The sequence below is a fragment of the Streptomyces sp. NBC_01463 genome (genome assembly GCA_036227345.1).
Taxonomy (GTDB): domain Bacteria; phylum Actinomycetota; class Actinomycetes; order Streptomycetales; family Streptomycetaceae; genus Streptomyces.
Genome location: CP109468.1, coordinates 4433298 through 4490968, shown reverse-complemented (window position 1 = coordinate 4490968; position 57671 = coordinate 4433298). Strand labels below are relative to the sequence as shown.

The following is a 57671-nucleotide window of genomic DNA, read 5'->3' as shown; positions in this document are numbered from 1 at the left end:
GGGTCGAGCATCTTCAGGATGTAGCCGATGAGCAGGAATATCACCGCGGCGGTGCCCGCCAGTACCGGTGCCAGGACGGTGACGACGGCTCCTATGCCGGCGCCCGACTGGTAGGAGCCGGTCGGCGCCGTCTCCGCTTCCCCGGCGCCGGCCCCGTTGTCGTACGGGTCCTCGGCCGCGGCGCGGATCTCCTCGCGGGCCTTCACGTAGTACTCGTACTCGGTGGCCGCCGCGGCCGTGATCAGTGCGGTGGCGGCCATCGCCATGGTGCGCAGCTGCACCGGATTGAGCCGTTCTCCGACAGCGGCCAGATCCGGTCGTTCATGGGCGTGACGCAGCGCGTCGTCGAGGATCCGCTCGTACTCGGGCCGGTCCTCGGTCAGCAGGTGCGGAGCGCTGTTCATGTGCATCCCCCGATGCTCCGTAGGGCCTGTGTGCCCGTTCGAACCGGGCAGTCGGGCGGAAACGGAGGAGAGCCTGCTACTGGTACGCCGATGGTAGAGCGCTCACGGCACGGGGTGACAGGGGGTTTCCGGAAATAGGCCCAGTGGTCGCGTGTTCAGATCGGGATGCGTCTTCCCGGAAGAACGTCAGTCATGCAGGGGGAGTTGGACGACCAGTAGCTTTCCGGCCATGGTCACTCCGCCGTCCATGGCGATGGCGAGCCCGTCCGCGTACACGTGCGGACCGTCCACGACCGGCCCGGAGCCGTCCTCGCCGTCTTCCGATCCGACGTCGCCCAGCAGGTACGGAATGGGGCTGTGACCATGGACGACGCGTCGTCCGCCGTAGGCCGCCATCAGCTCCTGCACGGCCTGCGGACCCGACTCGTCACGGAAGGCGAACCGCTTGGTCAGCTTGCGGAAGAGGTCCCAGCACTCATCGGCGTCGTTCCGCGTGAGAATGGCGTGCACCGTGTCGTTGACGTCCTCGATGGTGGAGCCGTAGTCGAGGTAGGCCGTCGTGTCCGAGTGCATCAGGAGGTGCTCGTCCTCCTCGGCGACCGCGTCGAGGCGGGACATCCACTGGAGGTGGACGTCCTGGAGCCGCTCCATGTCGTTCTTCTGGCCGCCGTTGAGCAGCCAGGCGGCCTGGAAGGTGGCGGTGCCGGCGCCGGAGTTGACCGGGGTGTCCCCGAAGCGCTTGGCGCCGATCAGCAGCAGCTCGTGGTTGCCCATCAGGGCCTTGCAGTAGCCGCCGGAGGCCGCGGCCTCGGCGGACAGCCGCATCACGAGGTCGATGACGCCGATCCCGTCGGGTCCCCGGTCGGTGAAGTCGCCGAGGAACCAGAGCCGCGCGTTGCCCGCGGACCAGCTGCCCTCGGAGTCGATCAGGCCCTGCTCGGAGAGGGCGGCGATGAGCTCGTCCAGATAGCCGTGGACGTCACCGACGACGTACAGCGGTCCGAGCCCGGGGTCCTGGGCGGGCCGGGGGTCGGGCACGTTCCGCACCTGGACGGTGTCCTCGCGGCTGATCACGGGGAGGTCGCGCGCGGTCGGGGTGTACCCCTCCGGCGGCTCGCCCCCCGGGAACGCGTTGCCCGGGTGCGGTGAAGCGGGCGGCGCAGCGGACTGCGCATAGGGCGGTACGCGGAAGTCGCGCAACGTCGCCGTCCGCACCACGGGTTCCTGACCGGCCCCCTGTGTCATCGACCCCTCCACCACCGTCGCGCCGCCGTACACCTGACGGGCCCTGCTGGTCGGGGTGGTCCGCGGTGTCGTGCGCCCATCATAGGAATGAGGATCGTGCTCTGTGACGCACCAGGGGTGGTGAATCCGTCCGCACACCAGGTTCGTCGGTCGATTGGTCCCAATTGGGCTGATCAATCCCCTGCCGGCGAACGCGGCGGGCTCACCGTGGTGCGGGGTGGGCGGCGTTGCGAGGAGGTCCGGACGATGAGTTCCGTCGGTATCACCTGCTCCACCGGACCGTCCTGGTCGACGCCTTCGATGGCGTCGATGAGGAGCTGGACGACCGCCGTGCCGATGCGGCGGGGCTTCAGCGAGAGCGTCGTGATGGGCGGCTCGGTCGTCGCGTACACGGTCGACTCGCTGCAGCAGACCAGCAGCAGGTCCTCCGGGACGCGCAGACCGTACCGGCGGGCGGCCGCCAGCAGATCGGTGCCGTTGGGGTCGAAGAGCCCGTAGACGGCGTCCGGGCGGTCCGGACGGGCCAGCAGGCGGTCGGCGGCCACCGCGCCCGCACACGGGTCGTGGGCGGGGTAGGACTCGTAGACCGGGTCCTGGCCCACGCGCTCGCACCAGTGGAGGTACGCGGTCGTGGAGAGCCGGGTGTACGTGTCGGTGGTGGTGCCGGTGAGCAGCCCGATGCGGCGGGCCCCGGCGGCGGCCAGATGGTCGAGGAGGTCCAGGACGGCGGCCCGGTGGTCGTTGTCCACCCATGCGGTGACCGGGAGGGTTCCGGCCGGCCGGCCGTCGGACACGACGGGCAGGCCCTGGCGTACGAGTTCGGTGACGACCGGGTCCTGGTCGGAGGGGTCGATCACGACGGTGCCGTCGAGTGCGACGTTCGACCAGACGTCGTGGCGTGAGGTGGCGGGGAGGATGACGAGGGCGTAGCCGCGGGCCAGCGCGGCGGAGGTGGCGGCTCTGGCCATCTCGGCGAAGTACGCGAATTCGGTGAAGGTGAAAGGTTCATCCCCGTAGGTCGTCACGGTCAGGCCGATCAGGCCGGACTTGCCGGTACGGAGCGTTCGGGCCGCGGCGGAAGGGCGATAGCCCAGGCGCTCGGCGACCTCGCGGACATGGCGGCGGGTGGCGTCCGGGAGCCTGCCCTTGCCGTTGAGCGCGTCGGAGACGGTCGTGATGGAGACCCCGGCGGCGGCGGCCACATCCCGGATTCCTGCTCGTCCCTGTCGGCCCCCGCGCCGGGGGGTCTCCGTCCGGCTCACCTGGTGCTTCCCTGCTGCTGTCATGGCGAGCCGATAGTAGGGCTCGGGCGGGTACCTGGTCCGGTCGCATATTCACTCGTTGACAGGCACGTTTCTGCATGATCATCGAGCCTCAATCGCCTTGCTAACAAAGGGTGTTAAGGGTCATAGCCGTTGTGTCTCACCTGTCGGGCCGGAGCGGCCTGCCGATAGGTCGATGTCTCGAAGAGGTCTCAACTCACCTCTTCGAGGGACGCGCGCCACGGAGTGAGCCACCGGCGCGCGCCATGGCGGGGAGCGCTCCCCCTCATTCCGGGGTCCACCGGACGAATCCACGGTCCACCCATTCGCACCGGCGCCCAATCCTCATAAGGTGAGCAGTATTGATGTGTACGGACGGTCGAGGAGGACCTGCGGTGAGCGAGACGAGCCCGAAGCTGCGCGCCGAACTGGATGGCGTTCCCGCCTATGTGCCGGGCAAGCCGGCTGCGGCGGACGGACCGCTCGCGTTCAAGCTGTCCTCCAACGAGAATCCGTATCCGCCGCTGCCGGGGGTGATGGAGTCCGCGCTGGCCGCGGCCGCGCACTTCAACCGGTACCCGGACATGGCGTGCACCGGTCTGATGAACGAACTGGCGGACCGTTTCGGCGTGCCGCTGTCGCACCTGGCCACCGGCACCGGTTCGGTGGGCGTGGCCCAGCAGCTGCTGCAGGCCACATCGGGCCCGGGCGACGAGGTCATCTACGCCTGGCGCTCCTTCGAGGCGTACCCGATCATCACGCAGGTCAGTGGCGCGACCTCGGTGAAGGTGCCGCTCACCGACGGTGAGGTGCACGACCTGGACGCGATGGCGGACGCGATCACCGACCGGACCCGGATGATCTTCGTCTGCAATCCCAACAACCCCACCGGCACCGTGGTGCGCCGGGCCGAGCTGGAACGATTCCTCGACCGGGTGCCGGGCGATGTGCTCGTGGTGCTCGACGAGGCGTACAAGGAGTTCATCCGGGACGTCGAGGTCCCCGACGGCCTTGAGATCTACCGGGACCGGCCCAATGTCGCGGTGCTGCGGACGTTCTCCAAGGCCTACGGCCTGGCGGGGCTGCGGGTCGGCTTCGCCGTGGCGCACGAGCCGGTGGCGGCCGCGCTGCGCAAGACGGCGGTGCCCTTCGGGGTCAGCCAGCTCGCCCAGGACGCGGCGGTGGCCTCCCTGCGTGCCGAGGACGAACTCCTGGGCCGGGTGGGCTCCTTGGTGTGTGAGCGGCAGCGGGTGCACGAGACGCTGGTGCGGCAGGGCTGGACGGTGCCGGAGTCCCAGGCGAACTTCGTCTGGCTGCGGCTGGGGGACCGGACCGTCGACTTCGCCTCGGTCTGCGAGAAGGCCGGCGTGGTGGTGAGGCCGTTCGCGGGCGAGGGGGTCCGGGTCACGATCGGTGAGGACGAGGCGAACGACCTGTTCCTGAAGGTGGCGGAGTCGTACCGCCGGGAGCTGTAGCCCCGGAAATCCGTCTGCCGGGCCCCGTATCTCGTTCGCGAGGTGCGGGGCCCGTTCGCGTGCCCGGCCGGGGAGGGGCCTGCCCGGTGCGGGAGGGGTACCCCGCCGTAGATCCCGAAAATGTGTGCGCCATAATTGCTTGTGAATGTGAACGCGTTCACAAGCGTGTCCTGCTTCATCCCGTGATCCGTCGGATTTAAAGGACAAACTGCCGGTGAAACTACGGCGACGTAAGGAGAAGACGACGTGGAGCTAGCTCTGGCGCCGGAGACCCTGGCGCGATGGCAGTTCGGAACGACCACCGTCTACCACTTCCTCTTCGTTCCCCTGACGATCTCTCTCGCCGCGCTCACCGCCGGCCTGCAGACCGCCTGGGTGCGGACCAACAAGGAGAAGTACCTCAGGGCCACCAAGTTCTGGGGAAAGCTCTTCCTGATCAACATCGCCATGGGCGTCGTCACCGGCATCGTCCAGGAGTTCCAGTTCGGGATGAACTGGTCCGACTACTCGCGGTTCGTCGGTGACATCTTCGGTGCCCCGCTCGCGTTCGAGGCGCTGATCGCGTTCTTCTTCGAGTCGACGTTCATCGGGCTGTGGATCTTCGGCTGGGACAAGCTGCCGAAGAAGATCCACCTCGCCTGCATCTGGATGGTCTCGATCGGCACCATCCTCTCCGCGTACTTCATCCTGGCGGCCAACTCCTGGATGCAGCACCCGGTCGGCTACCGCATCAACAAGGAACGCGGACGCGCCGAGCTCACCGACTTCTGGCACGTGCTCACGCAGAACACCGCGCTCACCCAGTTCTTCCACACCATCACGGCGGCCTTCCTGGTCGGCGGCGCGTTCATGGTGGGCATCGCCGCGTTCCACCTGGCACGCAAGAAGCACATCCCGGTGATGCGGACCTCGCTGCGGCTGGGGCTGATCACCGTGGTGATCGCCGGTCTGCTCACCGCCGTCAGCGGTGACCAGCTCGGCAAGGTGATGTTCAAGCAGCAGCCGATGAAGATGGCCGCGGCCGAGGCCCTGTGGGACGGACAGAACTCCGCACCCTTCTCGATCTTCGCCTACGGCGATGTGAGCAAGGGCCACAACTCCGTCGAGATCTCGATCCCCGGGATACTGTCCTTCCTCGCCGACGACGACTTCAACTCGTACGTCCCCGGCATCAACGACATCAACAAGGCCGAGCAGGAGCGCTTCGGTCCCGGCGACTACCGGCCCAACATCCCCGTCGCTTTCTGGAGCTTCCGGTGGATGATCGGCTTCGGCATGGCGTCGTTCGGTCTCGGCATCCTCGGGCTGTGGCTGACCCGGAAGAAGTTCATGCTGCCGCCGGGGATGCGCACCGGTGAGGACGAGGTGCCCCACCTGGTCCTGTTCAAGAACAAGGCGCTCAGCCCGAAGCTGACCAAGTGCTACTGGATCGTCGCGCTGTGGACCCTGCTCTTCCCGCTGATCGCCAACTCCTGGGGCTGGATCTTCACCGAGATGGGCCGACAGCCGTGGGTCGTCTACGGGGTCCTGCAGACCCGTAACGCGGTCTCCCCCGGCGTCTCGCAGGGCGAGGTGCTCACCTCGATGATCCTGTTCACGCTGCTGTACGCGGCGCTCGCCGTGATCGAGGTCAAGCTGCTCGTGAAGTACATCAAGGCCGGACCGCCGGAGCTGACCGACGCCGACCTCAACCCGCCCACCAGGATCGGCGGCGACCACGACGACGCCGACCGGCCCATGGCCTTCTCCTACTGAGAACACAGGGAGCCGAGAGATGGAACTCCACGACGTCTGGTTCGTGCTCATCGCCGTTCTCTGGACCGGCTACTTCTTCCTGGAGGGATTCGACTTCGGGATCGGTGTCCTCACCAAGCTGCTGGCGCGGGACCGCAAGGAACGGCGGGTCCTGATCAACACGATCGGGCCCGTCTGGGACGGAAACGAGGTCTGGCTGCTCAGCGCCGGCGGAGCGACGTTCGCCGCGTTCCCCGAGTGGTACGCCACGCTGTTCTCCGGGTTCTACCTGCCGCTGCTGATCATCCTGCTCTGCCTGATCGTGAGGGGTGTCGCCTTCGAGTACCGGGCGAAGCGGCCCGAGGCGAAGTGGCAGACCAACTGGGAGAACGCGATCTTCTGGACCTCGCTGATCCCGGCCCTGCTCTGGGGCGTGGCCTTCGGCAACATCGTCCGCGGTGTGAAGATCGACGCGGACATGGAGTACGTGGGCAACTTCTGGGACCTGCTCAACCCGTACGCGATCCTCGGCGGACTGGTCACGCTCACCCTCTTCACCTTCCACGGTGCGGTGTTCGCCGGCCTCAAGACGGTCGGGGACATCCGGGCCCGGGCGCGCAGGCTGGCGCTGAAGCTGGGCGCGGTCACCGCGGTCCTCGCGCTGGGGTTCCTGATCTGGACCCAGATCGACAACGGGGACGGCTGGAGCCTGATCGCGATGATCATCGCCGTGGTGGCCCTGGTCGCCGCGATCGGCACCATCGCGGCGGGGCGCGAGGGCTGGTCCTTCGCCTTCTCCGGGGTGACCATCGCGGCCGCGGTCGCCATGTTGTTCCTGACGCTCTTCCCGAACGTCATGCCGTCCTCGCTGAACGACGACTGGAGCCTCACGGTCACCAACGCCTCGTCCAGCCCGTACACGCTGAAGATCATGACCTGGTGTGCGGGGATCGCCACTCCCGTCGTGCTGCTCTACCAGGGCTGGACGTACTGGGTGTTCCGGAAGCGCATCGGTACGCAGCACATCGCCGACGCGCACTGAACGCAGTGAGTGCCTTGACCGAGCCGAGCCCCGTGGGGTGTTTCACGTGAAACCGATCGATCCGCGTCTGCTCCGCCACGCCCGTGCCACCCGCCTGTTCCTGGTGGCCTTGGTGGTACTGGGCCTGGCCGGGGCGGCGCTGGTCATCGCCCAGGCCATGCTCGTCGCCGAAGTGGTGGTGGGCGGCTTCGAGGACGGACTCACGGGCGCGGGACTGCGCACCCCGCTCCTGCTGCTCGCCGCGGTCGCACTCGGCCGGGCCCTGGTCTCCTGGCTCACCGAGCTAGCTGCCTACCGGGCCGGTGCGGCCGTCAAGTCCGAGCTGCGCGGCCGCCTGCTCGCCCGGGCGGCCGAGCTCGGCCCGGACTGGCTGAGCGGGCAGCGCACGGGGTCTCTGGTGGCGCTCGCCACACGGGGGATCGACGCGCTCGACGACTACTTCGCGCGCTATCTGCCGCAGCTCGGACTCGCGGTGGTGGTGCCGGTGGCGGTGCTGGCCAGGGTCGTCACCGAGGACTGGATCTCGGCGGCGATCATCGTGGTCACGCTGCCGCTCATTCCGCTCTTCATGATTCTGATCGGCTGGGCCACCCAGTCGCGGATGGACCGGCAGTGGCGGCTGCTCTCCCGGCTCTCCGGGCACTTCCTCGACGTCGTCGCGGGACTGCCGACACTGAAGGTCTTCGGCCGGGCCAAGGCCCAGGCCGAGTCCATCCGCACCATCACCTCGCAGTACCGGCAGGCGACCCTGCGCACCCTGCGGATCGCCTTCCTGTCGTCCTTCGCTCTGGAGCTGCTGGCGACGCTCTCGGTGGCCCTGGTCGCCGTCACCATCGGCATGCGGCTCGTCCACGGAGAACTCGATCTCTACACCGGCCTGGTGGTGCTGATCCTGGCGCCCGAGGCCTACCTCCCGATCCGGCAGGTGGGGGCGCAGTACCACGCCGCCGCCGAGGGACTCTCGGCTGCGGAGGAGATCTTCGCCGTCCTGGAGACCGAACCGCGTACGGGCGGTACGCAGGAGGTCCCCGGCTCCCTGCGACTGGAGCTGGAGGGCGTGACCGTCCGGCACCCGGGGCGCACCGAGCCCTCGCTCGCCGCGGCCTCCCTGGTCGTGGAGGAGGGGGAGACGGTCGCGCTGGTCGGCCCGAGCGGGGTGGGCAAGTCCACGCTGCTGAACGTGGTGCTGGGGTTCGTGGCACCCGACGAGGGACGGGTGCGGGTGGGCGGGGCCGAACTCGCCGCCCTCTCCCCCGGACTCTGGCGCGAGCGGATCGCCTGGGTGCCGCAGCGTCCGCACCTCTTCGCGGGCACGATCGCGGAGAACGTCCGGCTGGCCCGGCCGGAGGCGGACGACAGCGCGGTGACGGCCGCGCTGCGCGACGCCGGGGCGTACGACTTCGTGGCGGAGCTGCCGGACGGCGCCCGCACGCTCCTCGGCGAGGACGGCGCCGGGCTCTCCGCCGGACAGCGCCAGCGGCTCGCCCTCGCCCGGGCGTTCCTCGCCGACCGGCCGGTCCTGCTCCTGGACGAGCCGACCGCGAGCCTGGACGGCGAGACGGAGGCGGGCATCGTCGAGGCGGTACGGAGGCTGGCCGTGGGCCGGACCGTGCTGCTGGTCGTGCACCGGCCCGCGCTTCTGTCGGTGGCCGACCGCGTGGTGACGCTGGAACCGGCCGGAGATGCCGTGGACGCCATGGATGCCGATGGGGGACGGCACCTGGAGGCCGTCGCGGGCCCGGGGGCGACGGTGACGGTGACGGCTGAGGGGTCTGTCGTGGTGCCTCGTCCTGCGACCGGCGCCGAGGGAGGCGCCGGTGCCGGGACGAGGCTGCGTGAACCCGAGGAGGTGCTGCGGGAGACCGTGGCAGGGGCCCGGCGGCACGTGCTTGCGCGGGTGCGGGAGGCCGCCGGAGCGCAGCGCGGCAGGCTGCTGCTCGCCCTGCTGCTGGGAAGCCTCGCGCTGGGCTCGGCCGTCGGTCTCATGGCCGTCTCCGGCTGGCTGATCTCCCGCGCCTCGGAACAGCCCCCGGTGCTCTATCTGATGGTGGCGGTGACGGCGACCCGCGCCTTCGGTATCGGACGGGCGGTCTTCCGCTACGCCGAGCGCCTCGTCTCGCACGACGCGGTGCTCCGGATGCTCGCCGAACTCCGCGTCGCCGTGTACCGGAGCCTGGAGCGGATCGCGCCCGCGGGGCTGCGCCGGACCAGGCGGGGGGACCTCCTCTCGCGACTCGTCGCCGATGTGGACGCCCTCCAGGACTACTGGCTGCGCTGGCTTCTGCCGGCCGGGACCGCGGTCGTCGTGGGGGCCGGTGCCGCCGGCTTCACCGGCTGGCTGCTGCCGGAGGCGGGCCTCGTACTGGCCGCCGGACTGCTGCTGGCCGGCGTCGGGGTGCCGCTCGTCAGCGGGGCCTGCGCACGGCACGCCGAGCGCAGGCTGGCACCCGCACGGGCAGCGCTGGCCACCCGGATCACCGACCTGCTCGGCGGGACCGCCGAACTGACCGTCGCGGGCGCCCTGCCGGGACGGCTGAACCGGACCAGGGAGGCCGACGGTGTGCTGACCCGGATCGCCTCCCGGGCGGCGACCGCCACCGCGCTCGGCAGCGGTCTCAGCGCCCTGATCGCGGGGCTCACCGTGGTCGCCGCCGCGCTCGTCGCCCTCCCGGCCGTGGCCGACGGGCGGCTGGCCGGGGTGGAACTCGCCGTCGTCGTGCTCACACCGCTGGCCGCCTTCGAGGCCGTCACCGGCCTGCCGCTCGCCGTGCAGTACAGGCAGCGGGTCAAGCGCAGCGCTGAGCGGGTGTTCGAGGTGCTGGACGCCCCGGTGCCGGTGCGGGAGCCCGCCGAGCCGGCCGAGGCGCCCGCGTCACCCTTCCCGCTGGAGGTACGGGGGCTGTCGGCCCGCTACGCGGAGGACGGACCGGACGCGCTGGACTCGGTCGACCTCACGCTGGAGGCGGGCCGGCGCATCGCGGTGGTGGGCCCGTCCGGCTCCGGAAAGACCACACTGGCCCAGGTCCTGCTCCGCTTCCTGGACGCGCGGACGGGAACGTACCGGATCGGCGGAGTGGACGCGTCCGCGCTGGACGGGGACACGGTCCGGCGGTTCGTCGGCCTATGTGCCCAGGACGCCCACATCTTCGACAGCTCGATCCGGGAGAACCTGCGGCTGGCCCGTACCGGCGCGACGGACGCCGAACTGCGCGAGGCGCTCCGCCGGGCCCGGCTGCTCGACTGGGCGGAGGCGCTGCCGGACGGCCTGGACACGCTCGTCGGCGAACACGGCGCCCGTCTCTCCGGCGGTCAGCGCCAGCGGCTCGCGCTGGCCCGCGCGCTGCTCGCGGACTTCCCCGTGCTGGTCCTGGACGAGCCGGCCGAGCACCTCGATCTGCCGACGGCGGACGCCCTGACCGCGGATCTGCTCGCGGCCACCCGGGGACGTACGACGGTACTGATCACGCACCGGCTCGAAGGGCTGGACGCCGTCGACGAGGTGGTGGTGCTGGAGGCGGGCGCCGCCGTGCAGCGCGGTCCGTACGCCGCGCTCGCCGCGGTGGAGGGGCCGCTGAGCCGGATGCTGGAGCGCGAGCGGGAGACCGTGGGCGCGCCGGTCGGGCAGGCGGCCGCGAAGGTCTGACAGGCCGGTCGGGCCGGACGCGCAGGCCTGACCGGCCGATCCGGCTCCCGCCTTCGGCCTCCTCGTCCCCTTCCGGTTCGGCCCGGCCCGGTCCCTGTCTCGACTTTCCCCGACAAAAGGCACTAACTACGCTCTGGGTATGTCAGAGCAGGACCCGAACCAGCCGCAGCAACCGAATGACTCACTCGACGCCGCGACGGAGGCGACGCGCAGCCTGCAGGGCCTGTCCACCGAGCTCACCGCCCGCGTACCGCGGCTGCTCGAAGCCATGCGATCGGTGGGCACGGGACTCGAACTCCACTCCACGCTCGACCGGATCTGTGAGACGGCCGCCGAGCTGGCCCACGCCCGTTACGCGGCCATCGGCGTCGTGGACGAGGAGGGCGGAGGGCTCTCCGACTTCGTCACGTACGGGGTCCCGGAAGCGGTGGCGCGTGAGATCGGCCGCCGCCCCGACGGGCACCACGGGCTGCTCGGCGCCCTGATCCATGACCCCAGCCCCCTGCGGCTCGCGAATCTGACGGGCGATCCGAGGTTCGCGGGCTTTCCGCCGGGCCATCCCCCGATGCGTACGTTCCTCGGCGTTCCGATCCGGGTCCAGGGCGAGATCTTCGGCAATCTCTATCTCGCCGAGAAGGACGGCGGCGCCGAGTTCAACGACTACGACCTGCACATGGTCCGCGTGCTGGCCACCGAGGCCGGCATCGCCATCGGCAACGCGCGGCTGTACGAGGCGGCCAGGCAGCGCGAGCGGTGGATCGACGGTTCGGTGGCCGTGACCACCGCCCTGCTGTCCGGCGGGGACGCCGACGACGCGCTGTCGGTCGTCGCCGAACAGGCCCGTCATCTCGCCGGATCCGCCGCCGGCATCGTGCTGCTGCCGGCCGAGGACGGGGGACTGGAGATCGTCGCCGTCTCCGCGGACGACCCGTCCGCCTCGCTCGGGGTGATCATCCCGGCGCACAGCCCGGTGGTGGCGAGGCTGCTGAGCGGGGAGGCGGTCTTCATAGACGACTCGGCGACCGACTCCCGCATGGTCACCAGGCTGGCCGACCGGTTCGGGCCGAGCATGATGCTGCCGCTGCACAGCGGTGGCCGTGTGCTCGGTGCGCTCGCCACACCGCGGGCCAAGGGCGGCCGGCCGTTCACGGAGACGGAACGGACCCTCGCCACCCAGTTCGCCTCGCAGGCGGCCCTGGCGCTGATGATGGCCGAGGCGCAGCGCGACCGGGAGCGGCTGGCGGTGTACGAGGACCGCGACCGGATCGCCCGTGACCTGCACGATCTGGTCATCCAGCGGCTGTTCGCCACCGGGATGATGCTGGAGAGCGCCCAGCGCCGTTCGGACGTGCCGGAGGTGCAGACGGGGGTGGGCAGGGCGGTCGACGAGCTGGACGTCACCATCCAGGAGATCCGCACCGCGATCTTCGCCCTGCAGCAGGAGCCCGCCGAGGCCCCGTCCGGACTGCGCACCCGGGTGCTGCGGGAGATCAACATGGCGGCCGTCCCGCTCGGCTTCAAGCCGTCCCACCGCTTCCTCGGTCCGGTCGACACGCTGGTGGGCGAGCTGACCGGCAAGAACCTGATCGCGGCGCTCCGAGAGGCGCTGTCCAACGCCTTCCGGCACGCCGAAGCGGCACGGATCGACGTGGTGGTCGACGCGACGGCCACGTTGCCCGACGGCCGGGACGCGGTGCGGCTCTCGGTCGCCGACGACGGGGTGGGCATTCCGCCCGGGGGCCGTCGCAGCGGGCTGCGGAACCTGGCCCGCCGGGCGGAATCGCTCGGTGGGGCCAGCTGGTTCGGACCCGGCATCGGGGACGACGGCGGTGGTACGACGGTGGTGTGGCAGGCGCCGCTCTGACCGGTTCGGGAAGGCGGCAGGCCCGGCCGTCTACGCGTCGGCGGGCGTCTGCCCGTGTGCCCGCCAGTCCGCCAGTCCCTCAGTCCGTCAGTCCTTCAGCGTTCCGTCCGGAGCCGGGTGCGGTCGGCGATGATCCGCTCGATGACGACCGCGACGCCGTCCTCGTTGTTGGTGGCCGTCCGGCCGGAGGCCGCCGCCAGAGCGGCCGGGTGGGCGTTGCCCATCGCGTACGAGGTGCCCGCCCAGCTCAGCATCTCGACGTCGTTCGGCATGTCCCCGAAGGCCACGACCTCGGCGGGGGAGATCCCGCGCTCGGCGCAGCACAGCTCCAGGGTGCTGGCCTTGGAGACGCCGGGCCCGCTGACCTCCAGCAGTGCCGTGGGGCTGGACCGGGTGAAGGAGGCCCGGTCGCCGGCGACCCGGCGGGCCAGGGCGAGGAAGTCGTCAGGGGCCAGCTCGCGGTGGTGGGCCAGGACCTTCAGTACGGGAGCGCCGGCGCCCGGCGTCTCCTCGTGGAGCAGCTTCTCGGCCACCGCCACCGTGGCACCGGGGTCGAGGTGGAACGGCGGGTAGTCCGGCTCGTAGTGGATGCCGGTGGCCAGCTCGACGGCGAAGGACGTGCCGGGGGCGGCCGCGCGCAGCGTGTGCACGACGTCGAGGGCCGCCGCCCGCTCCAGGGCCCTCACCTTCAGCAGCCTGCCGCCGTCGTGCAGGTCGGCGACGGCGGCGCCGTTGGCGCAGATCGCCAGGCCGTGGCCGTGCACGTGGGCACTGACGACATCCATCCAGCGGGCGGGACGGCCGGTGACGAAGAAGACCTCGATCCCGGCCTCCTCGGCGGCGGCGAGCGCCGCGACGGTGCGGTCCGAGACGGTCTTGTCGTCGCGCAGGAGAGTGCCGTCCAGATCGGTGGCGATCAGCCGGGGAGTGGCAGGAGCGGGCTGTTCGGTAGCTGAGGTCACCGGTCCATTCTCGCGTACGAGGGTGCACGGGCGTGCGCAGGGGCGCACATCTGAGTGCGTACGCCCGTGAGCAGCAGAACATTCCTCTGGCATATGTCTGCGGAGTTGGATGCTCGCCGGCCCGTCCTCGGGCCGTCCTCGGGCCGTCCTCGGTCCCGCCGTCCGCACCCGGCTCCAAGTGCTCGTCCGGGCGGCCGAGCGCAAAAGATGTGGCGTACCGGGGCCGCCGTAAACTCGAGCCATGAGCTCCACTCCGCGCCTCAGCACCGTCATCCTGCCCGTCCACCGCTGGAACGAGGGCGGGCGCTCCGCCTGGCAGCGCGCCGAGGAGCTCGGTCTGCACACCGCGTACACCTACGACCATCTGGCGTGGCGCGCCTTTCGCGAGCGGCCGTGGTTCGGCGCCCTGCCCACCCTGACGGCGGCCGCCTGCGCCACATCACGTCTGCGGCTGGGCACGCTCGTGACCTCGCCGAACTTCCGGCACCCGGTCACGCTGGCCAAGGAACTGATCTCGCTCGACGACATCTCGGCCGGCCGCATCACGCTGGGCATCGGGGCCGGTGGCAACGGTTTCGACGCGACGACGCTCCTGCGGGGCGACGAGCAGCCCTGGACGCCGCGCGAACGGGCCGACCGCTTCGGTGAGTTCGTTCCGCTGCTGGACGGTCTGCTCCGCGAGCCGGCCGGGCTGACACACGAGGGCTCGTTCTACTCGGCCACCGAGGCGCGGAACGTGCCCGGCTGCGTACAGCGGCCGCGACTCCCGTTCGCCGTCGCCGCCACGGGGCCGCGCGGCCTCAGGGTCGCCGCGCAGTACGGGCAGGCGTGGGTGACCACGGGCGATCCGAAGCAGTACGAGGCGGGCAGCGCGGCGGAGTCGCTCGACGCCGTACGCGGTCAGGTCGACAAGCTGGGGAAGGCCTGCGCGGAGAGCGGCAGGGACGTGGACGAGCTCGACAAGATCCTGCTCACCGGGTTCACGCCGGAGTTCAACCCGGATCTCGCCGGGGGCGGGCCGTTCGACTCCGTGGACGCGTTCGTGGACTTCGCGGGCCGGTATGCGGAGCTCGGGTTCACCGAGATCGTGGTCCACGCACCGGTGCCCGACGGCAGCCCGGACTTCCCGGCGGCGGTGCCGGACGAGAAGCTGTTCGAGGAGATCGCGACGCAGGGCCTGGCCCAGCTCGCCGGCTAGCCGCGGAGTGTGCCGCCGATGGTCCCGGCTCAGCCGGGCAGGCGCAGGAACTCCGGGGGTACGGCGGCGGTGAGCCAGACCCCGTTGGCGCTCACGTAGAAGGTGTGGCCCGCCCGGTGCATCGCCCCCGCGTCCACCGACAGGACGACGGGGCGGCCGCGTCGGGCCCCGACGCGGGTCGCCGTCTCGCGGTCGGGCGAGAGGTGGACATGGGTGCGATTCATCGGGCGCAGCCCCTCGTCGCGGATCGCGTCCAGGGCCCGGCCGACGGTGCCGTGGTAGAGGTACGCGGGCGGCTCGGCCGGCGGCAGGTCCAGGTCCACGTCGACGGTGTGCCCCTGGCTGGCCCGGATGCGGTCGCCCTCGACGGCGAAGCGCTGCTTGTCGTTGGAGGAGACGACATGGTCGAGCTCGGCGCGGGTGACAGGGAAGTGGTGGCGGGCGAGGGCCCCCAGCAGCTCGTCGATCGGCACCCAGCCGTTGGCGTCGAGGGTGAGCCCGATCCGTTCGGGCTGATGCCGCAGGTGTTTCGAGAGGTACTTGGACACCTTGACGGTGCGTCTTTCATCCATACCGACAGCGTGCCCGTGCCGCCGTCCCCTTCGCATCCAGATTTCGCCGCCGGTTCACTTGAGCAATTTTCACTCCGACAGTTTTCGTCCACAGGTTTGATCCACAACCAACTCGGGTTATCCACAGGCTATTTGGCGAATCTGTGGACAAGTGGCTTGTGAATGGCACTATTTGGTCAACTTGTCATGTATTGAAGCGAGATGCCGTAAGGGTGTCCAATGTCCTTGTCTGTACCTCTCGTTCGGCAGCAGCCGCGATGAACGCCGCGGTGTTCTCGCGCCCAACAAGTCGTTCCACCGCGCCTATTGTCCCGGCCGGCAGCGTCACCGAGGCCGGTGGCGGGCCGGCGGTGTGCGAGGTGAACGGCCCGTCCGCGGCGAGATGGTGATCCAGGTGCCGGGTGGCGAACGTCCGCATCGCTCTGGCGAGTTCGGCGTCCACGGTCTGCTGCGCCAGCGGCCGCAGCCGGCGGACCATCGAAGCCGCCTCGGCCGCGTCCGTGTCGGTCGGCGGACGGTGGCCGAGGTAGCGGGCGAAAACGTGCTCGGTCGTGAACTCCAGGAAGCGGGAGGCTATCTGTTCGACCTGGCCGCGAAGTTCCCTCAGATGACCCGAGATTGCGCTCAGCGGCACACCGGCAGCGAACAACTCGACCGCGACCGCCAGCTCTTGCGGGCTCGGCACCAGGAACTCGTCGTCGCGCCCCGGGATCGGTTCCAGGATGCCCAGGTCCACCGCCTCGGCGACCGCCTCGTTGTCGGTGTGCCCGCCGAACTTCGCTTCCAGTTCCGCCCGGGTGATGCGGTCGGCCCGTTCGTCCGTCCACGGACCGTGCACCTCGGCGACGAGTCCGAGCACCCCGCCGAGCCCCCTGCCGGTGTCCCAGGCGTCCAGCAACTCCTTGATGCTGGCCAGGGTGTAGCCGCGGTCGAGCAGGTCAGCGATCTGCCGGAGCCGGGCGAGATGGGTGTCCCGGTACACGTTGGCCCGGCCCCGCCGCTCCGGGGTCGGCAGCAGCCCGCGGTCCTGGTAGGCGCGGATGGTGCGGACCGTGGCGCCACTGGCGTGCGCGAGGTCCTCGATCCGGTACTCGGCGGCCGACCGCCCGGCCGCCGCCGCTCCGGGCCCGCTCACAGCGGCGGCTTCAGCCGGGCGATCCCGCGCAGCACGCCCGGACTGAGCCGGGACAGGAACCGCACCGCATGGGACTCCGGGGTGACCGGGACGACGGCCTGGTTGCGCACCACCGCCCTGAGGATCGCCTCGGCGACCTTCTCCGGCGGGTAGTTGCGCTTCCCGTACAGCGTGCTCGTCCGCTTCCGCAGCCGCTGTTCCTCCGCCGCGTCCGTCCCGGCGAACCGCGTCGTCGACGTGATGTTCGTGTTGACGATGCCGGGGCAGATCGCACTGACCCCGATCGACTTCTCCGCCAGCTCGGCGCGCAGGCACTCGCTGAGCATCAGCACCGCGGCCTTCGACGTGCTGTACGCGGGCAGTGCGCGCGACGGCTGATACGCCGCAGCGGAAGCCGTGTTGACGATGTGGCCGCCCTGTCCGCGGTCGGCCATCTGCTTGCCGAAGAGCCGGCAGCCGTGGATGACGCCCCACAGATTCACGTCGAGGACGCTTCGCCACTCCTCGGCGGTGGTCTCCAGGAACGAACCGGAGAGCCCGATACCGGCGTTGTTGACCAGCACGTCGACGATGCCGTACTCCGCGGCGACCTTCTCGGCCAGCTTCTCCATGGCCTGCTCGTCGCTGACGTCGACCGTCTCGGCCCAGGCGGCCGGGGCTCCGATCAGCCGGGCCAGCTCCGCCGTCCGGCTCGCCCCCTCCGCGTCCCGGTCCACCGCCACCACCCGGGCCCCGGCCTCGGCGAACGCGAACGCGGTGGCCCGTCCGATCCCGCCGGCCGCCCCCGTCACCAGGACGAGCTGCCCGCCGAACCGGTCCGCGTACGCCCCGCGCGGGACGGTGTCCTGCACCGGGAGACCGCCCTCCAGGGCGGACTCGTTGGCCGCGGCGAACTCGTCGATCCAGGACGCCAGCTGGTCCGGCCGGGTGCGCGGCACCCAGTGCTTGGCGGGCAGCGAGCGCCTGGTCAACTGCGGTACCCAGGAGTCGAGTCCGTCGTAGAGCTGTTCCGAGAGGAATATGTCGCCGGTCGGCGTGATCAGCTGGACGGGGACGTGGGCGAACGCGTCGGCGCGCGGACGGCGCAGTCTGGAGCGGACGTTGTCGCGGTAGAGCCAGGCCCCGTGCGCCGCGTCGTCCGGCAGGGACGGCGTCGGGTAGTCGCCCCGCGGTACCTTCTCCAGCCGCTCCAGGATGCGCGGCCACCGCTTGCCGAGCGGCCCGCGCCAGGCGAGCTCCGGCAGCACCGGCGTGTGCAGCATGTACACGTACCAGGACTTGGCGCCCTGTCCCAGCAACTGGCCGACCCGGCGCGGGGTGGGCCGGGACATCCGCTGCTTGATCCAGTGCCCGAAGTGGTCCAGGGACGGACCGGACATCGAGGTGAACGAGGCGATCCGGCCCTCGGTGCGGCTGACCGTGGCGAACTCCCAGGACTGCACCGAGCCCCAGTCGTGCCCGACCAGGTGCACCGGGCGGTCCGGGCTCACCGCGTCGGCGACGGCCAGGAAGTCGTCGGTCAGCTTCTCCAGGGTGAAGCCGCCGCGCAGCGGGACGGGGGCCGTCGACCGGCCGTGGCCGCGTACGTCGTACAGCACCACGTGCCACTGCTCGGCGAGCTGCCGGGCGACCTGCGTCCAGACCTCCTTGCTGTCCGGATAGCCGTGCACCAGCACGATCGTGGGCCGCGTCGCGTCACCCAGCTCGACGACGCACAGGTCGATACCGCCCGTGGCCACCCGGCGCTCGCGCGCCCCCGGCAGATTCAGCAGACTCACGCCGCCACCTTCTCCTCGGCCCAGCGCCGCACATGCGGCAGATCGTCGTCCAGCCAGAAGGCGCTCTGCTCGGGGTCCCGGGAGTCGGTGACGACCAGGATCTCCTCGAACTTCGCGCCCGTACCCCGGAATCCGAGGTGCGGTTCGACCGCCCACAGGCCCGGCTGCGGAGGATGGTCGGAGAAGCGGTACGGACTCCAGAGCGGCGACCAGCCGTCCCGGTGCCCGTGCACCGCGTCACTCAGCAGCCCCTTCAGCGACTGGGTGCCGAACCCGAACACATGCGGCGACCAACGGCGTTCGGCCACCCGGTCGACCTTGTGGGCGATGACGCCGAAGGGGTAGGCGCGGTGCCGGTTGGCGTACCCCTGCCTGGTCATCAGGCGGTCCACGTCCTCGTAGATCTCGCGCAGCGGGCGCCGCTCACGCACCTCGCGCAGGATCAGGCCGCGGTGGGCCTCCAGGTCCGCGAGCAGTCGGTCGTGCAGCGGATTCAGCCCGAGGCAGCCGGAGTATCCGATGTCGGCGGTGAATCCCTTGTACACAGGGGCCATGTCGAGGATGAAGGGCATCCCCGGCTCCAGCCGCCGGTCGGTCGGGAAGAACTGGAGCGGCACCCTGAACCCGGCGAACGCCGTACGGTCCCCGAACCAGGCGAACGGGAGGTGGAACCAGTCCCGCACCCCGCGCTCGCGCAGCCAGGTGCGCTGCATCCTGGCCGCCTCGCGCTCCGTCACCCCCGGCCTCAGACGGGCGGCGACCGCCTCCGCGCACTCGTACGCGAGACGCTGCACTTCTCTGAACCCCTGAAGCTCAGGGGCCCGTTCGTCCTTGGCTCGCGCGGTCATGCCACCGTCCGTTCCCTGCCGTGTGCGGTACGTGCCCGTAACGTGACACTGATGAATGTGACAATGTCCGGCGGCTGCGTCAAGAGGTGTGCCGGACCTGTGGACAACTCCACGGCCGGCCGGTCCGGACCTGCGCGGCCGTCCCACCGTCCTCCTCCATGGGGTCCCCCTTACGGGTCCGTACGCCTGGAGTCGGACGGGAATCCAGCCGCCAGGTCTGACGACCGGTGTGGCCCGCACCACTACCGTCGATGACGTGACTGTCATTGCGACCGAAAGCCTGAGCAAGCGGTTCCCCCGGGTGACCGCGCTTGACCGGCTCTCCTTGGACATCGGCCCGGGTGTGACCGGGCTGGTGGGATCCAACGGAGCCGGCAAGTCCACGTTGATCAAGATCCTGCTGGGTCTGTCCCCCGCGACCGAGGGCCGGGCCGCGGTGCTCGGGCTCGACGTCGCGACGAGCGGCGCCGCCATCCGGGAACGGGTCGGCTACATGCCGGAACACGACTGCCTGCCGCCCGACGTCTCGGCCACCGAGTTCGTCGTCCACATGGCACGGATGTCCGGACTGCCGCCGACCGCGGCCCGCGAACGCACCGCGGACACCCTGCGCCACGTCGGCCTGTACGAGGAGCGCTACCGGCCCATCGGCGGCTACTCGACCGGCATGAAGCAGCGGGTGAAGCTCGCCCAGGCGCTGGTCCACGACCCGCAGCTGGTCCTCCTCGACGAGCCGACCAACGGGCTGGACCCGGTCGGACGCGACGAGATGCTCGGCCTGATCCGGCGGATCCACACGGACTTCGGGATCTCGGTCCTCGTCACCTCGCACCTGCTGGGCGAACTGGAACGCACCTGCGACCACGTCGTCGTCATCGACGGCGGATCGCTGCTGCGCTCCAGCTCCACCAGCGACTTCACCCAGACCACCACGACCCTCGCGGTCGAGGTCACCGACAGCGACACCCACCCGGACGGGACCGACGCCGTGCGCAAGGTCCTCACCGGTGCGGGGATCAAGCTGGTGGGTCTCGACGGACTGGACACCGAGGGGCTGCCCGGGGCGGGCCACATCCTGCTGATCGAGGCGACCGGCGAGGAGACGTACGACCTCGTCCGCGACAGCGTCGCCGGCCTCGGCCTCGGCCTCGTCCGGATGGAACAGCGCCGCCACCACATCGCCGAGGTCTTCCGCACCGAAGAGGCACCGGAAGCGCACACCGAGGCACGGACCGCGTCCGTGGCCGCCGGTGCCGTACAGCAGAAGGGGAGCGGTCGCGATGAGCACTGAGACCGGCGCCGCGACCGGGAGCGAGACCTCCCGGATCCACAACATCGGCTACCGCGCCTACGACGGGCCGCGCCTCGGCCGCGCCTACGCACGGCGCTCGCTCTACTCGCAGTCCCTGCGCGGTTCGTTCGGACTCGGCCGCTCCGCCAAGTCCAAGGTGCTGCCGATGCTGCTGTTCGGCGTGATGTGCCTCGTCGCGGCGATCCTCGTGGCGGTCGCCATCGCCACCCCCAACTCGACGAAGCTGCCGATCAAGTACACCTCGTTCGCGATCTACCTCCAGGCCGTCATCGGGCTGTTCCTCGCCGCACAGGCACCGCAGTCGGTCTCCAGGGACCTGCGGTTCAAGAGCGTGCCGCTGTACTTCTCGCGGCCGATCGAGCGGGCGGACTACGTACTGGCCAAGTTCGCGGCCATGGTCTCCGCACTCCTGGTGATCACCGGCGCGCCGCTGGTCATCCTGTACGTGGGCGCGCTGCTGGGGAAGTTCGACTTCGCGGACCAGACCAAGTGGTTCGCCCAGGGGATGGTGTCGGTGGCCCTGCTGTCCGTGCTCTTCGCCGGTCTCGGCCTGGTGATGGCCGCGCTCACCCCGCGCCGCGGCTTCGGCGTCGCGGCGGTGATCGCCGTGCTGACCATCACGTACGGAGCGGTCAGCACCATCCAGGGCATCGCCTGGTCCACCGGGTCCACCGGCGCCGTGCCGTGGCTGGGCCTCTTCTCCCCGATCACGCTCGTCGACGGTGTGCAGACCGCGTTCCTCGGGGCGACCTCCGCCTTCCCCGGAGGGGAAGGCCCGGGGGCCGGTGCCGGTGTGGTCTATCTGATCGTTGTTCTCGCGCTCGTCGCCGGCTCGTACGCCGTCCTGATGCGCCGCTACCGGAGGGTCGGGCTGTGACCACCATCGAGATCGACCACACGTCCCGCTGGTTCGGCAACGTGGTCGCCGTCAACGACGTGAGCATGAACGTGGGACCGGGCGTCACCGGTCTGCTCGGCCCCAACGGCGCCGGCAAGTCGACGCTGATCAACATGATGGCCGGATTCCTCGCCCCGTCGACGGGCACGGTCACGCTCGACGGCAAGGCGATCTGGCGCAACGAGGCCGTGTACCGGCAGATCGGCATCGTGCCGGAGCGGGAGGGCATGTACGACTTCCTGACCGGCCGCGAATTCGTGGTGGCCAACGCCGAACTGCACGGTCTGGGCGACGCCGAGGCGGCCGCCGCGCTGGTCACGGTCCAGATGGAGTACGCGCAGGACCGCAAGATCTCCACGTACAGCAAGGGCATGCGCCAGCGCGTGAAGATGGCGTCCGCGCTGGTCCACAACCCGTCCGTGCTTCTGCTCGACGAGCCGTTCAACGGAATGGACCCGCGTCAGCGGATGCAGCTGATGGAACTGCTGCGACGGATGGGGGCGGAGGGCCGCACGGTTCTCTTCTCCTCCCACATCCTCGAAGAGGTCGAGCAACTGGCCTCGCACATCGAGGTGATCGTGGCCGGCCGGCACGCCGCCTCCGGTGACTTCCGCAAGATCCGCCGGCTGATGACGGACCGCCCGCACCGCTATCTCGTACGGTCCAGCGACGACCGCGCCCTCGCCGCCGCGCTCATCGCCGACCCGTCGACGGCCGGGATCGAGGTCGACCTCGGCGAGAACGCCCTGCGCATCCAGGCCGTCGACTTCGGACGCTTCACCACGCTGCTGCCGAAGGTCGCACGTGATCAGGGCATTCGTCTTCTGACCGTTTCGCCGTCCGACGAGTCCCTCGAATCGGTCTTTTCCTATCTCGTAGCGGCCTGAGTAGTGGCCTGAAAGGAGCTGTGACGTCATGTACGACCCCACAGTCGCCCGGCTCACCTACCGGGCCCTGCTCGGCCGGCGCCGGGCCGCCATCCTGTTCGTCCTGCCCGCGCTCCTGATCGTCATCGCGGTGGCGGTACGGATGTTCGCGGGGGCCGACGACCAGGTGGCCTCGGACGTGCTGGGCGGTTTCGCCATCGCCACCATGGTGCCGCTGATCGGTGTGATCGCCGGGACCGGCGCCATCGGCCCCGAGATCGACGACGGTTCGATCGTCTACCTGCTGTCCAAGCCGGTGACCCGGCCGACGATCATCTTCACCAAGCTGATCGTGGCGATCGCGGTGACGATGGTCTTCTCGGCGGTCCCGACCCTGATCGCCGGTCTGATCCTCAACGGCAACGGCCAGCAGATCGCGGTGGCGTACACGATCGCCGCGCTGGTCGCCTCGATCGCCTACAGCGCGCTGTTCCTGCTGCTGGGCACGATCAGCCGGCACGCGGTGGTCCTCGGACTCGTCTACGCGCTGGTGTGGGAGGCCCTGTTCGGCAGTCTGGTCCCCGGTGCGCGCACGCTCAGCGTGCAGCAGTGGTCCCTCGCGGTGGCGGAGAAGGTGGGCGGGGGCGGCGCGATCACCTCCGACGTCGGACTGCCGGCCGCGACGGTCCTGCTGGTCGCGGTCACCGTGGTGGCGACCTGGTACGCGGGCCAGAAGCTGCGGACGCTGAAGCTCGCCGGCGAGGAGTGAGCGCAGGCGGCTCGTGACGTACGACAACCCCCGTCCCCTGGGCGGGGGTTGCCGTATGTCGGACAGTCTTACGCGTAACTGTACGGTTATCGGTTCGTTGTTCCTCATGCGTGGAGGCAACTGGAATCTGTGGCGTCGTAGCTTTCGTGAAATCGGGATAGCCGATCCGGCGGGAATCACCCGTCGGCCGGTCATTGAGTGAGTGGCAACCGTGAGCGTCCTCCGCCCCTGAAGCCCGGGGAGAGGGCTGTCCTGCCCAGCGCGGACCGTCCGGTACCGGGGCGGTCCGGCATCGGATTCCCTCAGCGGAAGGCATGCTCATGCCCACGGAAGTCGCCCTGCTCGAATCACGCGCGCTGCGCGTCGAACAGATGGGGCGCGTCGACGCCCTGGACAAGGTGAAGAGCCTTGTCATGCTCCCGGACGGAGTTCACGTTCGCACCGAGGACGTGGCCCGGTACTTCGAAGTATCCACAGGCGCGGTCAGGAGGCTGACGGACCGCCATCAGGACGAGCTCGCGCAGAACGGGATGCGTGTACTCCGGGGCTCCGACCTGCGAACCTTCCATAGCGACATGCTGTCGCTATGGGGTGGTGAGGGGGCGGAGAGTTATCCACAGGCGGCGACCCAGCTGCGCCTCTACACCCGCAGGACCGTCCTCAACGTCGCCATGCTTCTTCGCGACAGCGACATCGCGCGATGCGTCCGTACGTATCTCCTCGACGCGGAGCAGGACCTGCGCGCCGGGTACACCTCGCTCGAATACCGCGTCACCCGGGTCGAAAGCTGCCTGGCCGGCGTAGGCACCGCGCTGCAGGAGCTCGGGCCCGTGCTCGGCCGGATGTCGCACCGGCTGGACAGCCTCGACCGGAGGCTGGAGGTCACGCATCAGGTGGTCGGCGCCATGAGTGTGCGGCTGGGCGGGGTGGCCGAGGACATCGGCCGGCTCGACGGGCGCATGGACGAGCTCGCGCGCAGCCTCAAGGACCTGAGCCGCCGCAACAGGAGCCGCTGAGAAGGCCCGTGGGCCGGTGCCACCCGTAATTGGGTGGCACCGGCCCACAGGGACGCGGCACAGTGGTCAGTGCGGCAGATGCCGCGGCCGGCACCACGAAGTCAGTGCGGCACCTGCCGCGAACGCGGCACCACGGACCGGGAGAGGAGCGCGGCGATGACCGAGAGTCCGAGTCCGTCGAGCTCCCAGCAGGGCGTGCCCGAGCCGGCACCGGAGTAGTCGAGCGACTGCCCCGCCGCGCCGCTCCGAGCAGCACGCCCGGGCGGCCGTTCCTGCGCATCGCGCGCGGCCGCCCTCCCGGAGGATTGGCCGAGTGGTAAGGCAGCGGCTTGCTAAGCCGTCGTCGGGGACCGAACCCCGCGCGCGTTCGATCCGCGCATCCTCCGCCCAGGGAAAACCAGCCGTCGGCGTCCGTCGGACCTGTCGCTCATCAGAGCCGACAGCCACCGGCCCCGACGCTAGAGCAGCTGCTCCAGTACCACCGCGATGCCGTCGTTCTCGTTCGACGCGGTGATCTCGTGGGCCACGGCCTTCAGGTCCTCGTGCGCGTTGGCCATCGCCACACCGTGCCGGGCCCACGCGAACATCGGGATGTCGTTCGGCATGTCACCGAAGGCGATCGTGTCCGCCGCCTTCACACCCAGCCGGCGCGCGGCCAGCGAGAGGCCGGTGGCCTTGCTGAGCCCCAGCGGGAGGATCTCCACGACCCCCGGGCCCGCCATGACCACGTCCACCAGATTCCCGACCGCCGCCCGTGCGGCCTTCGCCAGCGCGTCGTCGTCCAGCTCCGGGTGCTGTATGTAGACCTTGTTCAGCGGGGCGGACCACATCTCGGCCGGGTCCTCGATGCGGACGGCCGGCAGCGGGCCCTCCTGCACGCGGTAGCCGGGACCGACCAGCACCTCGCCGTCGAGCCCGTCGCGGCTCGCGGCCAGCGCCAGCGGACCGACCTCGGCCTCGACCTTGGACAGCGCGAGACCGGCCAGCTGCCGGTCCAGCGTCAGTGACGTCAGCAGCTTGTGCTCGCCCGCGTGGTAGACCTGCGCGCCCTGGCCGCAGACCGCGAGGCCCTCGTAGCCCAGGTCGTCCAGGATGTGCCGGGTCCACGGGACGGCGCGGCCGGTGACGATGATGTGCGCCGCACCGGCCGCGGTGACCGCGGCCAGTGCCTCGCGCGTGCGCCCGGAGACCGTGTCGTCGTCACGCAGCAGCGTGCCGTCGAGGTCGGTCGCGACGAGCTTGTAGGGAAAGGTCACTTGGCGACCGGCTCCAGAACCTCACGCCCGCCCAGGTACGGACGGAGCACCTCGGGCACCCGTACCGAACCGTCGGCCAGCTGGTGGTTCTCCAGGATCGCCACGATCGTCCGCGGTACGGCGCACAGCGTGCCGTTCAGCGTGGCGAGAGGCTTCAGGACCTTCTTGCCGTCGCGGGTGTCCCGCATCCGGACGGACAGGCGGCGTGCCTGGAAGCCGTCGCAGTTGGACGCGGACGTCAGCTCGCGGTACTTGCCCTGGGTCGGGATCCACGCCTCGCAGTCGAACTTCCTGGAGGCCGAGGCGCCCAGGTCACCGGTGGCGACGTCGATCACCTGGAAGGGCAGTCCGAGGGCGGTGAGCCACTGCTTCTCCCAGTCCAGGAGCCGCTGGTGCTCGGCCTCGGCGTCCGCCGGGTCGACGTACGAGAACATCTCGACCTTGTCGAACTGGTGGACGCGGAAGATGCCGCGGGTGTCCTTGCCGTACGTACCGGCCTCGCGGCGGAAGCACGGCGAGAAGCCCGCGTAGCGCAGCGGCAGCTTCTCCGCGTCGATGATCTCGTCCATGTGGTACGCGGCGAGGGGGACCTCGGAGGTGCCGACCAGGTAGTAGTCGTCCTTCTCCAGGTGGTACACGTTCTCCGCGGCCTGGCCGAGGAAGCCGGTGCCCTCCATGGCGCGCGGGCGGACCAGCGCGGGGGTGAGCATCGGGATGAAGCCCGCCTCGGTGGCCTGGGCGATCGCCGCGTTGACGAGGGCGAGCTCCAGCAGGGCGCCGACGCCCGTCAGGTAGTAGAAGCGCGAGCCGGACACCTTGGCGCCGCGCTCCATGTCGATCGCGCCGAGCGCCTCGCCGAGCTCCAGGTGGTCCTTGGGCTCGAAGCCCTCGGCACCGAAGTCGCGGATGGTGCCGTGCGTCTCCAGGACGACGAAGTCCTCCTCGCCGCCGACCGGCACGTCCGTGTGGACGATGTTGCCGAGCCGCAGCAGCAGGCCCTTGGCCTCCTCGTCGGCCTCGTCCTGCGCCGCGTCGGCCGTCTTGACGTCGGCCTTCAGCTGCTCGGCCTTCTTCAGGAGTTCGGCGCGCTCCTCGGGGGAGGCCTTGGAGATGAGCTTGCCGAGCGTTTTCTGCTCGGAACGGAGTTCGTCGAACCGGACCCCGGACGACCTGCGCCGTTCGTCGGCGGAGAGCAGGGCGTCGACGAGTGCGACGTCCTCTCCACGGGCGCGCTGGGAGGCGCGAACACGGTCGGGGTCCTCACGAAGCAGGCGAAGGTCAATCACCCCTCCAGGCTACCGGTGTCGGCTTCCCCCGCTCGAACCGATATCGCCAAGCGTGTCAGTTTGCCCGAATTGCCGGTATTGGTAATGCTGGGAACGGAATCTGCGGATGGTGCGGCGTGGCACGGGGCGGCATCGTCAAGAAAAGAGATCCTTTTCCCCTAAATGGGGCAGAAGGGCTATGGATCTTGACGCATCAGCCTTGATCGCAAGGGGAGTTGGCTGCCGCTTGTCCACAGGAGTGACCGGTCCGGGTGGGTTATCCACAGGCTGTGAGGAAGACCTGTGGACATGGAGGAGATCATTCCGAAAGCCGCATCAAGGCTTGTGGATTCACGGTTCAAACCCCCATCACACGCTCGTTCGGGTGGGAATTCCTCGCCCTAAAGAGTTGATCAATGGAATTGAGCTGACAAGGGGCGACCCGCCGACCTGTGGACTGATCTGAGCGGAGTGGGCAGATTTGTCGACCATGTCGCGTTGCGGTGTCGACTTGTCCCCAGGTCGAGGCGTGCGCCTGTGGATAACTTGCCCGGCACGGACAATCGGCTGATCGCACCGGCTGTACGGGGCTGTGGAGGCCCGGGACCGCAGTGCAGGGGGCCCGGGGCGCGAAGGACCCGGAGTACGCGGAACCCGAGCCGTCAGGCCCGGCCGTCCCGGCTCCGGGTGAGCCAGTCGGAGGCCTCGGCGAACTCCACGTCCGACGTCCCCGCGCGCAGGGGCCGTACCTCCGCCGGCGTCACACCGGCCCGCGGATAGGAGCCGAGGAACCGCACGTTCGGACAGATGCGCTTCAGCCCCATCAGCGCCTCTCCGACCCGCCGGTCGGAGATATGGCCTTCGGCGTCCACCGCGAAGCAGTAGTTGCCGATCCCCGCGCCCGTCGGCCGGGACTGGATCAGCATCAGGTTCACCCCGCGCACCGCGAACTCCTGGAGCAGTTCGAGCAGCGCACCGGGGTGGTCGTCGCCGAGCCAGATGACCACCGAGGTCTTGTCGGCGCCGGTCGGTGCCGCCGGCCGGGCCGGCCGCCCCACCAGCACGAAGCGGGTCTGCGCGTTCTCCGCGTCGTGGATCTCCGTCACCAGCGGCTCCAGGCCGTAGGTGGCCGCCGCGAACTCCCCGGCGAAGGCGGCGTCGAACCGCCCCTCCTGAACCAGCCGGGCCCCGTCCGCATTCGACGCCGCCGACTCCCATACGGCCTGCGGGAGATGGGCCGCCATCCAGTTGCGCACCTGCGGCTGAGCGGCCGGGTGAGCGGTGACCGTCTTGACGTCGGACAGCTTGGTGCCGGGACGCACGAGCAGCGCGAAGGTGATGGAGAGCAGCACCTCGCGGTAGATCATGAGCGGTTCGCCGGTGGTCAGCTGGTCGAGGGTGGTGGTGATGCCGCCCTCGACCGAGTTCTCGATCGGTACGAGCGCCGCGGCAGCCGTGCCGTTGCGCACCGCGTCCAGTGCCGCCGGTACGGAGACCATCGGCACGAGTTCACGGGTGGCGGCTTCCGGGAGCGTACGGAGGGCGACCTCGGTGAAGGTGCCCTCGGGGCCGAGATAGGCGTAGCGCGTGGCGGACATACCGTCACCCTAATGTGCCCGTCGCGGCTCAGGCCTCCAGCAGCCGCTGTCCCACGTACTCCCCGTCCGCCGCACCGCCCGGCACCGCGAACAGTCCGCTCGCCTCGTGGCGGAGGAACGGCGACAGGGCGTCGCCGCGGTCGAGTTTCCGCTGCACCGGCACGAAGCCGCGCAGCGGATCCGCCTGCCAGCAGATGAACAGCAGCCCGGCGTCCGGAGTGCCGTCCGCGGCGATGCCGTCGTGGTACGAGAACGGGCGCCGCAGCATCGCCGCACCGCTGTTGCGGTCGGGCGAGGAGATCCGGGCGTGCGCGTTGTCGGGGATCAGGAGCTTGCCGTCGGCGCCCGTCCTGTCGAGGTCCATCTCGGTGGTCTCGGTGCCGCCGCTGAGCGGGGCGCCGTCCGCCTTGCGCCGGCCGATGACCCGTTCCTGACGTTCCACCGGGAGCTTCTCCCAGTCGTCGAGCAGCATCCTGATGCGCCGGACCACCGCGTACGAGCCGCCCGCCAGCCACTCGTACGCGGCGTCGCCGGACGGGACGAAGATGCGCCGGTCGAAGTCGCCGTCGGCCGGCTTCGGGTTTCCGGTGCCGTCGACCTGGCCCATCAGATTGCGGGCGGTCATCGGCTTCGCGGTGGCTCCGGGGGTGCGGTTGAAGCCGTTCATCTGCCAGCGCACGGTGGCCGTCGAGCCGGCCTCCTTCTGCACGGCCCGCAGGGCGTGGAAGGCGACGAGCGCGTCGTCGGCGCCGATCTGCACCCAGAGATCGCCGTTGGAGCGGCGGGCGTCGAGATGGTCGGCCGAGAACGGCGGCAGCGGGTCGAGTGCCGGCGGGCGGTGGTCCGTCAGTCCCGTGCGCGTGAAGAAGGTGGCGCCGAAGCCGAAGGTGACGGTCAGCGAGGACGGCCCGGCGTCCAGCGCGATGCCGGTGTCGTGCCCCGTACCGTCCGCCGCGCCGCCGGTGGATTCACCGGCCATCAGCCGCTGTGCCGCGGCCGACCAGCGGCGCATCAGGGCCGCCGCCTCCTTCCGGCCGGCCCCGGGGGCCAGGTCGAAGGCGATGAGGTGGCCACGGGCCTGAAGCGGAGTGGTGATCCCCGGTTGATGTTTCCCGTGAAACATCACCTCGGTGGAGCCGACGGAGGTCAGCGCGGCCGGCGCCTCGTCCTGGGCCGCGGCATAGCCGGTGGCGCCACCGGCCGCACCGAGCACGAGACCGGTCGCCCCGGCCGCGCCGGCGGTGCCCAGGAGGCGCCGCCGGGAGATCGTGCCCGCCGCCGGGGCGTCGGCAGCGGGCTTGCTGCCCGTGCCGACCGACGGCTTTCCGCCGGTCCTTGTGGTGCTTCTGCTTTTTCCGCTCACGGTCCTGCTCAGCCGATCTTCACGTTCTTGTCGACGGTGGTCTGGTCGATGTCCGAGGTCCGCACGGTCACCGCGACGTTCCAGTCGCCGGCGATCGGGATCTGGACGCCGGTGGACGTCCAGTGGCCCTCGGTCAGCCGGACGGGTACGGCGGGCAGGGGCCCGATGTCCTTGGACTTCAGGGTGAAGGCGAGCTTCACCTCGGGGACGTCCATGGCCTTTCCGTCGATGCCGTCGATCCAGAGGTGCACCACGTTGGTTCCGGTGCGTCCGGGGTCCAGGTCCATGCGGACCGTGCCCTTGCCGTTCTTGCCGCCCGTGTCGAAGGGCAGCGTGAGGTTGACGGGGCCGCTCGCCGCGGGTGCGGCGGCCGGCGTGGACGAGCGCGCCGCCTCCTCCTCGGTACGGCCGGGCTCGGTCGAGGTCAGGATGGTGGTGACCGCCAGCAGCGCCACCGCGACGCCGACCTCGGCGAGCACGGAGCGGCGCAGGCCGGACCGGTCGGGGTCGGCGTCCCGTATCCGCTTCTTCTGCGCGGTCGCCACGGCGGCCTGCTGCCGGGCGAGCTGGGCGGTTCGCGCGGGGTCCTCGGCACCGGCGGAGTGCGGGGCCGCGGGAGCCGTGACCTCCGCCGCCTCCCGCTCCTCTTCCTCACCGGCCGTGCTCTCCGCCTCGGCCGTGGCGGACTCGGTTGCCTCTTCCGTGCTTCCGCCCGTCGCCAGCCGGGCGGTCCACCTGCGGGAGATCCCGGCGATCCCGACGAGGACGGCGACGAGCCCCACCTTCACGAGCAGCAGCTGCCCGTACCCGGTCCCGGTCAGCGCGGACCAGGAGCCGACCTGGCGCCAGGACTGGTAGATCCCGGTCGCGGTGAGCACGAGCACGCTGGTGAACGCGATGCGGGAGAAGCGCCGCACGGCGGCGGCGGTGATGTCGGGGGTGCGGTACAGCGCGACCAGCAGGGCGGAGAGTCCGCCCAGCCAGGCCGCGACGGCCAGCAGATGGAGCACGTCGACGGGCATGGCGATGCCCGGCTGGATACCGGTCGACGCATGCTCGGCCAGCGCCCAGGTTCCGGCGATTCCGGCGGCAATGACCGCACCGCCGAGGGAGAGGCCGAAGGTGAGGTCCTTCTTCTCGCGTTCGTCCTCGCGCTTCGCGTACGCCCCGAACAGCACCGCGATGAACAGCGCACTGGCGCCGAGCAGCAGCAGCCGCGAGACGAGCGCGGCGCCCGGCTTGGTGTCGAGGACCGCCTTCAGACCGTCGAGGTCGAAGGCGTCGCCGAGCTTCCCGGAACCGGTGTACGGGCTGCGCAGCAGCAGCATGGCGATCGTCGCGGCGGTGAGGGTCATCCAGCCGCGGACGACGAGGCGCTGCAGCGGGCGCGCGCCCGCCCCGCGCTGCCAGCAGGCCAGCACGAAGGCGGCACCGCCGGCGAGCACGATGAATCCGGCGTACGCGGCGTAGCGGGCGATGCCGTAGAGCGTGCCGACGAGGCCGCCGCCGGCCTCGTTGTCCGGGAGGGCGACCGTGGTCTCCGAGGGCGCGCCGATGGAGAAGGTGAAGGCGCCGGACACCGGATGGCTGTCGGCGGAGACCGCCTGCCAGGCGACGGTGTACGTACCGTCGGGCAGCCCGGTGTGCAGGGAGACGCCGTACTTCACGGTGGAGCCTGCGGTCAGGTCGCTCGGGGCCTTCTCAGTGTCGGCGCGCTTGCCGTCCGGGTCGAGGATCCGGATGGAGCCCTCGCCCATGGCGACCTGTTCGGAGAAGGTGAGCGTGACCTCCTTGGGTGCGGTGGCGACCACCGCCCCGTCCTGCGGATCGCTCCCGGTCAGCGCGGCGTGCGCCGACGCGGGGCCCGCGACGGCCAGCAGCAGACCGAACACCACGCCGGCCAGCGCGGCGAGGAGCCCGGCGACGGCGAGCGGCCGCCGCCGGGCGGGTGCGGATATGGACGGGGCCGGCCCGAAGGGCGGGGCGGTGGCTGTCATGGTCGGTCAGTCCCTCACTGCTTCTTCGGGTTGTGGGTGGTCTCCTTCACGGGAAGGTCGACCCTGATGGGGCCGGCCTTCTCGAAGTGCAGTTCCACGGACACCTTCTGGCCCTGCTTGGGCTGCTGCTTGAGCTTCGCGAACATGATGTGGTTTCCACCGCGTTCCAGGTCCAGCTCACCGCCCGCGGGTACGTCGAAGGACGTCACCATGCGCATGACCTGGTTCTTCGTCTCGTGGATCGTGACGTCGTCCGACAGCGGACTGGTGACCGAGGTGAGCCGGTCCGAGCTGCCGCCGTTGTTCTTCACGACGAGGAAGCCGGCCGCCATGTCGCTGACGGGCTGCGGCATGAACGCGCCGATGACCTTCAGTTCCGGTGTGCTGTCCGAGGTGGAGCACCCCGCCAGCGTCAGACCCGTGGAGAGGGTCAGGACGCCGGCGAGGGTGGTGCGGCGGTTCACGGGTTCTCCCCCTTGACGATCTTGGGGAGGTCCTTGGTGTAGTCGTCGGGCGTGGTGTCCTCGCTGTACAGCACGTACCCCTGGTCGGTCTTCGGGGAGAAGGCGATGACCTGGGAACCGTGCATCGAGACGATCGTGCCGTCCTTCTCCTTCTTCGGTGCGTCGATCCCGATGCCGATCTGCCGGGCGCCCGCCTGGATGGTCGGGAAGTCGCCGGTGAGACCGATGAAGGACGGGTCCTGGGACTTGAGCCAGCTGCCCAGGGAGGACGGGGTGTCCCGCTCCGGGTCGGTGGTGACGAAGACGACCTGGAGCTTCTCCTGGTCGGCCTTGGGGAGGGACTTCTTGGCGACGGCGATGTTGCTCATGATGAGCGGGCAGACGTCGGGGCAGTTCGTGTAGCCGAAGTAGATGAGCGTCGGCTTGCCCTTGGTCTTCTCGCGCAGGTCGTACTTCTTGCCGTGCGTGTCGGTCAGGACGAGGTTCGGCTTGGTGAACGGCTGGTCCAGCACCGTCGCGGCCTGGGTCTTCGCCTCCACCGACACGTCGGCGATGGGCTTCTTGCTGTCGTTGTCACTGCCGCCGCAGGCGGACAGGGTGAGCGCGGCCGCGGCGACGAGCGCCGCGGCCAGCACAGACTTCTTAACCATGGAGCACTGTTTCCTGATGGGTCGGTATTACGGGTGGGGCCAGGGGTGATCAGGCGGTGCGGCGACGGCCGGCCAGGACGCCGAAGGCGACGCCCGCGACGCCGATGACGATGCCGACGATGCCGAGGACGCGGGCGGTGGTGTCACTGGAGGAGGACGACGCGGAAGCCGTCGTCTGCTTGTCCTTCGCGGCGGCGTCCTTGTCGGCGGCGCCGGAACCGGAGGCGGCGGTGGCACCGTGCGCGTCGTCGGCGGCCGCCGTCAGCTTGAGTACGGGAGCGGGGCTCTCGGGCTCCTCCGCCCCGTCCTTCGGCTCCTCGATCCAGCGCACGACCTCCTTGTTGTCGTACGTCTGGATGGCCTTGAAGACCAGCTGGTCGGCGTCCTCGGGGAGCTGGCCGACGGAGAGCGGGAACTGCTGGAAGCGGCCGGGCTCGATCTTGCCGCCGTCCGCGGTCCAGGTGACCTTGGAGACGGCCTCGTTGATCTTCTTGCCGTGCATGTCGAGCGGCTTGGCCAGCTTGCTCTTGGTGACGTCGATCTTCCAGCCGGGTACGGGCTGCGGCATGACGGACGCCAGCGGGTGGTCGGTGGGGAAGTTGACCTCGAGCTTGGTCGTCGAGGCGTCGTCGCGCTCGTTGGGGACCTTGAAGTTGATGACGGCGTAACCGCCCTTGGCGGCCTCGCCCTGCGGCTGGACGCTGACATGGGCGGAGGCCGTACCGGCGAGGATCAGCACGGTGGACGCGGCGACGCCGCCGGCGAGGGCGATGCGGGAAATGTTCATGGCAGGGATCACTCCACGGATGCACGAAGGAAGGGTGCTCCGGCGCGCGGGTGCGCGACGGCATCGCGACACCGCTTCCGTTCTTGCGTGGAGGGCGTCGCGTCAGGCTGCGAGGGTGAGTACGGGAGGCGGCCCGCGCCTGATCACCATGTGCTGCAGCGGATCCCCGGTGACCGGCGACGGCGCGTCCACGGCGGTACGGGGGGTGCACGGCCCGGTCGTCGGCCCGCCGGGAAGCCCGGCGCGCAGGGCGGCCACGAGGACGAGCGCGGCCCGCAGCGCCCGCAGCCGGGCCCCGGCCGCCACCTGCTGGGCGCCGTGGGCCGACAGCCGGGCGATACGGAACAGGGCGATCTCGCCGCGCCGCAGCAGCCAGCCCGCGGTGAGCGCGGCCAGCAGGTGGCCGAGCAGCATGGGCAGGGTCGGCAGCATTCCGACGACGTCGGCGACGGTGCCGCCGGCCGTCGCGGAGGAGGCGGCCGCCATGTGCTGGTGAGCCTGGTCGGCCACCGACTGCGGGTCGATGCCCGCGGTGGTGACGATGCGGTGGGCGTCGGCCGCGTTGAGCTGACCGGGCCCGGCACCGCAGACGAGGCTCGCCGCGAACCGGACCAGGGCGTCGTCACCGCCGGCCGTGGCCTGGGGCGCGGCGGTGTGCGTCCCCACGCCGAACAACGTGTGGAGGGCGACCTGTCCGCCGGCCAGGGCCGCGGCGATGGACGGGAGTGAGCGCTCGCGGCCGGCGAGCGGGACGGCCACCGCGAGGATTCCGAGGAATCCGGCGAGCAGCGTCCACCAGGGGACGGTCGCACAGGCGGCCATGGTGTGCCCGGCAGCGGACAACGCGACACAGACCGCGGCGAACACCGCGGCCCTCAGCAGCCGCATACCGGCTCCGGCGCGTCCCACAGACGTAGTCATGGCCGGGACATCATCGCACTGAGGCCCCGCCCTCCGTACGGCAGGTCCGGAAGGTCACCTTCCGCCCGAATGCCCGCGCGCGGGCCTGTTCGGACTGGTTACTGACGGGGCAGAACGGTTCTGTGGGCCGGGGATGCACACGTGTGGCGAGCGCGGGTATCCGCCGAATGAGCGGTCTCACATCCCGTCCGTGCTTACGAACGGCCTCGGGCGGCAATACGTATCGGTATGTCGAGCCGCAGCCAGGAGGCTGGAGCATGAGCATCTGGTGGTCACTCCATTTGCGGCGCGAAGCTGCGAGCGTTCCGCTCGCCCGTCGGTTCCTGCTGGGCACGATGGAATCCGCGGGCGTGGACCCGGACATCTCCTTCGACCTGTCGCTCGCCCTGAGCGAGGCCTGCGCGAACGCCGTCGAGCACGGCGGGGCGCACGGTGACGCGGGCGATGTCCTGAACGACTGGGACGCTTGGGACGCCTGGGAGGAGCCGTCCGGTACGGCCTGCGGGCAGTACCGGGTCACCGCGTATCTGGACGGCGAGAAGTGCCGTATCGAAGTCGCTGATTCGGGACCGGGCTTCCCCGCCAGGCGTGTGCTTCGCACCGCCGCACAGCCGGACGAAGCGGTTCCGCTGCCAGGGTCCAAGCAGCCGCACGGACCGCAGTACGCCGAGTACCCGCCGCTCACCGCCGAGGACGGGCGGGGGCTCTGTCTGATCGAGCAGCTCGCCGATCACGTCCACTTCGGCAACAGGCCGGGGCAGGGCGGCGCGGTGGTCAGCTTCGACAAGGTCCTGAAATGGCGGGAGGGCGCCCTGCTCATGGCGTCCTGAGCGGGGCGCCCTCCGGCGCGTGGAACGGGGGGTCGATCAGCCCTTGAGCCGGGCCATCCACGCCTCGACCTCGTCGGCCTGCCGGGGCAGCTTGTCCGAGAGGTTCCGGTTGCCGTCCTCGGTGACGAGGATGTCGTCCTCGATCCGGACGCCGATGCCGCGGTACTCCGCGGGCACGGTCAGGTCGTCGGCCTGGAAGTAGAGGCCGGGCTCGACGGTGAGGCACACGCCGGGCTCCAGCGTTCCGTTGACGTACGACTCGGTCCGCGCGGCGGCGCAGTCGTGGACGTCCATGCCGAGCATGTGGCCGGTGCCGTGCAGGGTCCAGCGGCGCTGGAGACCCAGCTCCAGGACCTTGTCCACGGAGAGGTCGCCGAGCAGGCCCCACTCGACCAGCTTCTCGGTGAGCACGCGCTGCGCGGCGTCGTGGAAGTCGCGGAACTCCGCGCCGGGCTTCACCGCGGCGATGCCGGCCTCCTGCGCCTCGTACACCGCGTCGTAGATCTTCCGCTGCAGCGGCGTGAACGTGCCGTCGATGGGAAGGGTGCGGGTCACGTCGGCGGTGTAGAGGTCGTTGGTCTCCACACCGGCGTCGAGCAGCAGCAGTTCGCCGGAGCGCACCGCGCCGTCGTTGCGCACCCAGTGCAGGGTGGTGGCGTGCGGGCCCGCGGCGCAGATCGAGCCGTAGCCGATGTCGTTGCCCTCGATGCGGGCGCGGAGGAAGAACGTTCCCTCGATGTAGCGCTCGCTCGTCGCCTCGGCCTTGTCGAGGACCTTCACGACGTCCTCGAAGCCGCGCGCGGTGATGTCGCAGGCCTTCGCCAGCTCGGCGATCTCGAACGCGTCCTTGACCAGGCGCGCCTCGGAGAGGAAGACCCGCAGCTCCTCGTCGCGCTCCGCGGTGACCTTGTCGGTCAGCGCGGCTTCGATGCCCGCGTCGTGACCGCGGACGTTACGCACCGGACCGGTGGCCTCGGTCAGCGCGGCGGGCAGCTCGCGGACGTCCTTCGCCGGGATGCCCAGCAGGGTCCCCGCCTCGGTGAGGGAGTGGCGGCGGCCGACCCAGAGCTCGCCCTGCCCGTCGAGCCAGAACTCGCCGTTCTCACGGTCGGAGCGCGGCAGCAGGTAGACGGTCGCCTCGTGGCCCTCGCCCTTCGGCTCCAGGACGAGAACGCCGTCCTGGGTCTGGTCACCGGTCAGGTACGCGTACTCGGTGGAGGCGCGGAAGGCGTACTCGGTGTCGTTGGACCGCGTCTTGAGCCGGCCGGCCGGGATGACCAGCCGCTCGCCGGGGAAGCGCGCCGAGAGCGCGGCACGGCGGTCGGCGGTGTGGCCGGCCTGGGCGATCGGCTCCAGACCGTGCAGCTCGGTGTCGGCCCAGCCGGACTTCATGTTCGCGGCGAGCTCATCGGAGACGCCCGGGTACAGGCCGTTCTTCCGCTGCTTGACCGGCTCGGTCTCTTCGGTCTCCGGGTTCTCCGGGGTGAGCTCCTCAGACACGACTTCGACTCTCCTTGATACGACACTGGACCCTCTCCATCGTACGGGCGTACGGAAGGGGGCCCAGGGCCGGAAGGCCTCTTACCTGCGAGGGCTCCCGCACCGGCCCGTACGGGGCGGCTCAGTCGAAGCGGGCCGCCAGCAGGACCACGTCCTCGGTGTCGTCGCCCTGGTCGATCCCGCCGGGCAGCACGGTGCGCACGACATGGTCGGCGACCGATGCGGCGTCGTGGCGCAGCGCCTTCGGGACGCTCGCCGCCGCCGAGTGGAGCCGTGCGAACGCGCGGTCCATCGAGTCGCCGGCCCGGCGCAGCAGCCCGTCGGTGTACAGCAGCACGGTCTCGCCGGGCGCCGGGGCGATCTCCACGCTCGGCGCCTCCCAGCAGGCCAGCATGCCCAGCGGGGCGGAGAGGGTGGTCTCGACGAACTCGGTGCGCCGGTCGCCGACGATGAGCGGCGGGGTGTGCCCGGCACCGGCAAGGAGGATCTTGCGGCGCGCCGGTTCGCAGTAGGCGAAGAGCGCGGTCGCGGATCGGGACGGTTCGGTCAGCCGCATCAGGAGTTCGAGGTCGGAGAGGACCGCGACCGGATCCTCGCCCTCCATCACCGCGTAGGCCCGCAGACCCGCGCGCAGCCGTCCCATGGCGGCCAGGGCGCTGGGTCCGGAACCGCCCACCGAGCCGACGGCGAGACCGAGTGCCCCCTCCGGCAGGGCCAGCGCGTCGTACCAGTCGCTGCCGCTCTGCGGTGCCGCGTGATGGCGTACGGCCAGCTGGACGCCGGGGACGCGGGGCAGCCGGCTGGGCAGGAGCTCCTCGGCGATGGTGGCGACGTCGGTCCTGGCCCGTTCCAGTTCCAGCAGGCGGGCCAGGTGTTCGGCGGCGTATCCGGCGTACAGGCCGGCGAGGTGGCGCTGGCGCTCCAGCGGTTCGGCGGGTTCGTCGTAGAGCCAGACCGCGGCGCCCAGCCGTCCGGTGCGATCGGTGGTGATCGGCAGCGCGTAACTGGCGGCGTAGCCGAGGCGGGCGGCGACCTCGCGCCTGCGGGGGTCCAGGCTGGTGTCGCCGAGCAGATCGGGGGTGGTCAGCGGGCCGTCGGGGTTGGGCAGACCTTCCAGGATGCGGCCGTAGGAGGTCGCGCTGCGCGGCACCGTCTCGATCTGGCCGAGCTCCGCGTGGGCCAGCCCGAGACCGATGGTGCTGACGGGGCCGCGGAGGTCCGACGGTTCGAAGACGATCAGTCCGCGGCGGGCGCCGACCAGGGCCGCTCCGGCGTCGAGCAGTTCGTGGAGGGCGTCGTCGAGGGTGCTGGTTCTGGCCAGCCGTTCGGTGAGCTCGTGCAGCGTGGTGAGGTCGGAGACCCAGCCCGCCAGACGGTCCTGGATGAAGGCGCCGGGGGCTGCGGGCACCTCGGAGAGAGGCCCGGCAGTGTGCGCCGAAACCGGAACTGTGGGATCGATTCCAGCCACTTTCGGCAGGTGTGGGGCGCTCATGGTCGCCGGCTTTCCGACTGGTGTGTTTCGTCGAATAGCATCGCAAACCCCCATGTCATTCTGCGCCGCTATCAGTGCATCCACATGTACACGCACAAGTAAGGGGATGTCCAGCATTGTCCCCACGGGATTTGTGGTGTCCACGCGACTACTAACTTGGCCAAAAAATGCACCCCGTGGCTGCCATTTGAGGTCGACTGGGTCTGCTCGACGGGGGTTGCCCCCGGGGTGACGTCCCAGAGGGAGCGTCATTCCGGGCATGCTGGGTACGTAAATCGGTAGATGATCGGCAGATGACCAGGGGCGGTTCCGACCGCCTCCGGAACCTGGCAGCGGGCCCGGACGTCCTCACTTGTGACGGCCACGCCCCGCCCCCGAGTGGCAAGGCCGCACGACGGACGGCAGGCGCCGCACGCGCCCTGCACCTCGCCATGATCCCGACCGGAACCGGCTCGATTCGGCTCAGCACAGCTCACGCTCGGTACCGACGATTCACCCGTACCGCAGGCTCGACGAGCATGTACACAAAGTAAGCATCTACACGCGTGGTGTGACCTACACGCGGTGTGATGTGGACCCTCGGCGTTCAACGGAAAGGAACGAGCGCTCATGCGCGAGATCCTCGGAAGGCGACGCAGGCTCCGGTTCGGACGCAGGGGCGGGACCGCCCGGCTCGACGCGGCCCTGACCTGTGCCACCGCATGGCAGTGGCCCGTGCTCCCAGGGGCGGGACTCCAGGCGGCCGGCAGCCTCGGTGACCGCGGCCGCGGCTGCGCCTGCCCCGATCCCGAGTGCGCCGTGCCCGGCGCGCACCCCTTCGATCCCGGACTGCTCGCCGCGACCACCGACGCCCGGATGGTGCGCTGGTGGTGGACGAACCGGCCCACCGCGCCGGTCCTGCTGGCCACGGGCGGGCGTGCGCCGTGCGCACTGAGCCTGCCTGCCGTGGCCGGCGCCAGGGCGCTGGCCGAACTCGACCGGATGGGGCTGCGACTGGGCCCCGTGGTGGCGACCCCGACCCGGTGGTCGTTGCTGGTGGCCCCGTACACCCTTGAACGGCTCGGCGAACTGCTGCACGCCCAGGACTGGGTGCCCAGCTCCCTGCGGTTCCACGGGGAGGGCGGCTATCTCGTCCTGCCGCCGTCCGAGATCGGCACGGGGCAGGTGCGCTGGGAGCGGGCGCCGGAGCGCATCGGACGCCTGAGCCTCGGCGGGGCGTCGGTCCGTGCGGCGGCATCGCCGTGGCTGCCGGATGTGGGGGCGGTTCTGGACGCGCTGGTCGAGGCGAGCAACAGCGCCCCGGACGGCGGAAGCCGGCTCGCCTACTGAACGGCGGGCGGCGCCGCGCCTGCTCGGGGACGAGCGTCGCTACTGAACGGCGAGCGTCGTTACGGGACGGCGAGCGCCGCTACTGAACGGCGAGCGCCGCTTTGGGACGGCGAGCGTCGCTTCCGTTCTTGATCTCTGTCTGTTCTTCTCGGTCCGTTTTCATTACCGAGCGCTGTCGGATCCCTGACGTATCCCTTCCGAGTGGTCGGATCGGTGTGAGCTTTTTCGGCCATGCAAAGTCTGCCGGTGCAAAGTCGGCCGGTGGTCGGCTTTCTGATGCCCCTTCCGGAAATCGTTCGAACCGTCTTCGAAGATCTCTTCGGTGGGCTGTTCCACGGCGTATTCGGAAAGGGGCCGGCCGATGACTTCTGTCCGATACCGAACGGTCCGGCCGAGCCGCGTCACCGTTTGCCGTCGCTGTCGACAGGGGGTCCAATAGGGCTGCCCCGGTGGCGGGTTGATGTTCCATCGCCTGTGGAGCCCTGGCGGAGCCGTCGGGAGGACGCGAGGCGCGAGGGCCGGACGCGTGGGTGGCCAGGGGGGCCTGACCGGGAAGCTGTGGGGGGCCTGTGCGCGGTTCGTGCGCCGTCTGGCGCGCCGTGTGCGCCGCCCCCGGACATGAGGATGCCCGATCGCTGGCGACGGGGGATGCACCAGCGACCGGGCTTCTAGAACGGTAACAAGAGATCTGCCGTTCGCAAATTCGATCTCGCGTATTCGGACAGCGATTTACCTGCCAGTACGCCGAGTTGTGACGGGAGTCACCGTTCGGGCCGGGTGACGGTCACTGTCAGCTGAGGGTCACCTGGCGGTTGGTGAGCCCGCCGCGCGCCCGTCGCTCCTCGGCGGTGAGCGGCGCGTCCGACGCGAGCGCCGTCGCGAGCTGCTCCGCGAACGCGGCGGCGGGCTTCTCGCACTCCTCGGCGCCCATCGCGCTCGGCAGGTCCCAGACGGGGACCATCAGGCCGTGGGCACGGAAGGAGCCGACCAGCCGGGTCCCCTCGCCGAGGGAGGAGGCGCCGGCGGCGTGCAGCCGGGCGAGCGCGTCGAGGAGCTGCTCCTCGGGGTGCGGCATGACCCAGCGCAGATGGTTCTTCTCCGGGGTCTCGCACCAGTAGGCGGCGTCCACCCCGGACAGCAGGACGGTCGGGATCGCCGCGTCGTTGGCCCGCTCCAGGGACGCGGACACCTCGGCCGTGGCGTTCTCCGCGTCCGGCACCCAGAACTCGAATCCGGGGTGCACGACGGGCGAGAACGCGGCGTCGGCGTCCAGCACGTCCTGCAGCCGCGGACCGTCGGCCGGAACACGCCGGGCGGCGACGGGCGAGCCGGGCTCGGTCTCCAGCGCGCGCTGGAGGGTGTCGGCGAGGTCGCGGCTCAGGTCGCCGGAGGAGGTGTCGTTCTGCAGGGCGAGCAGGACCGAACCGTCGTCGCGGCGCAGCGCGGGCCACGCCATCGGCAGGACGGTCGCGAGCGTCACCGACGGCACACCGTCGGGCAGGCCGCCCTTCAGCGTCAGTTCGACCGTGGCGGCGGGGACCAGCTCGCGCAGCGCGACCCAGTCGCATTCGCCGGCCAGGCCCTCGAAGGGGCGCTGGACGAGCTCGGTCACGGCCTGGGCGGCGGCACGGCCGTGACAGGCCTTGTAGCGGCGGCCCGAACCGCACGGGCAGGGCTCGCGAGCCCCGACCACCGGGATCTCGCCGTCCTTGAGCTGCTGCTTCCCGGCCTTGGTCTGAGGGCGCTTCTTCGCCATGGTGGGCTTTCTCCCGATTGCGACAGTGCGGTCTGGGCCGCGAGCCTAGCCGCCCGCGCACCGTCCGGTGGCACGGCTGCCCCGAGATCCGCGCCCGCCGATGTCCGATGATCGGCACGCGCGATGCCGACCGGGTTCCACGCCGGTGGGACCGTCCCGGGAGGCGGCGTGGGCCGGCGCCCCGGTCAGCCCGCGTCGTCGAAGGCGTCGGCGAAATCCAGCCCGTCGAGGCCCGCGCCGGTCACCGCGGAGCCGGTGCCCGCGGGTGCCGTCCCGGCCGGTGTCCGGCCGTTGGGCCGTGCGCCCGGCCGTTCCTCCGGGTGCCCGTGACCCTCGTTGACCAGCACCCAGACGGTGACCTCGCCCGAGGAGTCGTCACGCACGCCCCACGCCTCGGCGAGGGCGCTGATGATGTTGAGCCCCCGGCCACCGCGTGCGGTCACCGAAGGAGTGGCCGGAACCGGCCGGGTCGGGCCGCCACCGTCGGTCACCTCGACGGTCAGACCGCCCGTTCTGTCGACGCGCCAGGCGGCGCGCACGTCCCCGTCCCCCACATCGGTGTGCCGGCCCAGTGGCCTGCCGTGCCGGCAGGCGTTGCTGAGCAGTTCGGAAAGGATCAATACAGCATCGTCGACGACCGAATCCGACACCCCGTAGCTGCGCAACTGCTCACGCATCCGGTGCCGTGCCTGACCCACGCCCGCAGGGCCATGGGGTACGGCCATGCTCGACGACGTGGGCACTTCCTGTGCCACCACCAACGCCACCCCCGAGACCTCCTTTGCCCCACGCCACGGAGTGGATGCCCCCCTGACGTGGACCGGAAACCGGCCAATGGCCTGCCAGTGACGCACTCGTAACGATCGAGCACACGCCGAATGCGCCGGTGTACTCCGTGTAACTGATGTTAAGAGCGTCCCAGTTGTGACAGAACCTGTTTTGGGCGATTCGTGATGATTGCCTCGACGCCGAGCCGGATGCAGAGCTCGACATCCTCCGGTTCGTTCACCGTCCAGACGTGCGCCTGCCGTCCGGCGCGGTGCAGGCGTTCGATGTATCCCGGGTGGCTGCGTACGATCCGCATCCCCGGACCGGCGATGCGGGCCCCGGCCGGCAGCCGCCCGTCGCGCAGCCGCGGGGAGACGAACTGCATCAGGTACACGGTGGGCAGGCCGGGTGCGGCGGCCTGGATGCGGTGCAGGGAGCGGGCCGAGAAGCTCATGATGCGGACCGGCGAGGCCTCGTCGGCGGGCGGCGCGTCGAGCTCGAAGCGCTTCAGCAGGTGCAGCAGCCGCTCCTCGACCTGGCCCGCCCAGCGTGTGGGGTGCTTGGTCTCGATGGCCAGCTGGAGCGGCCGGCCGGCGGCTCTCGTCTCGACGAGGAGTTCGAGGAGGCGCTCCAGGGTGAGTACGGAGGTGAGCTCGCCCGGCACCGGGTCCCAGTCCGGGGACTCCGACTCCTCGCGGTCCTTCCACGACCCGAAGTCGAGTGCGGCGAGCTCGTTGAGCTCCAGGGCGGAGACCGCGCCGCGGCCGTTGGACGTGCGGTTCACCCGGCGGTCGTGTACGCATACGAGATGACCGTCGGCCGTGAGCCGTACGTCGCACTCCAGGGCGTCGGCGCCGTCCTCGATCGCCTTCCGGTACGCGGCCAGGGTGTGCTCGGGGGCGTCGTCGGACGCGCCCCGGTGTGCGATGACCTGGATGGGATGCTGCTTGGGGCGCTGCTGCCGTGCTTGGGTCACCCGCGCCATGGTGTCACCGGGAGACCATGGGTGAGCGCACCTGATGAAGTCGGACCGTTTTGTCCGATGTAAAGGCCCGTGCGCAGATGCACAGGTCCTGTTTACAGTGGCCTGACGTGCTGTGGGAAAAGCTGACTCCAGACACGTACACAGCGGATCTCTTGCCGAATGATGATGTGGAACCGAGGAGTAAAGAGCTGTGAGCACAGAGAACGAGGGCAACGAGGGCAACGCGGCCGAGGCCGCCCCGTCCGTTCCGTCCGCACCTCCAGTGCCGGCCGACGCTCCCCAGGGGCCCCCGGAGAGCGCGCCCGCCGCCCCGCCGCATCCGGATGCGACGGCGACGCAGCAGCAGCCGCACTCCCCCGCACCGGACCCGGCGACCGCTCCGATGAACCCGGTCCCGGCGGCCGCGCCGCAGTACGCGCCGCCCGCACCGCAGGCCGCGGCCGACGCCGGCTGGCCCCCGCCGCCGCCCGCCGTCCCGGCGTACGCCCACCATGCGCAGGGCGGCGGCCCCGTGTGGGGCGCACCCGGCCAGGTGCACGCGCCCGACGCGCCGCGCAAGCGGGGCGCGGGCGGACTGGTGGCCGCGGTGGTCGTCGCGGCGCTCGTCGCGGGCGGAGTCGGCGGCGCCCTCGGCTTCTGGGCCGCGGACAGCAACAACAGCTCGGACTCCTCCGGTTCGACCACGGTCTCGGCGTCGGGCAACCCGCAGGACCTCAAGCGCGACCCGGGGACGGTCGCGGGCGTCGCGGCCAAGGCGCTGCCCAGCGTCGTCACGATCGACGCGCAGGGCGGTGACGGCGAGGGCGGCACCGGCACCGGCTTCGTGTACGACAAGGAAGGCCACATCCTCACGAACAACCACGTGGTGGCCTCCGCGGCGGACAGCGGTCAGCTCACGGCGACGTTCTCCAACGGCAAGAAGTACGACGCCGAGGTGGTCGGCCGGGCCCAGGGCTACGACGTGGCCGTCCTGAAGCTGAAGAACCCGCCGCAGGGGCTCACCCCGCTGCCGCTGGGCAATTCGGACCAGGTGGCGGTCGGCGACTCGACGATCGCGATCGGCGCCCCGTTCGGCCTCTCCAACACGGTCACCACGGGCATCATCAGCGCCAAGAACCGCCCGGTGGCCTCCGGTGACGGCTCCGGCGGCAGCAACTCGTACATGAGCGCGCTGCAGACGGACGCCTCGATCAACCCGGGCAACTCCGGCGGCCCGCTGCTGAGCGCCGGCGGCGCGGTCATCGGCATCAACTCGGCGATCCAGTCGACCGGAAGCAGCGGCCAGAGCCAGGCCGGCTCCATCGGCCTCGGCTTCGCCATCCCGGTCAACCAGGCGAAGAACGTCGCACAGCAGCTGATCAAGACGGGCCAGCCGGTCTACCCGGTCATCGGTGCCACGGTGACGATGGACGAGAAGACCGGCGGCGCGGTCATCTCGGACCAGGGCGCGGGCGGCACGGAGGCGGTCTCGAAGGACGGCCCCGCGGCCCGGGCCGGTCTCAAGGCGGGCGACGTCATCACGAAGTTCAACGACACCGTCGTCGACAGCGGCCCGACCCTGATCGGCGAGATCTGGACCCACAAGCCGGGCGACAAGGTCACGCTGACGTACAAGCGCGACGGCAAGACGGCGACGGCGGAAGTCACCCTGGGCGAGCGCAAGGGCGACAGCTGACCGGCTAGGCTGTCCTCGCGCCGATCCGGTCCTCGTTGACCGCCGGCGCGGGGTGGGTTGCCCGAGCGGCCTAAGGGAACGGTCTTGAAAACCGTCGTGGCGCGAGTCACCGTGGGTTCAAATCCCACACCCACCGCAGAGAGACGGCCCCTGACCGGGTGAATCGGTCGGGGGCCGTTCGCGTGCCCGCCCGCGGTGAGGGCGCTGAGGGCATCCGGGCGCCCGGACTTCGCCGGTCGCCACTACCGGGCTGCCGGGCTACCGGTCCGCCGGTCCGCCGTCAGGCGGGAGGCTCGCAGCGGGTCGCGGTGAGGCGGGCCGCGGAGGCGATCGTGGCGCGGGCCTCGTGTTCGGGGAGGCCGGTGCGGACGGCGGCCCGGGTGAGGGCGTCCGCGAGGGCGTCGCCGAAGCCGTGTTCGTAGGCGCGGCAGGCCGCCCAGAAGAGCCGGGTGTTGCGCTGGCCCTCGTCCGCAGCGAGGACGAACTGGATCAGGCCGCCGCCCTGGTCGGTGTGGTCCGCGTGCCGGCGGGGGCGGGCCGGGGGAGTCAGGAGGTGGAGGAGGGCGCTCGGGCAGGGTGCGGGCGGGAGGGGGCCGGTTCCGGGAACGAGGCGGTAGGTGCCGTGGGCGGTGACCGAGCCCGGGCCGACCAGGTAGCCGCCGGTGCCGCGGATGTCGATGCCGGGGGCCAGGCGGCCGGCCGAGTTCGGCACGGCCACGTCGGGCGGGCCGGACAGCCAGATGTGGCGGCCGCCGCTGGGGGTGAGCACCGTGACGGTCGGCGGGATGGTGAACAGGTGCTGCAGGGCCAGCTGTTGCAGGGACGCCACGGAGTCGTTCCGGCCGGTCGCGTCGATGTCGAGGTCCAGGCCGATGAGGTGGTGCGGGGCGCGCCCGCAGGCGATGCCGTAGCCGGTGGCCCAGGGGGCGGCGGCGAAGAGGGCGCGTACGGCGACGGGGTCGGTGGTCGCGTCGTGGACACCGTGGCCGGGCAGGCCGCAGGCTCCCCGGCAGCTGACCGGACGGGTCTCGTGGCGGTGCGGGGAGCGCAGAGCGGGGAGCTTGGTGGCGGACAGCGGGATGACGGGGAGCCCGTGCTCCGCGGCGGAGAGCGCGTGGGCCAGGGCCAGGGTGGCGGTTCGCCGGTCAGTGGTGGCCATGGATCCATGTTCGTACTAATGTTCGAATAAGGGAAGGGGGGGCGGAGGGAGGTCGTCGGAGTGGCATGACGGAACGCTTCTTCTCCGGTGGGACAAGGGTTCTTCCGGCGTGCCGGGCTGACCTGCGAGTTCGATGGGTGTGGGGGTTTATCTTCGCTTCCTCATGCTTGCGGGGGAATCGGAGTGCATGGGTGGTTCGTCGGTGAGGTGCTGGGCAACTCTGATCTCGCGACGTCGTGACCATCACCCGGTCGGTCGGCCAACTGGCCCGGGATCAGCCTTACTTTCGGTTCCTGGAGGAATAGACATGGCAAGCATCCGTACCGCTCGTGCCCTCGCCGTTGTTGCCGCCCTGCCTCTCGCCGCCGTTCTCCTCAGCGGTGTGGCCCAGGCCGACAACGGCTCGTTCGCGAACGACGGATCGAACGCGGGAGTGGCCACGATCAGCGGCAGCGGGGTCGGTGGGAACAACCTCGGCAACTCGTCCACCTCGCAGCAGCAGGCCGTCGGTTCCGGGGCGTCGAACCAGAGCAACTCCGCCCAGGTGAACGGTTCCGCGTTCACCGCGATCGACCAGTCCAACCACAACCTGGCGGTGAACTTCACCAATCTCTGGTGAGCCGGTGACTGCCACGATCCGGTCGGGGGGTCGGGTCGCGGTGGGGGGAACGACGGCCTGTGCGGCGCCACTTCGGTGGCGCCGCACAGGCCGTTCGGCGTTTGGTGGATGGGTGGGCGGGCGGAACGGACGGACGGGCGAGCGTGCGGGCGGTCGTGCGCGAGCGGTTCGGTGTTGTCGGCGGTCGCGTGCCGGACGCTCGGCGCGGGGTGCGGTGGCGGGCAGGGGGGTAGCCGGGAATCGGGGCGGGTCCGGACGTCCGGTGCCTTGACAGCCGAACGGAATCTGACGGACAGTCAGAAACCCTGATCCTCGTGCCCGTTCCCGGGAGGCAGTCGCCGTGCATCTGGCCCCGACCGAGCGCCAGCGGGAGCTGCGCGCCGAACTCCGCGCCTACTTCCGCGACGTGATGCCCGACAGAAGCGGGCCCGCCGGCTCCACGCCCCAGGACCTGGACGCGCAGCGCCGGCTGCTGCGCCGTATCGGGTCCGACGGGATGCTCGGTCTGGGCTGGCCCGTCGAGTACGGGGGGCAGGGCCGGGGCGCGGACGAACAGTTCGTGTTCTTCGACGAGGCCTACCGGGCCGGCGCTCCGGTCTCCATGGTCACCCTCAACACGGTCGGCCCGACCCTGATGAAGTACGGGACCCAGGAGCAGAAGGAGTACTTCCTCCCGCGCATCCTCGCCGGCGAGATCGTCTTCGCCATCGGCTACAGCGAACCCGAGGCCGGGACCGACCTCGCCGCGCTGCGCACCAGGGCCGTCCACGAGGGCGACTCCTGGGTCATCGACGGTCAGAAGATCTTCACCAGCAACGCCCAGAACGCGGACTGGATCTGGCTCGCCTGCCGCACGGACCCGGATGTGCCCAAGCACCGGGGCATCTCGATCGTGCTCGTGCCGACGGACGCGCCCGGTTTCTCCTGGACACCCATCGAAACCGTGGGCGGGCTGACCACGACCGCCACGTACTACGACGGGGTACGGGTGCCCGGCACCGCGCTGGTCGGCGCGGAGAACGGTGGCTGGGGGCTGATCACCAACCAGCTCAACCACGAGCGGGTGGCGCTCGCGGCGATCGGCATGCAGGCCGAGGACTTCTTCGACGCGGCGCTCGCCTTCGCGCGCACCCCCGACCCGGTGACCGGGCGGCGGCCAGCCGACGAGCCGTGGGTGCGCTCCCGGCTGGCCGAGGCGCACGCCCGGCTGGCCGCGACGCGGTTGCTCAACTGGCGGCTGGTGGGGGACGTGGGCGCGGGGGCGCTGGCCCCCGGCGACGCGAGCGGCGTGAAGTTCACGGGAACCGAATCCGCCGTGGAGGTGTATCGAATGTGCCAGGAAGTCACGGGCGACGCCGGAACGGTGCGGGGCGGTTCGCCCGGTTCCTTCGGGGACGGGGAGCTGGAGCGGATGAACAGGGCGGCGCAGATCAACACCTTCGGGGGCGGGGTGAGCGAGGTGCAGCGGGAGATCGTCGCGACGATGCGGCTCGGCATGAAGAGGGGGAAGCGGTGACGGACGGGCAGGGCGTTCGGGACGAGCTGTACGAGCGGCTCAGGTCGTACGAGGGCCGGGCGGCCGCCACCGCGGGCGTGGGCAAGGACCTGGTCAACGAGCCGATGATCAGGCACTGGTGCGAGGCGATGGGCGACACGAACGAGGCGTACGCGGGGCCGGGCGCGATCGCGCCGCCCACGATGCTCCAGGCCTGGACGATGGCCGGCCTGTCGGGGTACGCGGACCGGAGCGGGGCCTACGACGAACTGCTGGGCCTCCTCGACGGGGCGGGCTGCACCTCCGTGGTGGCGACCGACTGCGAGCAGGAGTACCTGCGTCCGCTGCGGCCCGGCGACCGGATCACGTTCGACGCGGTGATCGAGTCGGTGTCGGAGCGCAAGACGACGAAGCTGGGGACGGGCTACTTCGTCACCACCCGGATGGACATCCGGGCGCAGGACGAGCCGGCCGGGACGCACCGCTTCCGGATCCTCAAGTACCGCCCGGCGAAACCCAAGGAGACGACGAAGCCGAAAGAGGCGGCGAAGCCCGGGGCGAAGGAGGCGGTGCGCGGCACGGACCGGGCTCTGCGGGCGAGGCCGGTGATCAACCGGGACAACGCCGGCTTCTGGGAGGGCGTCGCCGCCCGCCGGCTGCTGATCCAGCGCTGCGGGGCGTGCACCGCCCTGCGCTTCCCCTGGCTGCCCGGGTGCAACGCCTGCGGGTCGTCCGAGTGGGACACGGTCGAGGCGTCCGGCGAGGGCACCGTCTTCAGTTACGTCGTGATGCACCACCCCTCCTTCCCCGCCTACGGCGAGTCCGGCGAGGGCGGACCGTACGCGGTGGCACTGATCGAACTCGCGGAAGGCGTCCGGATGGTCAGCAACGTGCTCGGGGTGCCGTGCGACAAGGTGCGGGTCGGCATGCCGGTGCGGCTGGAGTTCCTGCGTACGGACGCCGAGTCGGTGCTGCCGGTCTTCCGGGGGAGTGAGGGCTGACATGGATTTCACACCGAGTGAGGAACAGGCCGAGGCACGCGGGCTCGCCGCCCGGATCTTCGGGGACCTGTCGACGCACGACCGTCTCGTCGCGGCAGGCAGCGGCACGGACGCCGCACTCTGGAAGGAGCTCTGCGAGGCCGGACTGCCCGGCGCCGTCGAGGAGATCGGACTCCTCGGACTGGTGCTCCTGCTGGAGGAGCAGGGCCGGACGACCGCGCAGGTGCCGTTCGCGGCGAGCTGTGTGTACGGCCTCCTCGCCGTCGCAGGGCACGGGACGGACGAGCAGCGCGGCCGGCTGCTGCCGCCGCTGCGGGACGGTACGGCGGTGGCGGCGGGGGCGTTCCCGGACCGCGGCTCCGTGCGCGCGGAGCCGGGCGGGCGGCTGAGCGGCAGCGTGCCGGTGGTGCCGTGGCTGCGGGACGCCACCCACGTCCTGGTCGCGGCCGCGGACCGGACGCTGTGGATCGTACGGACCGCGGATCCCGGTGTGCTGACCGAGCCCGTCGAGACCACGGCCCCGTGGTCGGCCGGCCGGCTCGTGCTGGACGGCGCTCCCGCGGAGCGGCTCGGGGGGCCGGGGGCGTACGAGGAGATGCTCGCCACCGCCCGGACGGCGTTCGCCGGAGTGCAGGCGGGCGTGTGCGCGGGCTCGCTGGCCCGCGCGGTCGAACACACCGGCACACGAGAGCAGTTCGGGCGCCCCCTCTCGACCAACCAGGCGGTCCTGCTGCGGGCCGCCGACGCGTACATGGACACCGAGGCGATACGGGTCACGGCGTACGAGGCGGCATGGCGGCACGACGAGGGGCTGCCGTACGGGGCGCAGGCACTGACCGCCGCGTGGTGGGCGTCCGAGGCCGGCAGACGGGTCGTCCACGCGGGACAGCATCTGCACGGCGGCACGGGTGCCGACCTGGACCACCCCGTGCACCGCCACTTCCTGTGGGGGCGCCAGCTCGACGCCCATCTCGGCAGCGGCGGCGAAGTGCTCCAGGAACTGGGCGGACTGCTCGTGAAGGAGGGACCGGAGTGAAGGCCGGTGAGGAACTGGCACCGCTGGAGATCGCGGTGACCCGCACGCTGATCGTGGCCGGAGCCGTCGCCTCCCGCGACTACCAGGACGTGCACCATGACGCGGAACTGGCGCGGGAGAAGGGGTCCCCGGACATCTTCATGAACATCCTGACGACCAACGGCCTGGTCGGGCGGTACGTCACCGATCACTTCGGGCCCGCCGCGGTGCTCAGACGCGTCGCCATCCGGCTCGGGGCGCCCAACTATCCGGGCGACACGATGGTGTTGAGCGGCACGGTCGTCTCGGTGGACGACGACGGGACGGCCGAGGTGGCGGTCGTCGGCGACAACGGGATCGGACGGCATGTCACGGGCACGGTGACCATCAGCGTTCCGGAGGGATCCGCATGAGCGTGCGCAGGGCCGATTCGCTCGGCGGGAAGGCGGCGGTGGCCGGGATCGGGGCCACCGAGTTCTCCAAGGAGTCCGGGCGCAGCGAACTCAAACTGGCCGTCGAGGCGGTGCACGCGGCGCTCGACGACGCGGGGCTCGTCCCCGCCGACGTGGACGGACTGGTCACCTTCACGATGGACACCAGCCCCGAGATCACCGTCGCCCAGGCGGCCGGCATCGGCGAGCTGTCGTTCTTCTCCCGCATCCACTACGGCGGCGGCGCGGCCTGCGCCACGGTGCAACAGGCAGCGCTCGCCGTCGCCTGCGGCGTGGCCGACGTGGTCGTCTGCTATCGCGCGTTCAACGAGCGCTCGGGCCGCCGCTTCGGCTCCGGGGTGCAGCAGCGGGAACCCACGGCCGAAGGGGCCGCGCTCGGCTGGAACCTGCCGTTCGGGCTGCTCACCCCCGCCTCCTGGGTGGCGATGGCGGCCCAGCGGTATCTGCACGCGTACGGGCTGACGCCGGAGGCCTTCGGCCACGTCGCGGTGACGGACCGCCGCCATGCCGCGCGCAACCCGGCGGCGTACTTCTACGGGAAGCCGATCACCCTGGCCGACCATGCCGCCTCGCGGTGGATCGTCGAACCGCTGCGGCTGCTCGACTGCTGCCAGGAGACCGACGGCGGGCAGGCGATCGTCGTCACCAGCGCGGAACGGGCCAGGGACCTGCGGCAGCCGCCCGCGGTGATCGTCGGGGCGGCGCAGGGCGCCGGGCGGGCGCAGGAGCAGATGACGAGCTTCTACCGCGACGGGCTGACCGGGCTGCCGGAGATGGGCGTCGTCGCCCGCCAGCTGTGGCGCAACGCGGGGCTCGGTCCCGCCGACATCGACGTGGCGATCCTGTACGACCACTTCACCCCGTTCGTACTGATGCAGCTGGAGGAGTTCGGCTTCTGCGGACCGGGGGAGGCCGCGGATCTCGTGGCCGCCGACGCGCTGCCCCTGAACACGCACGGGGGGCAGCTCGGGGAGGCGTATCTGCACGGGATGAACGGCATAGCCGAGGCGGTCCGGCAGATCCGGGGGACCTCGGTCAACCAGGTGCCGGGAGCCGCCACCTCCCTGGTCACGGCCGGTACGGGGGTGCCGACCTCGGGACTCCTGCTGGGCCGGGCCCAGTAGCGGTCCGGTCATGGCACGGCGAAGTGGCCGGGGCGTGGTGCCGGGCCGTCCCGCGGTGGAGAGTCCGGCCGTCCCGCGGCGAGGGCGTCGGCCAGTCCCGTACCGGATGGGTCCGCGCCGCTTCCGTGAGCCGGCCGGCGGTCTCGGGGACGACCCTGAGTACGGGAGGACGGCCCCTCCACCTACAGGAGGTGGACGCGGCGCCGGCCCTACTCCCTGAGGCGGACCCCGTTTCGGGACCTGGGGGCGATCCCCTCGGCGGCGCCCGCTCCTAGCGTGGAGATATGACCACGCCAGTCTGCACGGGCGCCTCCAGGGGAGCCGCTGCCACCACCGGGGACGCACAGCGCAGCCCGCGCGCGCCGCACACCGGCCACCCGCCGCGCGCCCCGCACGCATCGCCCGCCGCGCATCCGCCCCACGCGTCGCTCGCTCCCTACGCCGTGCCCCGCGCCCCGGCCCTCCCGCGCACCCCGGCCACCGCGAGAACGCCGTACGGCGCGCGGGCGCCCTACGTGCCGTACCCGTCGTTCACGTCGTTCGTGAAGGCCCGCGGTCCGGTGCTGCTGCGGGCCGCCCGCTCGCTCACCGCGAACCCGAGCGATGCCGAGGACCTGCTGCAGACGGCGCTGACCAAGACGTATGTCGCCTGGGAGCGGATCGAGGACCACCGGGCGCTCGACGGCTATGTCCGCCGGGCCCTGCTGAACACCCGGACCTCGCAGTGGCGCAAGCGCAAGGTCGACGAGTTCGCCTGCGACGAACTGCCCGAGCAGGAGGCGGTGCCCGGCCCCGACCCGGCCGAGCAGCAGTCGCTGCACGACGCGATGTGGCGCGCCGTGCTGAAGCTTCCGGACCGCCAGCGGGCCATGGTCGTCCTGCGCTACTACGAGGACCTCAGCGAGGCGCAGACCGCCGAGGTGCTCGGGGTGTCCATCGGCACGGTCAAGAGCGCGGTGTCCCGGGCGCTCGGCAAGCTGCGGCAGGACCCGGAGCTGTCACCCGTCCGGTGACCTGCCCGGGCCGCTTCGGCCTGCCGTCCGGCGAGGTGTCCGGGCTGTCCCGCGACGCCCCGGCCGGGACGGATGTTCCGGACGACACCGATTCGTACGCCCGGAAGTAGTGACATACCGCTCGGTATGTGCGCAGAATCAGCGGAACCTTACTGCCGCGTAGCGCCCACCGGGAGGACGCCGTGCTCAGCACCATGCAGGACGTACCGCTGACTGTCACCCGCATCCTGACCCATGGGATGACGATCCACGGGAAGTCGCAGGTCACGACCTGGACCGGAGAGCCCGAGCCGCACCGGCGCAGCTTCGCCGAGATCGGCCGGCGGGCCACCCAGCTCGCCCACGCCCTGCACGACGAGCTCGGCATCGACGGGGACCAGAGGGTCGCGACCCTCATGTGGAACAACTCGGAACACGTGGAGGCGTACCTCGCCATCCCGTCGATGGGCGCCGTCCTCCACACCCTCAACCTCCGGCTCCCCGCCGAGCAGCTGGTCTGGATCGTCGGGCACGCGGACGACAAGGCCGTCATCGTCAACGGCTCCCTGCTGCCGCTCCTCGCCCCGCTGCTCCCCCGGCTGACGTCGCTCGAACACGTCGTCGTGGCGGGCCCCGGTGACCGTTCCGTCCTGGACGGCGCCCCGGTGCGGGTGCACGACTACGAGGAGCTGATCGCCGGCCGGCCCACCAGCTACGACTGGCCCGAGCTGGACGAACGCCAGGCCGCCGCCATGTGCTACACCTCCGGCACCACCGGGGACCCGAAGGGCGTCGTCTACTCCCACCGCTCGATCTACCTGCACTCCATGCAGGTCAACATGTCCGAGTCGATGGGCCTCACCGACAAGGACACCACCCTGGTGGTCGTCCCCCAGTTCCACGTCAACGCCTGGGGGCTGCCGCACGCGACGTTCATGTCCGGCGTCAACATGCTGATGCCGGACCGCTTCCTGCAGCCCGCCCCGCTCGCCGACATGATCGAACGCGAGCGGCCGACCCACGCCGCCGCCGTCCCCACCATCTGGCAGGGACTGCTGGCCGAGGTCACCGCCAACCCGCGCGACCTCACCTCGATGGCCAACGTCACCATCGGCGGCGCCGCCTGTCCGCCCTCCCTCATGGAGGCGTACGACAGGCTCGGTGTCCGCCTCTGTCACGCCTGGGGCATGACGGAGACCTCGCCGCTCGGCACGATGGCCAACCCGCCCGCCGGGCTGACCGAGGAGCAGGAGTGGCCCTACCGCATCACCCAGGGCCGCTTCCCGGCCGGCGTCGAGGCGCGCCTGGTCGGCCCCGGCGGCGAACACCTCCCGTGGGACGGCGAGTCCGCCGGTGAGCTGGAGGTGCGCGGCGCCTGGATCGCCGGTTCGTACTACGGCGGCGCGGACGGCGAGGCGCTGCGTCCCGAGGACAAGTTCAGCGAGGACGGCTGGCTGAAGACCGGCGACGTCGGCGTGATCAGCGGCGAGGGCTTCCTCACCCTCACCGACCGGGCCAAGGACGTCATCAAGTCCGGTGGCGAGTGGATCTCCAGCGTCGAGCTGGAGAACGCCCTGATGGCGCACCCCGATGTCGCCGAGGCCGCCGTCGTGGCCGTCCCGGACGACAAGTGGGGCGAGCGCCCGCTCGCGACCGTCGTCCTGAAGGAGGGCGCCACCGCCGACTACGAGGCGCTGCAGACGTTCCTCGCCGACGCGGGCATCGCCAAGTGGCAGCTGCCGGAGCGCTGGTCGGTCATCGCGTCCGTGCCGAAGACGAGCGTCGGCAAGTTCGACAAGAAGGTCATCCGCAAGCAGTACGCGGCGGGCGAGCTGGACATCACCCGGCTCTGAGCCGTCCGAGCCGGGGCCGCTGACACGACGAGGGCGGTACGGGAGGTTCCCGTACCGCCCTCGCCGTGTGCGGAAGCAGCGCCTCCGGCGGTCAGTTCGTGCCGATCTTCGCGAGCAGGTCGACGATGCGGGACTGCACCTCGTCGCTGGTCGAGCGCTCCGCCAGGAAGAGCACGGTCTCGCCCGAGCTCAGCTTCGGCAGCTCGGAGGGGTTCATCTCGGCCGAGGTGTAGACGACCAGGGGGGTGCGGTTCAGCTGGCCGTTGGCGCGCAGCCAGTCCACGATCCCGGCCCGGCGGCGGCGTACCTGCATCAGGTCCATCACCACCAGGTTCGGCCGCATCCGGGTCGCGAGCGAGACGGCCTCGCTGTCCGTCGCGGCGCAGGCGACCTGCATGCCGCGGCGCTCCAGCGTCTGCGTCAGCGCGAGCGCGATGTCGCCGTTCTCCTCGATGAGCAGGACGCGGGGCGGATGCTGTTCGCTGTCGCGCGGGGCGAGCGCCTTCAGGAGTACGGCCGGGTCGGCGCCGTACGCCGCCTCTCGCGAGGCCTGCCCCAGACCGGCCGTCACCAGCACCGGCACCTCGGCCGCCACCGCCGCCTGGCGCAGCGACTGGAGCGCCTTGCGGGTGATGGGACCGGTCAGCGGGTCCACGAACAGCGCGGCGGGGAACGCCGCGATCTGCGCGTCGACCTCCTCGCGCGAGTGCACGATCACCGGCCGGTAGCCGCGGTCGCTCAGTGCCTGCTGGGTGGAGACGTCGGGCGCCGGCCAGACCAGGAGCCGGCGCGGGTTGTCCAGCGGCTCCGGGGGCAGTTCGTCGTCGACGGGCTGCGGGGAGGGCCGGTTGGCGACCTCGACCGCGCCGCCGGGCCCGTCCAGCGGCTCAGGCCCCTCGGCGGCTCCCTCGTCGGGCGCCCCTATCGCGTACGCGCGTCCTTCGGCGGCCGGAGCGGCGAGCAGTTGCCCGGAACCCTGGCCCTGCACGGTGCCGCCCGCACCGCCCATGCCTCCTGTGCCGCCGGGGCCGCTCTGCGCGGCGGGCGGCTGCGACGGTGTGGCGGTGGGTGCCGCGGGCCCCGCCGGCGGCAGGGCGGCGCGCTCGTTGCGGTCGCCCTCGGGCGGGGCGGCGAGCTTGCGGCGCCGGCCGGCGCCACCGCCGCCGAGCGTCTGGTTCTGCTGATGGGCGATGTGCTGGGAGAACGGCACGCCCTGCCCCAGCGTCCGCACGCTGAACGCGCGCCCCTGCGTCGAGTCGGACGAGCCGCCGGGCATGGGCGCCTCGGCGGGCAGCGGCTGCCGCCGCGCGTCCGGGCCGGGCGAGAGCGTCCGCGGACGGGTCCCGTCATGGGCGTCCGGGCCGGCGGGAACCGCGGGACCCTCCGGGCCTTCGGAATCGGCGCCACGGGCGTTGCCGGCCGGGGTCGTCCCGGTCGTGTGCGTGGTCCGGCCGGACCCGGGCAGCTCCGGATCGCCGCCGGGTCCGTCGGGCGTGCCCGGTGCGGCGGCAGGGCCCTGGCCCGACGCGTCGTCCGTGCTCCAGCCACCGGGCTGCGCGGGCGGGGACGGAAGGTCGGACGGGCTGCCGGGGCCGTTCGGGTCCCTCGGGTCGTACGGACCGGGCTGCCCCGGTGATCCGAACGGCGCGCCCGGCCCGTCCTGCTGGGGCGCGTCGGCGTGCCGCGCACGGCGCCGTCCGGTCGGGACGGGGTGCGCCTGCGGCGGGGTGTGGTCGTCGCCCGGCGCACCGGACACCGCGTCGTGGCGCCCGGGCAGCGAGGCGTCCGCCTCACCGGCGGTGGGCGGCACCCGGTCGGCGTCGGCGGGCGGGAGCGCGAAGGGGACGCGCGGGCCCGCCTCGGCCTGGGCGGCGCGGTCCTGGGCGGCCGACAGGGCGCGGCGCGCCCGCCGCCCGGTCGGCTGCTGCGCCGGAGCGGGCGCCTGGGGCGCTCCCGCGTCGGCCGGTGACGTTCCATGGGGCCGGGGGGCGTCGTGGAGGTCGGTGTAGGCCGCGGGGGCCGTGGACTGCACGGCGTTCACGGCGGCGGGAAGAGCCAGTTGGCTCTCGCCGCCCCGGTGCGCCCGGTGCCCGCCGGCGGGCACCGGCCGCTGGGCCTCGGCCGGAACGCCCTGCGGCGGCACGGTCTGCCCGCGCTGCGGCCGGCCCCCGGCACCCTGAGCACCCTCGGCGGCCGTCACGACGGACCCCTCCGAAGGAGAGGGCCCCGGGGAGGCGGGCAGCGCGAGGGCCTGGCCCGGCCCCTGCTGCCCGGCACCGTCCCGGTCACCGCTCTCCGCGGGACTGGGCCGCCCGCGCCTGCGCCCGGAACCCTCGCTGGGCCGGGCCGGCACGAGCGCGTGCGGATGTCCGGCCCCGGGCGCTGCGGCATCGGCGGAGCCCGGAAGGGCCCCGGCCTCCGGAACAGCCCCGTGGCCGGGCCCGCTCCCGGCCTCCCGGCGCGCACGCCGTCGCCCGGTCGGCTCGGCCGGCTCGGTTCCGGGACCGGCGGCACCGGGTTCGCCGACGCCGTCGGAACCGTCCACCGGGCTGTCCAGGAAGGCATCCGTGGAGGCCCTGCGCGCCCGGCGCCGCCCCCGGCCGCCCTCGGGAAGCGCGACCTCACCGGACGCCCCGGAATCGGACACCCCGGTATCGAACGCCCCCGGCCCGGACACCCCGGCCCCGGGCACCGTGGCCCCGGGCACGCCGGGATCGCCGTGGACCTCAGGGGGCACAGGCCCCAGGGCCTGCTGCTCGGGAGCCATCGGCGGCATGACGGTCCCCGCGCCCGCGCCGAGCGGGACCTCGAGGACGTACGCGCTGCCGCTCATCCCGGCCATCTCGTGCGTCTGGAGCACACCGCCGTGCGCCCGCACGATCCCGCGCACGATCGGCACGTGCACCGGGTCTCCCCCGGCGAAAGGCCCGCGCACCTCGATGCGGACCACATCACCGCGCTGGGCCGCCGCGACGACGACGGTCGAGTCGACGTAGCCGCCGCCCGGCACCAGCCGGGCCTTGCCGGTCGAGTCGACTCCGGCGACGTCCGCGACCAGGTGCGCGAGCGCGGTCACCAGCCGTCCCGCGTCGACCTCGGCCTCGATCGGCGGGGCATGCACGGCGAACTGGGCACGGCCGGGGCCGATCAGTTCGACCGCCGCGTCGATGCCGGCGGTCACCACGCCGTCGAGCAGCACGTTCGTCTTGACGAGCGCCTCGGAGCCGCCGTCCAGCCGCTGGTAGCTCAGCACGTTGTCGACGAGCGTCGTCATCCGCGCGTAGCCCGCCGCCAGGTGGTGC

Annotated in this window: 46 protein-coding genes and 2 tRNA genes (2 of these 48 cut by a window edge); 24 read left to right on the top strand and 24 right to left on the bottom strand. The window is 71.3% G+C overall.

What is annotated here, in order from left to right; all coding sequences use genetic code 11:
* From OG521_19805 to OG521_19795, 3 genes are all read right to left on the bottom strand, one after another.
* Window positions 1-410, bottom strand: the beginning of a protein-coding gene (locus OG521_19805) for a hypothetical protein (protein WUW22910.1). It extends 427 nt beyond the left edge of the window; only the first 410 of its 837 coding nucleotides appear in the window; its start codon is at window positions 408-410; its stop codon lies beyond the left edge, outside the window.
* Between the two features lie 180 nt (window positions 411-590).
* Complete coding sequence (locus OG521_19800; GenBank protein ID WUW26735.1) at window positions 591-1664, bottom strand: metallophosphoesterase; 1074 nt, start codon at window positions 1662-1664, stop codon at window positions 591-593.
* Window positions 1665-1822: 158 nt separating this feature from the next.
* Window positions 1823-2935 carry a LacI family transcriptional regulator gene (locus tag OG521_19795; GenBank protein WUW22909.1) on the bottom strand — a complete coding sequence of 371 codons (1113 nt, stop codon included), beginning with the start codon at window positions 2933-2935 and terminating at the stop codon, window positions 1823-1825.
* 371 nt (window positions 2936-3306) lie between these two features.
* On the opposite strand from OG521_19795, the gene hisC reads away from it, so the two are divergent.
* The 5 genes from hisC (at window position 3307) to OG521_19770 (ending at window position 12669) form a co-directional block, all read left to right on the top strand.
* Complete coding sequence (hisC, locus tag OG521_19790; GenBank protein ID WUW22908.1) at window positions 3307-4386, top strand: histidinol-phosphate transaminase; 1080 nt, start codon at window positions 3307-3309, stop codon at window positions 4384-4386.
* A gap of 246 nt (window positions 4387-4632) precedes the next feature.
* On the top strand, window positions 4633-6141 hold the full coding sequence (locus OG521_19785; GenBank protein WUW22907.1) for a cytochrome ubiquinol oxidase subunit I: 1509 nt from the start codon (window positions 4633-4635) through the stop codon (window positions 6139-6141).
* Between the two features lie 19 nt (window positions 6142-6160).
* Window positions 6161-7162, top strand: a complete 1002-nt coding sequence (gene cydB, locus OG521_19780; GenBank protein WUW22906.1) for a cytochrome d ubiquinol oxidase subunit II — start codon at window positions 6161-6163, stop codon at window positions 7160-7162.
* Window positions 7163-7208: 46 nt separating this feature from the next.
* Entirely contained in the window at window positions 7209-10805 is a 3597-nt protein-coding gene (gene cydD, locus OG521_19775) for a thiol reductant ABC exporter subunit CydD (protein WUW22905.1), read from the top strand.
* A 139-nt stretch (window positions 10806-10944) separates the two neighbouring features.
* Window positions 10945-12669, top strand: a complete 1725-nt coding sequence (locus tag OG521_19770) for a GAF domain-containing protein (protein WUW22904.1) — start codon at window positions 10945-10947, stop codon at window positions 12667-12669.
* 95 nt (window positions 12670-12764) lie between these two features.
* On the opposite strand, the gene OG521_19765 is transcribed toward OG521_19770, so the two are convergent.
* Entirely contained in the window at window positions 12765-13631 is an 867-nt protein-coding gene (locus tag OG521_19765) for an HAD hydrolase family protein (GenBank protein WUW22903.1), read from the bottom strand.
* A 241-nt stretch (window positions 13632-13872) separates the two neighbouring features.
* Between OG521_19765 and OG521_19760 the strand changes: the two genes are divergently transcribed.
* Window positions 13873-14829 carry an LLM class flavin-dependent oxidoreductase gene (locus tag OG521_19760; protein ID WUW22902.1) on the top strand — a complete coding sequence of 319 codons (957 nt, stop codon included), beginning with the start codon at window positions 13873-13875 and terminating at the stop codon, window positions 14827-14829.
* Window positions 14830-14858: 29 nt separating this feature from the next.
* Here the strand turns inward: OG521_19760 and OG521_19755 are convergent, their stop codons facing one another.
* The 4 genes from OG521_19755 to OG521_19740 all read right to left on the bottom strand — a co-directional run bounded on the left by OG521_19755 (window position 14859) and on the right by OG521_19740 (window position 19162).
* Complete coding sequence (locus tag OG521_19755; protein ID WUW22901.1) at window positions 14859-15401, bottom strand: RNA 2'-phosphotransferase; 543 nt, start codon at window positions 15399-15401, stop codon at window positions 14859-14861.
* Window positions 15402-15585: 184 nt separating this feature from the next.
* Window positions 15586-16536 (bottom strand): MerR family transcriptional regulator, encoded by a 951-nt coding sequence (locus OG521_19750; protein ID WUW22900.1) that lies wholly within the window; start codon window positions 16534-16536, stop codon window positions 15586-15588.
* Window positions 16533-18305, bottom strand: coding sequence for an SDR family oxidoreductase (locus OG521_19745; GenBank protein WUW26734.1), 1773 nt, complete (start codon window positions 18303-18305; stop codon window positions 16533-16535). The genes OG521_19750 and OG521_19745 overlap by 4 nt, the downstream gene beginning before the upstream one ends.
* Window positions 18306-18310: 5 nt before the next feature.
* Entirely contained in the window at window positions 18311-19162 is an 852-nt protein-coding gene (locus tag OG521_19740) for an aminopeptidase P family protein (protein ID WUW22899.1), read from the bottom strand.
* Between the two features lie 256 nt (window positions 19163-19418).
* On the opposite strand from OG521_19740, the gene OG521_19735 reads away from it, so the two are divergent.
* The 6 genes from OG521_19735 to OG521_19710 all read left to right on the top strand — a co-directional run bounded on the left by OG521_19735 (window position 19419) and on the right by OG521_19710 (window position 24409).
* Window positions 19419-20453, top strand: a complete 1035-nt coding sequence (locus OG521_19735; GenBank protein WUW22898.1) for an ABC transporter ATP-binding protein — start codon at window positions 19419-19421, stop codon at window positions 20451-20453.
* Complete coding sequence (locus OG521_19730; GenBank protein WUW22897.1) at window positions 20443-21351, top strand: ABC transporter permease subunit; 909 nt, start codon at window positions 20443-20445, stop codon at window positions 21349-21351. The genes OG521_19735 and OG521_19730 overlap by 11 nt, the downstream gene beginning before the upstream one ends.
* Entirely contained in the window at window positions 21348-22259 is a 912-nt protein-coding gene (locus OG521_19725) for an ABC transporter ATP-binding protein (GenBank protein WUW22896.1), read from the top strand. Before OG521_19730 ends, OG521_19725 begins: the two co-directional genes overlap by 4 nt.
* Before the next feature lie 28 nt (window positions 22260-22287).
* On the top strand, window positions 22288-23007 hold the full coding sequence (locus OG521_19720; protein ID WUW22895.1) for an ABC transporter permease: 720 nt from the start codon (window positions 22288-22290) through the stop codon (window positions 23005-23007).
* 320 nt (window positions 23008-23327) lie between these two features.
* Window positions 23328-24023 carry a hypothetical protein gene (locus OG521_19715; protein WUW22894.1) on the top strand — a complete coding sequence of 232 codons (696 nt, stop codon included), beginning with the start codon at window positions 23328-23330 and terminating at the stop codon, window positions 24021-24023.
* Between the two features lie 299 nt (window positions 24024-24322).
* Window positions 24323-24409: transfer RNA gene (locus OG521_19710), tRNA-Ser, on the top strand.
* 72 nt (window positions 24410-24481) lie between these two features.
* Here OG521_19710 and OG521_19705 read toward each other — a convergent pair.
* The 9 genes from OG521_19705 to OG521_19665 all read right to left on the bottom strand — a co-directional run bounded on the left by OG521_19705 (window position 24482) and on the right by OG521_19665 (window position 34324).
* Window positions 24482-25279 (bottom strand): Cof-type HAD-IIB family hydrolase, encoded by a 798-nt coding sequence (locus tag OG521_19705; GenBank protein WUW22893.1) that lies wholly within the window; start codon window positions 25277-25279, stop codon window positions 24482-24484.
* Window positions 25276-26565: a serine--tRNA ligase gene (gene serS / locus OG521_19700; GenBank protein WUW22892.1), complete on the bottom strand. Its 1290-nt coding sequence runs from the start codon at window positions 26563-26565 to the stop codon at window positions 25276-25278. Before serS ends, OG521_19705 begins: the two co-directional genes overlap by 4 nt.
* A gap of 641 nt (window positions 26566-27206) precedes the next feature.
* A complete protein-coding gene (gene pheA, locus OG521_19695; protein WUW22891.1) occupies window positions 27207-28142 on the bottom strand; it encodes a prephenate dehydratase in 936 nt (311 codons plus the stop codon).
* 28 nt (window positions 28143-28170) lie between these two features.
* The gene (efeB, locus tag OG521_19690) at window positions 28171-29409 is read right to left on the bottom strand and encodes an iron uptake transporter deferrochelatase/peroxidase subunit (GenBank protein ID WUW26733.1); all 1239 of its coding nucleotides are present in this window, start codon (window positions 29407-29409) and stop codon (window positions 28171-28173) included.
* 104 nt (window positions 29410-29513) lie between these two features.
* Window positions 29514-31502: a copper resistance protein CopC gene (locus OG521_19685; GenBank protein ID WUW22890.1), complete on the bottom strand. Its 1989-nt coding sequence runs from the start codon at window positions 31500-31502 to the stop codon at window positions 29514-29516.
* 14 nt (window positions 31503-31516) lie between these two features.
* Window positions 31517-31966, bottom strand: coding sequence for a copper chaperone PCu(A)C (locus tag OG521_19680; protein WUW22889.1), 450 nt, complete (start codon window positions 31964-31966; stop codon window positions 31517-31519).
* Window positions 31963-32616, bottom strand: coding sequence for an SCO family protein (locus OG521_19675; protein WUW22888.1), 654 nt, complete (start codon window positions 32614-32616; stop codon window positions 31963-31965). The genes OG521_19680 and OG521_19675 overlap by 4 nt, the downstream gene beginning before the upstream one ends.
* Window positions 32617-32665: 49 nt before the next feature.
* Window positions 32666-33403 carry a YcnI family protein gene (locus tag OG521_19670; GenBank protein ID WUW22887.1) on the bottom strand — a complete coding sequence of 246 codons (738 nt, stop codon included), beginning with the start codon at window positions 33401-33403 and terminating at the stop codon, window positions 32666-32668.
* Between the two features lie 102 nt (window positions 33404-33505).
* Window positions 33506-34324 (bottom strand): hypothetical protein, encoded by an 819-nt coding sequence (locus tag OG521_19665; protein WUW22886.1) that lies wholly within the window; start codon window positions 34322-34324, stop codon window positions 33506-33508.
* Between the two features lie 257 nt (window positions 34325-34581).
* Here OG521_19665 and OG521_19660 point away from each other — a divergent pair, with 257 nt between their 5' ends.
* Window positions 34582-35154 (top strand): ATP-binding protein, encoded by a 573-nt coding sequence (locus tag OG521_19660; protein WUW22885.1) that lies wholly within the window; start codon window positions 34582-34584, stop codon window positions 35152-35154.
* 36 nt (window positions 35155-35190) lie between these two features.
* On the opposite strand, the gene OG521_19655 is transcribed toward OG521_19660, so the two are convergent.
* The gene (locus OG521_19655; protein ID WUW22884.1) at window positions 35191-36654 is read right to left on the bottom strand and encodes an aminopeptidase P family protein; all 1464 of its coding nucleotides are present in this window, start codon (window positions 36652-36654) and stop codon (window positions 35191-35193) included.
* 121 nt (window positions 36655-36775) lie between these two features.
* Window positions 36776-38263: a serine/threonine-protein phosphatase gene (locus tag OG521_19650; GenBank protein ID WUW22883.1), complete on the bottom strand. Its 1488-nt coding sequence runs from the start codon at window positions 38261-38263 to the stop codon at window positions 36776-36778.
* A 492-nt stretch (window positions 38264-38755) separates the two neighbouring features.
* On the opposite strand from OG521_19650, the gene OG521_19645 reads away from it, so the two are divergent.
* Window positions 38756-39475, top strand: a complete 720-nt coding sequence (locus OG521_19645; protein ID WUW22882.1) for a bifunctional DNA primase/polymerase — start codon at window positions 38756-38758, stop codon at window positions 39473-39475.
* A gap of 790 nt (window positions 39476-40265) precedes the next feature.
* Here OG521_19645 and OG521_19640 read toward each other — a convergent pair.
* The 3 genes from OG521_19640 to OG521_19630 form a co-directional block, all read right to left on the bottom strand.
* Window positions 40266-41231, bottom strand: coding sequence for an SEC-C domain-containing protein (locus tag OG521_19640; protein ID WUW22881.1), 966 nt, complete (start codon window positions 41229-41231; stop codon window positions 40266-40268).
* 185 nt (window positions 41232-41416) lie between these two features.
* Entirely contained in the window at window positions 41417-42085 is a 669-nt protein-coding gene (locus tag OG521_19635) for an ATP-binding protein (GenBank protein ID WUW22880.1), read from the bottom strand.
* Between the two features lie 53 nt (window positions 42086-42138).
* On the bottom strand, window positions 42139-42984 hold the full coding sequence (locus OG521_19630) for a glycerophosphodiester phosphodiesterase (GenBank protein ID WUW22879.1): 846 nt from the start codon (window positions 42982-42984) through the stop codon (window positions 42139-42141).
* A 190-nt stretch (window positions 42985-43174) separates the two neighbouring features.
* Here OG521_19630 and OG521_19625 point away from each other — a divergent pair, with 190 nt between their 5' ends.
* Together OG521_19625 and OG521_19620 are read left to right on the top strand one after the other, a co-directional pair.
* On the top strand, window positions 43175-44659 hold the full coding sequence (locus OG521_19625; protein ID WUW22878.1) for a trypsin-like peptidase domain-containing protein: 1485 nt from the start codon (window positions 43175-43177) through the stop codon (window positions 44657-44659).
* Window positions 44660-44710: 51 nt separating this feature from the next.
* Window positions 44711-44795, top strand: a tRNA-Ser gene (locus tag OG521_19620).
* A 144-nt stretch (window positions 44796-44939) separates the two neighbouring features.
* Here the strand turns inward: OG521_19620 and OG521_19615 are convergent.
* Window positions 44940-45818, bottom strand: coding sequence for a bifunctional DNA primase/polymerase (locus OG521_19615; GenBank protein WUW22877.1), 879 nt, complete (start codon window positions 45816-45818; stop codon window positions 44940-44942).
* Between the two features lie 307 nt (window positions 45819-46125).
* Between OG521_19615 and OG521_19610 the strand changes: the two genes are divergently transcribed.
* The 8 genes from OG521_19610 to OG521_19575 all read left to right on the top strand — a co-directional run bounded on the left by OG521_19610 (window position 46126) and on the right by OG521_19575 (window position 54369).
* Window positions 46126-46437: a hypothetical protein gene (locus OG521_19610; GenBank protein WUW22876.1), complete on the top strand. Its 312-nt coding sequence runs from the start codon at window positions 46126-46128 to the stop codon at window positions 46435-46437.
* A gap of 340 nt (window positions 46438-46777) precedes the next feature.
* Window positions 46778-47953: an acyl-CoA dehydrogenase family protein gene (locus tag OG521_19605; GenBank protein WUW22875.1), complete on the top strand. Its 1176-nt coding sequence runs from the start codon at window positions 46778-46780 to the stop codon at window positions 47951-47953.
* The gene (locus OG521_19600) at window positions 47950-48933 is read left to right on the top strand and encodes an OB-fold domain-containing protein (protein ID WUW22874.1); all 984 of its coding nucleotides are present in this window, start codon (window positions 47950-47952) and stop codon (window positions 48931-48933) included. The genes OG521_19605 and OG521_19600 overlap by 4 nt, the downstream gene beginning before the upstream one ends.
* A 1-nt stretch (window position 48934) precedes the next feature.
* Entirely contained in the window at window positions 48935-49969 is a 1035-nt protein-coding gene (locus tag OG521_19595) for an acyl-CoA/acyl-ACP dehydrogenase (GenBank protein WUW22873.1), read from the top strand.
* The gene (locus tag OG521_19590; GenBank protein ID WUW22872.1) at window positions 49966-50361 is read left to right on the top strand and encodes a MaoC family dehydratase; all 396 of its coding nucleotides are present in this window, start codon (window positions 49966-49968) and stop codon (window positions 50359-50361) included. Before OG521_19595 ends, OG521_19590 begins: the two co-directional genes overlap by 4 nt.
* The gene (locus OG521_19585; GenBank protein ID WUW22871.1) at window positions 50358-51524 is read left to right on the top strand and encodes a lipid-transfer protein; all 1167 of its coding nucleotides are present in this window, start codon (window positions 50358-50360) and stop codon (window positions 51522-51524) included. Before OG521_19590 ends, OG521_19585 begins: the two co-directional genes overlap by 4 nt.
* 515 nt (window positions 51525-52039) lie before the next feature.
* A complete protein-coding gene (locus OG521_19580; protein ID WUW26732.1) occupies window positions 52040-52537 on the top strand; it encodes a SigE family RNA polymerase sigma factor in 498 nt (165 codons plus the stop codon).
* 182 nt (window positions 52538-52719) lie between these two features.
* A complete protein-coding gene (locus OG521_19575; GenBank protein WUW22870.1) occupies window positions 52720-54369 on the top strand; it encodes a long-chain fatty acid--CoA ligase in 1650 nt (549 codons plus the stop codon).
* A gap of 91 nt (window positions 54370-54460) precedes the next feature.
* Here OG521_19575 and OG521_19570 read toward each other — a convergent pair whose 3' ends face one another.
* Window positions 54461-57671, bottom strand: the 3' portion of a protein-coding gene (locus tag OG521_19570; GenBank protein ID WUW22869.1) for a PAS domain-containing protein. It continues 1145 nt past the right edge of the window; only the last 3211 of its 4356 coding nucleotides appear in the window; the start codon falls outside the window, past its right edge — the gene reads right to left on this strand; the stop codon is at window positions 54461-54463.

What these genes read in the sequence shown, in the direction of transcription:
- OG521_19670 (WUW22887.1), bottom strand. Translation starts at nt 33,403, where the DNA reads ATGAACATTTCCCGCATCGCCCTCGCCGGCGGCGTCGCCGCGTCCACC.
- OG521_19675 (WUW22888.1), bottom strand. Translation starts at nt 32,616, where the DNA reads ATGGTTAAGAAGTCTGTGCTGGCCGCGGCGCTCGTCGCCGCGGCCGCG.
- pheA (WUW22891.1), bottom strand. Translation starts at nt 28,142, where the DNA reads ATGTCCGCCACGCGCTACGCCTATCTCGGCCCCGAGGGCACCTTCACC.
- OG521_19610 (WUW22876.1), top strand. Translation starts at nt 46,126, where the DNA reads ATGGCAAGCATCCGTACCGCTCGTGCCCTCGCCGTTGTTGCCGCCCTG.
- OG521_19685 (WUW22890.1), bottom strand. Translation starts at nt 31,502, where the DNA reads ATGACAGCCACCGCCCCGCCCTTCGGGCCGGCCCCGTCCATATCCGCA.
- OG521_19770 (WUW22904.1), top strand. Translation starts at nt 10,945, where the DNA reads ATGTCAGAGCAGGACCCGAACCAGCCGCAGCAACCGAATGACTCACTC.
- OG521_19650 (WUW22883.1), bottom strand. Translation starts at nt 38,263, where the DNA reads ATGCTGGACATCCCCTTACTTGTGCGTGTACATGTGGATGCACTGATA.
- OG521_19715 (WUW22894.1), top strand. Translation starts at nt 23,328, where the DNA reads ATGCCCACGGAAGTCGCCCTGCTCGAATCACGCGCGCTGCGCGTCGAA.
- OG521_19740 (WUW22899.1), bottom strand. Translation starts at nt 19,162, where the DNA reads ATGACCGCGCGAGCCAAGGACGAACGGGCCCCTGAGCTTCAGGGGTTC.
- OG521_19615 (WUW22877.1), bottom strand. Translation starts at nt 45,818, where the DNA reads ATGGCCACCACTGACCGGCGAACCGCCACCCTGGCCCTGGCCCACGCG.
- OG521_19640 (WUW22881.1), bottom strand. Translation starts at nt 41,231, where the DNA reads ATGGCGAAGAAGCGCCCTCAGACCAAGGCCGGGAAGCAGCAGCTCAAG.
- OG521_19595 (WUW22873.1), top strand. Translation starts at nt 48,935, where the DNA reads ATGGATTTCACACCGAGTGAGGAACAGGCCGAGGCACGCGGGCTCGCC.
- OG521_19660 (WUW22885.1), top strand. Translation starts at nt 34,582, where the DNA reads ATGAGCATCTGGTGGTCACTCCATTTGCGGCGCGAAGCTGCGAGCGTT.
- OG521_19755 (WUW22901.1), bottom strand. Translation starts at nt 15,401, where the DNA reads ATGGATGAAAGACGCACCGTCAAGGTGTCCAAGTACCTCTCGAAACAC.
- OG521_19720 (WUW22895.1), top strand. Translation starts at nt 22,288, where the DNA reads ATGTACGACCCCACAGTCGCCCGGCTCACCTACCGGGCCCTGCTCGGC.
- OG521_19730 (WUW22897.1), top strand. Translation starts at nt 20,443, where the DNA reads ATGAGCACTGAGACCGGCGCCGCGACCGGGAGCGAGACCTCCCGGATC.
- OG521_19630 (WUW22879.1), bottom strand. Translation starts at nt 42,984, where the DNA reads ATGGCGCGGGTGACCCAAGCACGGCAGCAGCGCCCCAAGCAGCATCCC.
- OG521_19760 (WUW22902.1), top strand. Translation starts at nt 13,873, where the DNA reads ATGAGCTCCACTCCGCGCCTCAGCACCGTCATCCTGCCCGTCCACCGC.
- OG521_19665 (WUW22886.1), bottom strand. Translation starts at nt 34,324, where the DNA reads ATGACTACGTCTGTGGGACGCGCCGGAGCCGGTATGCGGCTGCTGAGG.
- OG521_19795 (WUW22909.1), bottom strand. Translation starts at nt 2,935, where the DNA reads ATGACAGCAGCAGGGAAGCACCAGGTGAGCCGGACGGAGACCCCCCGG.
- OG521_19585 (WUW22871.1), top strand. Translation starts at nt 50,358, where the DNA reads ATGAGCGTGCGCAGGGCCGATTCGCTCGGCGGGAAGGCGGCGGTGGCC.
- cydB (WUW22906.1), top strand. Translation starts at nt 6,161, where the DNA reads ATGGAACTCCACGACGTCTGGTTCGTGCTCATCGCCGTTCTCTGGACC.
- OG521_19645 (WUW22882.1), top strand. Translation starts at nt 38,756, where the DNA reads ATGCGCGAGATCCTCGGAAGGCGACGCAGGCTCCGGTTCGGACGCAGG.